This window comes from Allobosea sp. NPDC055594 (assembly GCF_053618995.1).
Genome location: NZ_JBSHIO010000004.1, coordinates 57,320 through 112,068, shown reverse-complemented (window position 1 = coordinate 112,068; position 54,749 = coordinate 57,320). Strand labels below are relative to the sequence as shown.

The 54,749-nt window shown below is 67.9% G+C and carries 54 protein-coding genes (2 of these 54 running past the window's edge); 17 read left to right on the top strand and 37 right to left on the bottom strand.

The window, feature by feature from the left end:
- Window positions 1–125: the start of a M20 aminoacylase family protein gene (locus ACWGRX_RS10080; RefSeq protein WP_452117437.1), read on the bottom strand. It extends 1,039 nt beyond the left edge of the window; only the first 125 of its 1,164 coding nucleotides appear in the window; its start codon is at window positions 123–125; the stop codon falls past the left edge of the window.
- Window positions 125–1,345, bottom strand: a complete 1,221-nt coding sequence (locus tag ACWGRX_RS10075) for a diaminopropionate ammonia-lyase (protein ID WP_452117436.1) — start codon at window positions 1,343–1,345, stop codon at window positions 125–127. The genes ACWGRX_RS10080 and ACWGRX_RS10075 overlap by 1 nt, the downstream gene beginning before the upstream one ends.
- Before the next feature lie 104 nt (window positions 1,346–1,449).
- Between ACWGRX_RS10075 and ACWGRX_RS10070 the strand changes: the two genes are divergently transcribed.
- Window positions 1,450–1,947 (top strand): Lrp/AsnC family transcriptional regulator, encoded by a 498-nt coding sequence (locus tag ACWGRX_RS10070; RefSeq protein WP_452117435.1) that lies wholly within the window; start codon window positions 1,450–1,452, stop codon window positions 1,945–1,947.
- 144 nt (window positions 1,948–2,091) lie between these two features.
- On the opposite strand, the gene gyrB is transcribed toward ACWGRX_RS10070, so the two are convergent.
- Together gyrB and recQ are read right to left on the bottom strand one after the other, a co-directional pair.
- Window positions 2,092–4,515: a DNA topoisomerase (ATP-hydrolyzing) subunit B gene (gene gyrB, locus ACWGRX_RS10065; protein ID WP_452117434.1), complete on the bottom strand. Its 2,424-nt coding sequence runs from the start codon at window positions 4,513–4,515 to the stop codon at window positions 2,092–2,094.
- 118 nt (window positions 4,516–4,633) lie between these two features.
- On the bottom strand, window positions 4,634–6,472 hold the full coding sequence (gene recQ / locus ACWGRX_RS10060) for a DNA helicase RecQ (protein ID WP_452117656.1): 1,839 nt from the start codon (window positions 6,470–6,472) through the stop codon (window positions 4,634–4,636).
- A gap of 139 nt (window positions 6,473–6,611) precedes the next feature.
- Between recQ and ACWGRX_RS10055 the strand changes: the two genes are divergently transcribed.
- The gene (locus ACWGRX_RS10055; RefSeq protein ID WP_452117433.1) at window positions 6,612–7,127 is read left to right on the top strand and encodes a hypothetical protein; all 516 of its coding nucleotides are present in this window, start codon (window positions 6,612–6,614) and stop codon (window positions 7,125–7,127) included.
- 19 nt (window positions 7,128–7,146) lie between these two features.
- Here the strand turns inward: ACWGRX_RS10055 and ACWGRX_RS10050 are convergent, their stop codons facing one another.
- The 3 genes from ACWGRX_RS10050 to ACWGRX_RS10040 all read right to left on the bottom strand — a co-directional run bounded on the left by ACWGRX_RS10050 (window position 7,147) and on the right by ACWGRX_RS10040 (window position 9,507).
- On the bottom strand, window positions 7,147–7,707 hold the full coding sequence (locus ACWGRX_RS10050; protein WP_452117432.1) for an NADPH-dependent FMN reductase: 561 nt from the start codon (window positions 7,705–7,707) through the stop codon (window positions 7,147–7,149).
- A gap of 104 nt (window positions 7,708–7,811) precedes the next feature.
- Window positions 7,812–8,624, bottom strand: a complete 813-nt coding sequence (locus ACWGRX_RS10045; RefSeq protein WP_291635783.1) for a class I SAM-dependent methyltransferase — start codon at window positions 8,622–8,624, stop codon at window positions 7,812–7,814.
- A 121-nt stretch (window positions 8,625–8,745) separates the two neighbouring features.
- A complete protein-coding gene (locus ACWGRX_RS10040; RefSeq protein WP_452117431.1) occupies window positions 8,746–9,507 on the bottom strand; it encodes a Crp/Fnr family transcriptional regulator in 762 nt (253 codons plus the stop codon).
- A 194-nt stretch (window positions 9,508–9,701) separates the two neighbouring features.
- Between ACWGRX_RS10040 and ACWGRX_RS10035 the strand changes: the two genes are divergently transcribed.
- A complete protein-coding gene (locus ACWGRX_RS10035; RefSeq protein WP_452117430.1) occupies window positions 9,702–11,510 on the top strand; it encodes an ABC transporter ATP-binding protein/permease in 1,809 nt (602 codons plus the stop codon).
- A 108-nt stretch (window positions 11,511–11,618) separates the two neighbouring features.
- Window positions 11,619–11,894 carry a hypothetical protein gene (locus tag ACWGRX_RS10030; protein WP_291635777.1) on the top strand — a complete coding sequence of 92 codons (276 nt, stop codon included), beginning with the start codon at window positions 11,619–11,621 and terminating at the stop codon, window positions 11,892–11,894.
- A gap of 330 nt (window positions 11,895–12,224) precedes the next feature.
- On the opposite strand, the gene ACWGRX_RS10025 is transcribed toward ACWGRX_RS10030, so the two are convergent.
- Genes ACWGRX_RS10025 through ACWGRX_RS10015 form a run of 3 tightly spaced genes read right to left on the bottom strand, consistent with a single transcriptional unit; the run spans window position 12,225 to window position 14,641 of the window.
- Window positions 12,225–13,877, bottom strand: coding sequence for a histidine kinase dimerization/phosphoacceptor domain -containing protein (locus tag ACWGRX_RS10025; RefSeq protein WP_452117429.1), 1,653 nt, complete (start codon window positions 13,875–13,877; stop codon window positions 12,225–12,227).
- Window position 13,878: 1 nt separating this feature from the next.
- Window positions 13,879–14,439, bottom strand: a complete 561-nt coding sequence (locus tag ACWGRX_RS10020; RefSeq protein ID WP_291635773.1) for a sigma-70 family RNA polymerase sigma factor — start codon at window positions 14,437–14,439, stop codon at window positions 13,879–13,881.
- Window positions 14,426–14,641 (bottom strand): NepR family anti-sigma factor, encoded by a 216-nt coding sequence (locus ACWGRX_RS10015; RefSeq protein WP_291635771.1) that lies wholly within the window; start codon window positions 14,639–14,641, stop codon window positions 14,426–14,428. The genes ACWGRX_RS10020 and ACWGRX_RS10015 overlap by 14 nt, the downstream gene beginning before the upstream one ends.
- A gap of 220 nt (window positions 14,642–14,861) precedes the next feature.
- Between ACWGRX_RS10015 and ACWGRX_RS10010 the strand changes: the two genes are divergently transcribed.
- From ACWGRX_RS10010 to ACWGRX_RS10000, 3 genes are read left to right on the top strand one after another with little or no spacing between them, the layout of a single operon-like run.
- Window positions 14,862–15,656 (top strand): response regulator, encoded by a 795-nt coding sequence (locus ACWGRX_RS10010; protein WP_452117428.1) that lies wholly within the window; start codon window positions 14,862–14,864, stop codon window positions 15,654–15,656.
- On the top strand, window positions 15,653–15,814 hold the full coding sequence (locus ACWGRX_RS10005; RefSeq protein ID WP_452117427.1) for a hypothetical protein: 162 nt from the start codon (window positions 15,653–15,655) through the stop codon (window positions 15,812–15,814). The genes ACWGRX_RS10010 and ACWGRX_RS10005 overlap by 4 nt, the downstream gene beginning before the upstream one ends.
- Window positions 15,811–16,638, top strand: a complete 828-nt coding sequence (locus ACWGRX_RS10000; RefSeq protein ID WP_452117426.1) for an extensin-like domain-containing protein — start codon at window positions 15,811–15,813, stop codon at window positions 16,636–16,638. Before ACWGRX_RS10005 ends, ACWGRX_RS10000 begins: the two co-directional genes overlap by 4 nt.
- Here the strand turns inward: ACWGRX_RS10000 and ACWGRX_RS09995 are convergent.
- The gene (locus ACWGRX_RS09995; protein WP_452117425.1) at window positions 16,632–16,883 is read right to left on the bottom strand and encodes a hypothetical protein; all 252 of its coding nucleotides are present in this window, start codon (window positions 16,881–16,883) and stop codon (window positions 16,632–16,634) included. The genes ACWGRX_RS10000 and ACWGRX_RS09995 overlap by 7 nt on opposite strands.
- Before the next feature lie 118 nt (window positions 16,884–17,001).
- On the opposite strand from ACWGRX_RS09995, the gene ACWGRX_RS09990 reads away from it, so the two are divergent.
- Together ACWGRX_RS09990 and ACWGRX_RS09985 are read left to right on the top strand one after the other, a co-directional pair.
- Window positions 17,002–17,475 carry a DUF992 domain-containing protein gene (locus tag ACWGRX_RS09990; protein WP_452117424.1) on the top strand — a complete coding sequence of 158 codons (474 nt, stop codon included), beginning with the start codon at window positions 17,002–17,004 and terminating at the stop codon, window positions 17,473–17,475.
- Between the two features lie 152 nt (window positions 17,476–17,627).
- Window positions 17,628–18,014, top strand: coding sequence for a response regulator (locus ACWGRX_RS09985; RefSeq protein ID WP_452117423.1), 387 nt, complete (start codon window positions 17,628–17,630; stop codon window positions 18,012–18,014).
- A gap of 30 nt (window positions 18,015–18,044) precedes the next feature.
- Here the strand turns inward: ACWGRX_RS09985 and ACWGRX_RS09980 are convergent, their stop codons facing one another.
- The 4 genes from ACWGRX_RS09980 to ACWGRX_RS09965 form a co-directional block, all read right to left on the bottom strand.
- Window positions 18,045–19,382: a sensor histidine kinase gene (locus ACWGRX_RS09980; RefSeq protein WP_452117422.1), complete on the bottom strand. Its 1,338-nt coding sequence runs from the start codon at window positions 19,380–19,382 to the stop codon at window positions 18,045–18,047.
- Window positions 19,383–19,564: 182 nt separating this feature from the next.
- Window positions 19,565–19,993 carry a hypothetical protein gene (locus tag ACWGRX_RS09975; protein WP_291635758.1) on the bottom strand — a complete coding sequence of 143 codons (429 nt, stop codon included), beginning with the start codon at window positions 19,991–19,993 and terminating at the stop codon, window positions 19,565–19,567.
- Window positions 19,994–19,997: 4 nt separating this feature from the next.
- The gene (locus ACWGRX_RS09970) at window positions 19,998–20,360 is read right to left on the bottom strand and encodes a DUF883 C-terminal domain-containing protein (protein ID WP_291635756.1); all 363 of its coding nucleotides are present in this window, start codon (window positions 20,358–20,360) and stop codon (window positions 19,998–20,000) included.
- Window positions 20,361–20,585: 225 nt separating this feature from the next.
- Window positions 20,586–21,218 (bottom strand): TetR/AcrR family transcriptional regulator, encoded by a 633-nt coding sequence (locus ACWGRX_RS09965; protein WP_452117421.1) that lies wholly within the window; start codon window positions 21,216–21,218, stop codon window positions 20,586–20,588.
- Between the two features lie 127 nt (window positions 21,219–21,345).
- Here ACWGRX_RS09965 and ACWGRX_RS09960 point away from each other — a divergent pair, with 127 nt between their 5' ends.
- On the top strand, window positions 21,346–23,397 hold the full coding sequence (locus ACWGRX_RS09960) for an oxidoreductase (protein WP_452117420.1): 2,052 nt from the start codon (window positions 21,346–21,348) through the stop codon (window positions 23,395–23,397).
- A 61-nt stretch (window positions 23,398–23,458) separates the two neighbouring features.
- Here ACWGRX_RS09960 and polA read toward each other — a convergent pair whose 3' ends face one another.
- Window positions 23,459–26,491, bottom strand: a complete 3,033-nt coding sequence (polA, locus tag ACWGRX_RS09955; RefSeq protein ID WP_452117419.1) for a DNA polymerase I — start codon at window positions 26,489–26,491, stop codon at window positions 23,459–23,461.
- An 81-nt stretch (window positions 26,492–26,572) separates the two neighbouring features.
- On the opposite strand from polA, the gene ACWGRX_RS09950 reads away from it, so the two are divergent.
- Complete coding sequence (locus ACWGRX_RS09950) at window positions 26,573–27,238, top strand: nitroreductase family protein (RefSeq protein WP_452117418.1); 666 nt, start codon at window positions 26,573–26,575, stop codon at window positions 27,236–27,238.
- Between the two features lie 88 nt (window positions 27,239–27,326).
- Here the strand turns inward: ACWGRX_RS09950 and ACWGRX_RS09945 are convergent, their stop codons facing one another.
- From ACWGRX_RS09945 to rph, 4 genes are all read right to left on the bottom strand, one after another.
- The gene (locus tag ACWGRX_RS09945) at window positions 27,327–28,553 is read right to left on the bottom strand and encodes an SMP-30/gluconolactonase/LRE family protein (RefSeq protein ID WP_452117417.1); all 1,227 of its coding nucleotides are present in this window, start codon (window positions 28,551–28,553) and stop codon (window positions 27,327–27,329) included.
- A 170-nt stretch (window positions 28,554–28,723) separates the two neighbouring features.
- Entirely contained in the window at window positions 28,724–29,926 is a 1,203-nt protein-coding gene (gene hemW / locus ACWGRX_RS09940) for a radical SAM family heme chaperone HemW (protein WP_452117416.1), read from the bottom strand.
- Entirely contained in the window at window positions 29,923–30,570 is a 648-nt protein-coding gene (gene rdgB / locus ACWGRX_RS09935; protein WP_291635743.1) for an RdgB/HAM1 family non-canonical purine NTP pyrophosphatase, read from the bottom strand. Before rdgB ends, hemW begins: the two co-directional genes overlap by 4 nt.
- Before the next feature lie 151 nt (window positions 30,571–30,721).
- Window positions 30,722–31,438: a ribonuclease PH gene (gene rph, locus ACWGRX_RS09930; protein ID WP_291635741.1), complete on the bottom strand. Its 717-nt coding sequence runs from the start codon at window positions 31,436–31,438 to the stop codon at window positions 30,722–30,724.
- 141 nt (window positions 31,439–31,579) lie between these two features.
- On the opposite strand from rph, the gene hrcA reads away from it, so the two are divergent.
- The gene (gene hrcA / locus ACWGRX_RS09925; protein WP_452117415.1) at window positions 31,580–32,662 is read left to right on the top strand and encodes a heat-inducible transcriptional repressor HrcA; all 1,083 of its coding nucleotides are present in this window, start codon (window positions 31,580–31,582) and stop codon (window positions 32,660–32,662) included.
- Window positions 32,663–32,709: 47 nt separating this feature from the next.
- Window positions 32,710–33,318, top strand: a complete 609-nt coding sequence (locus tag ACWGRX_RS09920; RefSeq protein WP_452117414.1) for an ankyrin repeat domain-containing protein — start codon at window positions 32,710–32,712, stop codon at window positions 33,316–33,318.
- A gap of 20 nt (window positions 33,319–33,338) precedes the next feature.
- Here the strand turns inward: ACWGRX_RS09920 and ACWGRX_RS09915 are convergent, their stop codons facing one another.
- From ACWGRX_RS09915 to ACWGRX_RS09880, 8 genes are all read right to left on the bottom strand, one after another.
- Window positions 33,339–33,953: a LysE family translocator gene (locus ACWGRX_RS09915; protein ID WP_291646086.1), complete on the bottom strand. Its 615-nt coding sequence runs from the start codon at window positions 33,951–33,953 to the stop codon at window positions 33,339–33,341.
- Between the two features lie 139 nt (window positions 33,954–34,092).
- Window positions 34,093–35,220 carry a DNA replication/repair protein RecF gene (recF, locus tag ACWGRX_RS09910; protein ID WP_452117413.1) on the bottom strand — a complete coding sequence of 376 codons (1,128 nt, stop codon included), beginning with the start codon at window positions 35,218–35,220 and terminating at the stop codon, window positions 34,093–34,095.
- 11 nt (window positions 35,221–35,231) lie between these two features.
- Window positions 35,232–36,350: a DNA polymerase III subunit beta gene (gene dnaN / locus ACWGRX_RS09905; RefSeq protein WP_452117412.1), complete on the bottom strand. Its 1,119-nt coding sequence runs from the start codon at window positions 36,348–36,350 to the stop codon at window positions 35,232–35,234.
- A 172-nt stretch (window positions 36,351–36,522) separates the two neighbouring features.
- Window positions 36,523–38,040 (bottom strand): chromosomal replication initiator protein DnaA, encoded by a 1,518-nt coding sequence (gene dnaA, locus ACWGRX_RS09900; RefSeq protein ID WP_452117411.1) that lies wholly within the window; start codon window positions 38,038–38,040, stop codon window positions 36,523–36,525.
- A 782-nt stretch (window positions 38,041–38,822) separates the two neighbouring features.
- The gene (gene rpsT / locus ACWGRX_RS09895; RefSeq protein WP_066476640.1) at window positions 38,823–39,089 is read right to left on the bottom strand and encodes a 30S ribosomal protein S20; all 267 of its coding nucleotides are present in this window, start codon (window positions 39,087–39,089) and stop codon (window positions 38,823–38,825) included.
- Between the two features lie 175 nt (window positions 39,090–39,264).
- Entirely contained in the window at window positions 39,265–39,660 is a 396-nt protein-coding gene (locus ACWGRX_RS09890; RefSeq protein WP_291635724.1) for a RidA family protein, read from the bottom strand.
- Complete coding sequence (locus ACWGRX_RS09885) at window positions 39,657–40,655, bottom strand: threo-3-hydroxy-L-aspartate ammonia-lyase (protein WP_452117410.1); 999 nt, start codon at window positions 40,653–40,655, stop codon at window positions 39,657–39,659. Before ACWGRX_RS09885 ends, ACWGRX_RS09890 begins: the two co-directional genes overlap by 4 nt.
- A 194-nt stretch (window positions 40,656–40,849) precedes the next feature.
- Complete coding sequence (locus ACWGRX_RS09880) at window positions 40,850–41,623, bottom strand: enoyl-CoA hydratase (protein WP_452117409.1); 774 nt, start codon at window positions 41,621–41,623, stop codon at window positions 40,850–40,852.
- Window positions 41,624–41,803: 180 nt separating this feature from the next.
- On the opposite strand from ACWGRX_RS09880, the gene ACWGRX_RS09875 reads away from it, so the two are divergent.
- Window positions 41,804–42,277 (top strand): SRPBCC family protein, encoded by a 474-nt coding sequence (locus ACWGRX_RS09875; protein WP_452117408.1) that lies wholly within the window; start codon window positions 41,804–41,806, stop codon window positions 42,275–42,277.
- 27 nt (window positions 42,278–42,304) lie between these two features.
- Here the strand turns inward: ACWGRX_RS09875 and mutM are convergent, their stop codons facing one another.
- Window positions 42,305–43,195 (bottom strand): bifunctional DNA-formamidopyrimidine glycosylase/DNA-(apurinic or apyrimidinic site) lyase, encoded by an 891-nt coding sequence (mutM, locus tag ACWGRX_RS09870; protein ID WP_291635716.1) that lies wholly within the window; start codon window positions 43,193–43,195, stop codon window positions 42,305–42,307.
- 96 nt (window positions 43,196–43,291) lie between these two features.
- On the opposite strand from mutM, the gene ubiE reads away from it, so the two are divergent.
- Both ubiE and ubiB read left to right on the top strand, forming a co-directional pair.
- Complete coding sequence (gene ubiE / locus ACWGRX_RS09865) at window positions 43,292–44,053, top strand: bifunctional demethylmenaquinone methyltransferase/2-methoxy-6-polyprenyl-1,4-benzoquinol methylase UbiE (RefSeq protein ID WP_291646081.1); 762 nt, start codon at window positions 43,292–43,294, stop codon at window positions 44,051–44,053.
- 148 nt (window positions 44,054–44,201) lie between these two features.
- Entirely contained in the window at window positions 44,202–45,758 is a 1,557-nt protein-coding gene (ubiB, locus tag ACWGRX_RS09860; protein ID WP_291635712.1) for a 2-polyprenylphenol 6-hydroxylase, read from the top strand.
- Window positions 45,759–45,799: 41 nt separating this feature from the next.
- On the opposite strand, the gene ACWGRX_RS09855 is transcribed toward ubiB, so the two are convergent.
- From ACWGRX_RS09855 to ACWGRX_RS09835, 5 genes are all read right to left on the bottom strand, one after another.
- Window positions 45,800–46,438, bottom strand: coding sequence for a redoxin domain-containing protein (locus ACWGRX_RS09855; RefSeq protein WP_452117407.1), 639 nt, complete (start codon window positions 46,436–46,438; stop codon window positions 45,800–45,802).
- Window positions 46,439–46,488: 50 nt separating this feature from the next.
- Window positions 46,489–48,651 (bottom strand): protein-disulfide reductase DsbD family protein, encoded by a 2,163-nt coding sequence (locus tag ACWGRX_RS09850; RefSeq protein WP_452117406.1) that lies wholly within the window; start codon window positions 48,649–48,651, stop codon window positions 46,489–46,491.
- Between the two features lie 93 nt (window positions 48,652–48,744).
- Window positions 48,745–49,800: a dTDP-glucose 4,6-dehydratase gene (rfbB, locus tag ACWGRX_RS09845; protein WP_452117405.1), complete on the bottom strand. Its 1,056-nt coding sequence runs from the start codon at window positions 49,798–49,800 to the stop codon at window positions 48,745–48,747.
- Window positions 49,797–50,375, bottom strand: coding sequence for a dTDP-4-dehydrorhamnose 3,5-epimerase (gene rfbC / locus ACWGRX_RS09840; RefSeq protein ID WP_452117404.1), 579 nt, complete (start codon window positions 50,373–50,375; stop codon window positions 49,797–49,799). Before rfbC ends, rfbB begins: the two co-directional genes overlap by 4 nt.
- 31 nt (window positions 50,376–50,406) lie before the next feature.
- On the bottom strand, window positions 50,407–51,528 hold the full coding sequence (locus ACWGRX_RS09835; RefSeq protein ID WP_452117403.1) for an anhydro-N-acetylmuramic acid kinase: 1,122 nt from the start codon (window positions 51,526–51,528) through the stop codon (window positions 50,407–50,409).
- Window positions 51,529–51,817: 289 nt separating this feature from the next.
- On the opposite strand from ACWGRX_RS09835, the gene ACWGRX_RS09830 reads away from it, so the two are divergent.
- A complete protein-coding gene (locus ACWGRX_RS09830; protein WP_452117402.1) occupies window positions 51,818–52,057 on the top strand; it encodes a hypothetical protein in 240 nt (79 codons plus the stop codon).
- Window positions 52,058–52,196: 139 nt separating this feature from the next.
- Here ACWGRX_RS09830 and ACWGRX_RS09825 read toward each other — a convergent pair whose 3' ends face one another.
- The 3 genes from ACWGRX_RS09825 to ACWGRX_RS09815 form a co-directional block, all read right to left on the bottom strand.
- Window positions 52,197–52,406, bottom strand: coding sequence for a hypothetical protein (locus ACWGRX_RS09825; RefSeq protein WP_291635697.1), 210 nt, complete (start codon window positions 52,404–52,406; stop codon window positions 52,197–52,199).
- Window positions 52,407–52,511: 105 nt separating this feature from the next.
- Window positions 52,512–54,092, bottom strand: coding sequence for an ABC transporter substrate-binding protein (locus ACWGRX_RS09820; RefSeq protein WP_452117401.1), 1,581 nt, complete (start codon window positions 54,090–54,092; stop codon window positions 52,512–52,514).
- Window positions 54,089–54,749, bottom strand: the 3' portion of a protein-coding gene (locus ACWGRX_RS09815) for a serine hydrolase domain-containing protein (protein ID WP_452117400.1). Its footprint extends 863 nt past the window's final position; only the last 661 of its 1,524 coding nucleotides appear in the window; its start codon lies off the right edge, out of view; its stop codon occupies window positions 54,089–54,091. The genes ACWGRX_RS09820 and ACWGRX_RS09815 overlap by 4 nt, the downstream gene beginning before the upstream one ends.

Genomic DNA, 54,749 nt, shown 5'->3' with positions numbered 1-54,749 from the left:
CGCAGCCTGGCGGCGACGAAGGCCGCGGTCCGCTTCTCCTCGAAGCCGAATTCGGGATTGGCATGCAGCTGGCGGCGCCAGCCCGTCATTTCGTCCTGGAGGATGCCGTGATCGAGCTTGGCCATCAGAAGCCGCCTTGTCGCGCTGACATCGGGTTGGATGAGCCTACCGCACCCGGCGAAAGTCCGACGAGGACTTCGTAGCGGCCGGGATCGGTCGCGCCTTCAGTGTTGACGACGAGGACGCGCGACGAGGCGTCGAGCCGCAGCGCCGCGCGCATCGCCGGATCGGCCGCAGCGCGGCGAAGCCCGGCGAGGCCGGCACCGCCGCTCTCGCCGGCGACGATCGCCGGGTCGCCGGCCGAGGGGCGGGCCAAGCGGTTCATCACGGCGACCGCGTCGGCATCCTCGACCGTCATGAACGCGTCGGCGACGCGCGACAGCACGCGCCAGGCGATGGGGGAAGGCTCGTAGCATTCGAGCATCGCCATCACCGTCGGTTCGCCGTGCGCGACCTTGACCGGTTGGCCGGCCTTCGCGGTCTCGACGATGCAGGCGGCGCGGGCCGGGTCGACGACGATGAAAATCGGCCGCCGGTCGCCGAGAGCGAGGGCGAGATGGGCTGCGAGCGCCGCGGCGATCCCGCCGACCCCGGCCTGGACGAAGACATGCGTCGGAGGATAGTCGAGCTGTTGCAGGGCCTCGCGCACGATCACCGTGTAGCCCTGCATCACGAGGCCGGGAATCCGTTCATAACCCGGCCAGGAGGTGTCCGAGACGACGGTCCAGCCCTCCTCCTTCGCCACGCGCGACGCTTCCAGAACCGAATCGTCATAGGTGCCGGCAACCCGGCGCATCTCGGCGCCGAAACGGGCGATCGCCGCGACGCGCTCGTCGCTGACCCCGCCATGCACGAAGATCACCGCTCTTGCGCCGACGAGCGCGGCGCCCTGCGCCACCGAGCGCCCGTGATTGCCGTCCGTTGCGCAGGCGAAACTCATGCTGCCCGCGACAGCCTCGACCTCGGGCGCATGCAGTTCCGCGACATCGACGGGGCGGCCGAGGCGCTTCGACGCCTCTTCGAGCACGAGCCGTATGACGGCATAGGCACCGCCCAGCGCCTTGAAGCTGCCGAGGCCGAGCCGCCGACCCTCATCCTTCACCGCGAGTTCGCCGATGCCGAGCTCGGCAGCGAGTCCGGGGAGGAGATGGAGCGGCGTGATCGCGTGATTTTGCCGGTGGGACAGGAAGCGCTCGACCTCGTCTGCAGCGGCGACGCCAAGCGTTTCCGCGTCGACAGGGGCAAGCTGCCCGCCATGGTCAGGGTGCTGGTTGAGAAGGAACATTGCCGTCCTTGCCTTTGATGACGGCGCAAAGATATTAAATCGGGCGCGCAAAGAGCGCTGCAATCGCGCGCTTTAAATGCAAGTTTGTTTCATCGGAGCGCCGATTGACCAGGCTCGTATCGTCCACCTCGCTGACCCTCGACAGCTTCGACATCGCCATCCTGCGCATCCTGCAGCGCGACAACACGACGCCGCAACGGGTGATCGGGGAGGCGGTCAACCTGTCGGCTCCAGCCGTCCAGCGCCGGATCAAGCGGCTGGAGCAGGCCGGTGTGATCCGGGCGAATGTCGCGGTCATCGAGCCGGCGGCTGTCGGCCAGGCGATCACGCTCTTCGTGGAAGTCGAGCTCGTCAGCGAGACGGCCCAGGATATCGACGCGGCCAAGCGCGAGTTCACGGCCGCAGAAGCGGTGCAGCAATGCTACTATGTCACCGGCGAGGCCGATTTTATCCTGGTGGTCGTCGTGCCCAGCATGGCCGCTTACGAAGCGCTGACGCGCAACCTGTTCTTCGAGAACAACAATGTCCGGAAGTTCCGTACCTTCGTCGCGATGGACCGCGTGAAGGTCGGTCTGACGGTTCCGCTGGCGCATCCGTCGTGACCGGGCGGCCTCATGCCTTGATCGAAGCCCGGAGGTTTTCCGCGCCGGGCATGCCCGAAGCGCTTGAAAGCGATCACGCTGCATCTGGAAGGTATTGTCCAAATGCGGCGCGATCGAGCGAGGTGGCGGACAGTTTTCCGTGGCTCAGGTGTCGACCGTGGCGTTGAGCGCGTTGGTCTGGATGAACTCGCGGCGCGGTTCGACAACGTCGCCCATCAGCTTGACGAAGAGATCGTCGGCCTCGTCGTTCTGGTCGTTCTTGACGCGCAGCAGCGAGCGTACGTCGCGGTCGAGCGTCGTCTCCCAGAGCTGGTCCGGGTTCATCTCGCCGAGGCCCTTGTAGCGCTGCAGCGAGACGCCCTTGCGGCCGATGGCGTTGACCGCCTCGAACAGGTCGCTCGGGCCGTTGACGATATGGTCGTCGCCCTTGCGGCTGAGCACGCCCGGCTTGGCATAGGCCTCCTGCAGTGCGGTGGCGGCAGCGTCGAGCCGGCGCGCCTCGGCGCTGGCGAGCAGGCCGGCATCGAGCGTCGCCACCTGCTTCACCCCGCGCACCAGCCGCGAGAAGACGAAGCCGGCTTCGGCGACCTTGCCCTCCCAGCCGCGCTCGATCTCGTCCGAGATCGCGTCGAGCCGGCGCGCGACATAGGCCGCGGCCTCCTCCAGCTCGGCTTCGCTCTGGCCGTCCTGCGGACGCAGCACGCCGGCGATCGCGGTCTGCTCGACGACGCGCCGGTCATAGCGCGAATGCAATTGCGACAGGGTGTGGCGCACGCTGCGCGCTTCCTCGATCAGGGCCCGCAGATCGGGGCCGGCGCGTTCGCTGCCGTCGCCCGTGCGGAAGACCGCGCCGTCGAGCGCGGAGTCGACGAGGTAGTCCTCGAGCGCGCGCTCGTCCTTGAGATAGGTCTGCGACTTGCCGCGCGCCGCCTTGTAGAGCGGCGGCTGGGCGATGAAGAGATGGCCGCGCTCGATCACCTCCGGCATCTGCCGGTAGAAGAAGGTCAGGAGCAGCGTACGGATATGGGCGCCGTCGACGTCGGCGTCCGTCATGATGATGATCTTGTGGTAGCGCAGCTTCTCGATATTGAACTCCTCGCGGCCGATGCCGGCACCGAGCGCCGTGATCAGTGTCCCGACCTGGTCGGAGGAGAGCATCTTGTCGAAGCGTGCCCGCTCGACGTTCAAGATCTTGCCGCGGAGCGGCAGGACGGCCTGGTATTCGCGGGCGCGGCCCTGCTTGGCCGAGCCGCCGGCCGAGTCACCCTCGACGATGAAGAGCTCGGATTTAGCGGGGTCCCTCTCTTGGCAATCAGCCAGTTTGCCTGGGAGAGACGCGATATCGAGCGCGCCCTTGCGGCGGGTGAGGTCGCGGGCCTTGCGGGCGGCTTCGCGTGCGGCTGCGGCCTCGGCGACCTTGCCGACGATGGTCTTGGCCTCGTTCGGATGCTCCTCCAGCCAGGTCGCGAGCGCCTGGTTGACGACGTTCTCGACCACCGGACGGACTTCCGAGGAGACCAGCTTGTCCTTGGTCTGCGAGGAGAATTTCGGATCGGGAACCTTGACCGAGACGATCGCGGTCAGGCCTTCGCGGCAATCATCGCCGGTGAGCGAGACCTTCTCCTTCTTCGAGATGCCGGAGCTCTCGGCATAGCCGGTGACCTGGCGCGTCAGCGCGGCGCGGAAGCCGGCGAGATGCGTGCCGCCGTCGCGCTGCGGGATGTTGTTGGTGAAGCAGAGCACGTTCTCGTGGTAGCTGTCGTTCCACCAGAGCGCGACATCGACCGTGATCCCGTCCCTCTCCGAGGTGAGCATGATCGGCTTGTCGATCACCGGCGACTTAGCCCGGTCGAGATAGCGCACGAAGGCCTCGACGCCGCCCTCATACATCAGCTCTTCGCGCACGACCTCGGCATGGCGTGCATCGGTCAGCACGATGCGCACGCCGGAGTTCAGGAAGGCGAGCTCGCGCAGCCGGTGTTCCAGCGTCTTGAAGTCGAACTCCACCATGGTGAAGGTCTCCTGCGACGGCAGGAAGGTCACTTCCGTGCCGCGCTTGTCGCCGGCCGGGCCGACGACGGCGAGCGGCGCGACCGCTTCGCCATGGCGGAACTCGATGAAATGCTCGTTCCCGCCGCGCCAGATCCTGAGCTTGAGCGAGACCGAAAGCGCGTTGACCACGGAAACGCCGACGCCGTGCAGGCCGCCCGAGACCTTGTAGGAGTTCTGGTCGAACTTACCGCCGGCATGGAGCTGGGTCATGATGACCTCGGCCGCCGAGATGCCTTCCTCGCTGTGGATATCGGTCGGGATGCCGCGGCCATTGTCGCTGACGGTTACCGAGCCATCGGCGTTCAGCGTCACCGTGACGAGGTCGGCATGCCCTGCCAGCGCCTCGTCGATGGCGTTGTCGACGACCTCGTAGACCATGTGGTGCAGGCCGGAGCCGTCATCGGTGTCGCCGATATACATGCCGGGGCGCTTGCGCACCGCATCCAGGCCTTTGAGAACCTTGATGGAATCGGCGCCATAGGCGGCGTCCTCGAGGTCGCGGGCGGCATCGCTCATGTCGGGGTCCTTCAGCGGGCGAGCCAGCGCCCGCGATGATCTTGATTCGTCAGGATAATATAGGGCTTCAGCATGGCTTTTTCACGTGCGCGTGCGTACGTACGCGAGACGCGCCGCTTTAGCCAGAGAATGTCGAGATCGCGTCGAGGAAGGCCTCGCCATACTGGCTGAGCTTGCGTTCGCCGACGCCCTCGATGCCGCGCATCTCCTCGAGCCCGAGCGGCCGCTCGCGCGCCATGGCGATCAGCGTCCGGTCGGTGAAGATGATATAGGCGGCGACGCCTTCCTCGCGGGCGAGCGTCAGGCGCAGCTGGCGCAGATGCTCAAACAGCGCGGCAGTGTCGCCGTCGAGCCCGTCGGCGCGAGCCGCCTCGCGCGCGCCGCGCCGTGCCCGCCGCTCGGCATGCGGGTCGATCCTGAGCGCGATCGGCTCGCGTCCGAACAGGATGTCCTCGCCCTTCTCCGTCAGGCAGAAGCCGCCATGTTCGGTGCTGGCCTCGGCCAGCGCGCCAGCGGCGAAGAGCTTTCGGGTCAGCGCCGTCCAGGCGCTCTTCGGCTTGTCGGAGCCGACTCCGAAGGTCTTCAGCCCGTCATGGTTCTGGCGGCGGATCGCCTCGGTCGCCGTGCCGGTCAGGATGTCGGCGAGATGGCCGGCGCCGTAGCGCTGGCCGGAGCGCGCCACCGCCGAGAGCAGTTTTCGCGAATCGAGCGTCGCATCGGCGAGTTCCGGCGCCTCCGGGCCGCAGAGGTCGCAGCGGAACGGCGCATTCCCGTGGCGGCAGGGCAGGGTGTCCTCGCCGAAATAGGAGAGCAGCGCGCTGCGCCGGCAGAGCGCCGATTCGCACAGGTCGATCATCGCGTTGAGGCGCTTGTGCTCGATCCGGCGGCGCTCGTCGTCGATCGCCTTCTCCTCGATCTGGCGGCGGCGCAGCGCCATGTCGTCGACGCCGTAGAGGGTCAGCGTGTCGGCTGGCAGGCCATCGCGCCCGGCGCGGCCGATCTCCTGATAATAGCCCTCAATCGAGCCCGGCATGTCGGCATGGACGACGAAGCGGACATCGGGCTTGTTGATGCCCATTCCGAAGGCGATCGTGGCGCAGACGACGACGCCGTCCTCCTGCAGGAAGATGTCCTGGTTGCGGTTGCGCTCGGCCTGTTCCAGCCCGGCATGATAGGCATAGGCCTTGTAGCCCTTCTCGCGCAGGCCTTCGGCCAGGCGTTCGGTGCGCCCGCGCGACGAGCAGTAGACGATGCCCGAGCCGCCGCGATGGACCTTGAGGAAATCGGCGATCTGCCGGCGCGGCTGGTCCTTCGGCGCGAAGGCGAGCTTCAGGTTCGGCCGGTCGAAGGAATGCACCACCAGATGCGGCGGCTGCGGGAAGAGCTGCTGGGCGATGTCGTCTCGCGTCTGGCGGTCGGCCGTCGCGGTCAGAGCCGTGACCGGGACATTGCCGAGCGCCTCGCGGACCTTGGAGAGCAGGCGGTATTCGGGGCGGAAATCGTGCCCCCATTGCGAGACGCAATGCGCCTCGTCGATGGCGAGCCGGGTCACGCCGAGCCGGCGCAGGCGCCCGACCAGCCCCTCTCCGGCGAGGCGCTCCGGCGAAACGAAGAGCAGGCGCAGCTCGCCGGCATTGAGCCGGTCCCAAGCCTGCGCCGCTTCCTCCTCGCTGTTCATCGAGTTGAGCGATGCGGCCGGCACGCCGGCGCGGACGAGTTGCCCGACCTGGTCGCGCATCAGCGCGATCAGCGGCGAGACGACCAGGGTCAGCCCGCCTGCGACCAGCGCCGGCAGCTGGTAGCACATCGACTTGCCCGAGCCGGTCGGCATCACCGCGAAGACGTCGCGGCCGGACAAAGCGGCTTCGATGACCTCCCATTGTCCAGGGCGGAAATCATCATAGCCGAAGACCGACTTCAGGATCGCGCGGGCTTTTGATTCGCTGGGCGACGACATCGCCCGGATGTGCCGGATTTGCGGCCGGAAGGCCAGCCATGGCGCGAAATCATCCCCGACGACGGCAAAGCCCGCTTGATCGCCGGGCGGCCGCGCGCGACGCTGGCAGCCGCTGCGAGCCATGCCGGGAGAGCCAGCCATGCGCCTTGCCTTCGCCTTCCTTCTTCTGCTCGCTGCACCTGCCGTCCAGGCCCGCCCGCTCGAGCGCGAATTGCCACCGAAAGCGAATGCCTGCTGGGAGCGCAGCTATGATGCGGCCCATCTCGCCAAGCATCCGCGCCAGAAGGTCGCGAGGATCCGCCTGCTGCATGCGCCGGAGAATTGGCAGCCGGGAGAGGGCGGCAGCGTCTATGTCATGCTCCACATCAATCTGCGCGAGCGCGTGAAGCCGGACCAGGGCTTCGACTATCAGCTCGGCGGCTTTTGCCGTGCTGCAGGGCAGGGCCTGCTCTGCCGGCCGGAATGGGATGCGGGCAGCTGGCGGATCGAGCGCGGCCCGAACGGGGCGCTCGACATCCGCAATGCCGGGATCACCGCCAATCCCGATCCCTACGATGCCGAGGAGATCGCCGACGGGGCGATCCGGATTCCGGCGAAGCCCGATGACGGCGTCTGGCGGCTTTCGCCGGCCGCCGGACCCTGCCGGCTGGAATAGCTCGCCGCCCGCCTGTCGGTCAGGGATGCATCGCGGCGACCTTGATCAGCCGTGCGATGACCTTGTCGAGGAAGCCGGCGGTACGACGGTCGCTGAGTTCGCCATCCTCGCCATAGGCCTTGTCGGCGCCGGCGACGGCGAGCATTTCCGGCACGAGCAGCGCGCCGAAGCCGAGTTCGAGCACGGTGCGCAGCTGAGTCAGGCAGCGATAGGTCCCGAGCGACCCGGCGGAGGCGCCGCCCAGCGCCACGACCTTACCGCGCAGGCCCGGCCCGCCCGAGCGGACGATGCTGATCCAGTCGAGCGCGTTCTTCAGCGCCGGTGGGTAGCCGGCATTGTATTCCGGGCTGACGATGAAGAGTCCGTCATGCGCCTCGACCAGCGCGGCGAGCGCTTTCGCCTCGGCCGGCGGGTCGTTGTCGAAGGCACGGGCGTCGATCAGCGGCAGGGGATAATCGCCGAGCGAGATCTGCGTCACCTCGGCGCCGGCCGCGGCGAGCCTCTTGGCCACCAGGGTCGCGAGCCGCGTGTTCATCGAGCCCGGCCGCCAGGAACCGGCGAAGACGAGGATTCTTGGCATGATGGGCTCCGGCAGAGGCGACAGGGCAGGCGCGCTGAGCGGCGCGTTTGCCGTCAGCTTGCCCTCGCGATGCGAAGGAAGGAAGACTCAGGGCCCGTCAAACATCAGGGCTTGGCGCGGCGATAGACCCAGACGCGCGCCGGCGGAATGTTGCGCAGCACCCAGTCGGAAACCTGGGACTTCAGCCCGGAGCCCTTGCGGGTGATCGGCGAGACCATCGCATAGGTGAACTGGATGAAGGGCGCGCCGGGCTGGAGTACATTGTCGAAGGCGTCGTTGACCAGCGCCGAGCGTTCCACCGGCGGACGGTTGAACAGCGGTAGGCTGGAGACGACTGCGCTCGCCTTCTCGCCGAGATGGCCCTGCAGCGTCGTCGACAGCGCATAGGCGTCGCCCTCGACGATGGTGGCGCGCGGGAAGCGCTTGCGCAGCAGCTCGCAGAATTCGGGAGCGAACTCGACCAGAACCAGGCGGGATTCGTCGATGCCGCGGGCGATCAGCGCCTCGGTGACCGGCCCGGTGCCGGGGCCGATCTCGACCACCGGCCCTTCGACCTGCGGGTCGACATAGGAAGCCATGCGCTTGGCGAGGAAGGGGCTCGAGGGCGCGACGGCGCCGGTCCGGCCGGGCGAATCGATCCAGGATTTCAGGAAGCGGGCATCGTCGCCGAACTTGGCGCGTGCTTCGTCGGCAGCCTTGCGGACGCGGGTCTTCAGCTTGCCGGCGGTGTTGCGGACCTCGTCCTCGACCTTGTAGCGGGCCGCCGCCACGCGCAGCCTGGCCTGGGCGACACTGTCGGCCAGTTCGGCGGCAGTCAGGCGCATCTCGTCCTCGAGCCGGGCTGCGACCGAGGATTGACCGAGCCGCGTGGCAAGAGAAGCGTTGCGCGGCCGCGAGCCGGGAGCGGGATGGACCATAGGACCTCTGAGCGCGCGTCGCGGCCCCGAGCCACCGGGATCACGACAGTGCTGTGACGTTACGCCGCTGTCATATGGGGTCAAGCGTCCGACGAATCCAGCGGTTTTTCCGACGGCCGCGTCAGATCAACGGTCGCGGCCGGCGCTCGCTCTCGAAAAGCATGGCCATGCGCTCGGTCAGGCGCGGATTGAGCAGCTTCAGTCGTCCGCCTGAAAGCGAGAACAGCCCGGCCCGGCGCAGCCGCGACCAGGTCTTGCTGGTGTGGACCAGCGACAGGCCGAGCGCGTCGGCGAGGTGCTGCTGGGTCGGCGGGAAGGCGAAGCTGTCCTCGCTGACGAGGCCCAGCGCATCCGCCCGCCGATAGAGCGAGATCAGCAGCGCCGCGATCCGCTCCTGGGCGTTGCGCTGGCCGACCGAGGTCAGGTTCTCGTCGATCAGCGATTCCTCGCGCGAGCCGAGCCAGGCGAGCTCATAGGCGAGCGCCGGCATGCGGGCGAACAGCTCATAGGTGCGGCGGCGCGGAAAGACGCAGAGCTCGACTTCGGTCAGCGCCTCGATGCCGTGCTGGGCGGCGCTGAGCAGCGAGGCCTGCAGGCCGACCAGATCGCCCGGCAGGAGGAAGTTGAGGATCTGCCGGCGCCCGTCCGGCAGCGACTTGTAGCGGAAGGCCCAGCCCGAGAAGAGCGTGTAGAGCTCGGCATCCTCCTGGCCGGGATGGATGATGTCGGTACCGGCCGGGAGCTGGCGATGGTCGAGCTTCATCGTCTGGATGAAGCGCACTTCCTCGTCCGGCTTGTCCTTGAAGGCCGGCCTGAGACGCAAGGGGCAGGCGAGGCATGGCACCCCCGTCCGGTTTCGATTGGTCGTCGCGACCATGACCATGCGGTTCGCTTCCCTGCCTTCCAGCCTGCGCCGCGATACGGCTCCGGCCGCGGCGGCCGATATGCCTGTGCATCGCAATATCGTCGGCTCGCGGCCGGAACTCTCGCTCCGGCTTCGCGTTTTCCTCTCTGCCGCGAAAGCCCTCGCTTAGCAATGTCATAGGGCCAGACGGCGGCGATCTGGAGCCCGGCCGCATGAACGACACTTCCACCGTGACGCGGCGTTCGCGCATGCGGCAGTTCTTCCGCGTCGCGTTGCGGTTCTGGACGGGCGAGAGCCGCCTGCGCGCCTGGACCCTGACCCTGCTGGTCCTGTTCTTCGTCGCGGCCCAGCTCGGCGCGGCGGTCGGCGTCAATGGCTGGAACCGGCTGTTCTTCGACGCGCTCGAAAAGCGCGATCTCGCCGGCGTCTGGTATGCGGTCTCCTGGCTGCCGCTGCTCATCGTCGGCTCGGCCCTGAGCCTGTCCTGCCTGGTGGTCGGCCGCATGCTCCTGCAGGTGCGCTGGCGCGAATGGCTCACCCGTCACATCGCCGGCTGGTGGATCGCTGATCAGCGCTATTACCGGCTGCAGTTCATCACGCGCGAGCAGTCGGCTCCCGAATACCGCATCGCCGATGATGTCAGGCTCGCCATCGAGCCCCTGGTCGAGTTCGCCATCGGGCTGATCAGCGCGGCGGTGACGGCGGCGACCTTCGCGGCGATCCTCTGGCAGGTCGCCGGTTCGGCGCGCTTCAGCCTGGGTGGCACGGAGATCGTCATCCCCAGCTACATGGCGCTCGCGGCGGTGCTCTATGCGGTGATCGCCTCGCTCGCGGCCTATTTCGCCGGCCGGCCGCTGGTCCCGCGCATCGCCGCCAAGAACGAGGCGGAGGCGCAGTTCCGGGCCGAGATGACGCGTCTGCGCGAGAATGCCGAAAGCATCGCCCTGATCAAGGGCGACGCCGACGAGCGCGACTCCGTCGGCGAGAATTATGGCCGCGTCGTCGCCGCCTGGCTCAACGTCATTCGCCAGCAGGGCGTCATCGCGATCGTGCTCAACACCAATGGCGCGCTCTTCCCGATCGTGCCGCTGCTCCTCATCGCGCCGAAATACCTCTCGGGCGAAATCACGCTGGGCGCTGTGATGCAGGTCGTGGCCGCCTTCAGCGCGGTGCAGGCAGCGCTGATCTGGTTCGTCGACAATTTCGTCCGCCTCGCCGAATGGTTCGCCTCCGTTACCCGCGTCGACGAACTGGCTGAAGCGCTCGAGGCGCTGGATGTCGGCACGATCATGGAGGGCGAAACGCAGATTGCGCTCGGCGAGAGCGTCGACGGCGCCATCCATATCGACAACCTCTCGATCGCCCATAGCAATGGCCGCATCGTCATCGCCGACACGTCGGGGGTGGTCGAGCCCGGCGAGAAGGTGCTGATCACCGGCGAGAGCGGCTCGGGGAAGAGCACGCTGATCCGGGCACTCGCCGGGCTCTGGCCTTGGGGCTCCGGCTCGATCGGCCTGCCGCGTGGCAAACGGCTCGCCTTCGTGCCGCAGAAGCCCTATCTGCCGATGGGCACCTTGCGCGATGTGCTGCTCTATCCCGAGGCCGAGAGCAGGGTCTCGGACGAGGTCGTCGTCGTCGCCTTGAAGCGCTGCGGCCTGTCCTATCTCGCCAAGCGGCTCGACGAGGAGGAACGCTGGGACCAGACGCTTTCCGGCGGCGAGCGTCAGCGCGTCGCCTTCGCGCGTCTGCTGATCCAGAAGCCCGACATCATCATCATGGACGAGGCGACCTCCGCTCTCGACGAGGACAGCCAGAATTCGTTGCTCGGCCTCCTCGACGAGGAGCTCGCCGAGGCCACCGTCATCAGCGTCGGCCACAGGCCGGGCCTCGAGGACTTCCACGACCGAAAGATCACCCTGGAGAAGCGCCAAGCCGGTGCGCAACTGACCTCGAAGCGTCTCGGCAAATCGCTCTGGCGCCTTTTCCGCGGGCGCATCGCCGCCAATGACCGCACCACTTGAAAAATTTGAAGCGCGCGCGATTCCGCTTCTCCCTGGAACAAAACCCTTCCGAGTCGGTTGACAGACCGAAGCCGCCGCGAGCGGCCCATGCGAATCGGGAGAGCTAAGATGACGACCGCCAGCCTTGCCCCTCTCAAGCGCGCTGCCACCTTCTTCGGCGCCATGGCGCTGGTCGTGACCGCGCTGACCACCGGCGCCGCGCTTCAGAACGGTGTCGGTGAGAGCTCGCAGGCGGTCGCCGAAGCCAAGATCCAGCGCGGCATCCCCTCGGACATCCAGCTCGCCGCCGTGAACCCGGCCGAGACGCGCCGCGACCTCGCCCATCGCGTGGTTCCGACCTCGCGGCAGGAAGCCCGTCTGCAGGGCGGCACCGTCCTGCGCTGAACTGGCCGCGGGAGCCGCAGCCTCGCTGCTGCGTATCTGCAGGGAGCCGAAGCATGAAGCCGCCGCAAGGCGGCTTTTTCCATGGCGTCATGCGGTTCGCTCCGGGTCCGCTATCCAGGCGGCCCGGAGAGTGCTGCCTCCGGGGGCATGTATCCGCGCATCCGCCAGGCCCTATCGTTTATGCGCACTCGGTTTCCTTCGGGCCACCGCGGCTGCTGCTGCGCCCGCCTGCTTTCTCCGATCTGCGCGTCATGGACACTGCGCGGCCACCGCGACCGCGCCAGTCGCCGGGCCTGTGCCGGCGGCGGAAGGGCGGGGCGCTGCGCGCCGTCAATGGCGGTGGCGGATGCGCCAGACGCCGAGGCTGGCGCCCCGCGCGGCACCGATTTCGGTCGCCTCGACCTGGGTCAGCAGTCCCGCGAAGAGCCGGGGCGGCGCGATTGGCGGTGTCTCCCGGTCGGCCGTGATCGCGACCTCGATCGTCTCCGCGTCGTGATCTGTCACCATGATGGCGATGCCGATCCCCGGCACCGCACGCAGGGTCCGCGAGACGACGTCGACGATCAGGAAGCCGAGCGGAATAATGCGGTCGATCGGCAGCGCGGCCTCGGTCTCGACCTTGCCGACAACCGATTGCGAGCGGGAGCGCACAAGGCTCGTGATCATGGCGACGACATCGTCCAGGAACAGGTCGATGCGCACCGGTTGCATCTCGCCATCGGCGAGCGTGAAGCGGTAGGCGGCGGAGAGCACATGGACCCGGCATTCGGCGTCGGAGAGCGCGATCCTGGCCTCGCCCTGATGGTCGCGCTTGGTCAGGCCGATATAGCTCTGCACCACCTGCAGGCTGTTCTTGACGCGGTGATGCAGTTCGCGGACCAGGAAGCGGTTGTCGTCGAGCGCCGCCTGCAGCTTGCGCTGCCGGACCTCCTGCTCGTCGACCATGGTGTTGAAGGCCTCGGCGACGCTGCGAATGTCGCCGGGCATCTCGTTCGATATCGCGGCGCGGGCACTGGCATCCGCGCGCCGCGCCCGTGCCGCCGTCTCGATGCCGCGCAGCCAGCGCACGCAATGCTGGTCGACGGCCTTGAGATACACGATGCAGAGCAGGCCGAGCGTCAGCAGCGGGGCCAGCAGGAGCGCGTAGAACTGCGTCGCCGCAGCTTTTTCCGCCCTCTGGTCGAAGCTGGCGATGACATAGAGGTCCGGCGCCGCCACCATCCTGGCGGCATAGGAGCGCGCCTCGCCGGCCCGACTTGTCCCGCGCCAGCGTTGAATCTGGTCGGGGACGATCTCGTCCTCCGGCAGCCAGCTGTCGTCGCCATCGCTGCCGCCACGCTGGATCACCACGCCGCTGCCGCGGCTGATCATGCCGACGATCAGTCCCGCATCGGCGGTGCCGAGCTCGAAGGCGCTGTTGAGCAATTCCGTGCTGGTCAGCAGCAGCGCGGCCTCTTCCGGGCCGCTTCCGGGGGGGCGGCGGGTGTGAATGGCGAGATAGGCCTGGCCGTGCAGCTCGACCCGGCCATAGCGCGCTTCGGACAGCTCGACACCGCCCCAGATCGGCACCCGTGGCTTGCGCAGCATATCGGCCGAAACCCGGGCGAGGTCGTCCGCGCTGATCTGTGGCGTGATCGACACCGAGCAGGGACCCCGTCCAGGGATCGTGAAATGCAGGGCCAGATAGCCGGCTGAGCTGCGCAGCACGCCGTCCAGCGTCCGGCAGTCGAAAGCCGGTTCGGGCGGAAGCGCGGCGACGGTCGCGCTCGTCGAGAGCAGCGCGCGCAGGGCGCCCCGAAACCAGATGCGCGCCCGCACGGCGTAGTCGTCCGCTGCGCGCGCCTGCGAAATCTGGATCGCGTCCAGCACGGTTCGGTAGGTCGAGACGGCCGCCGCCGCCGTCAAAGCGGCGATGGGCAGGGCGATCGCGACCATCAGCGCCAGAAGGCGGCCCCGGACAGTCCTGAACAGGGAGAGAGCCATTTCACCCGTTGACGATTTCCGGGCCGGCCCGCTGCACCGCAGCGGTGATCCTGTGATCCGGGCCGAGATCGTCGACGCCGCCGATCGAGAGGAGCTCCGCCAGCCTCGATCGGGCGCGATTGACCCGGCTCTTGATCGTACCGATCGCGACGCCGCAGATCTCCGCGGTCTCCTCATAGGACAGGCCGGTGGCTCCGACCATGATCAGAACCTCGCGCTGCTCCTCCGGCAGCTTGGCCAGAGCCTTGCGGAAGTCGGCGAGGTCGAGATGGCTTTCCTGGTTGCCATGGGTCGCCAGCCGGTCGGCATAGGTGCCGTCACTGTCCTGCACCTCGCGGCCGCGCTTGCGGTAGAGCGAGTAATAGGTGTTGCGCAGGATGGTGAAGAGCCAGGCCCTGAGGCTGGTGCCCGGCTGGAACTTCTCGGCATTGCCCCAGGCCTTGAGCAGGGTGTCCTGGACCAGGTCGTCGGCGAGCTGCATCGAGCCGGAGAGCGACGCCGCGAAAGCGCGCAGATTCGGAATTTCGGCGATCAGGCCGTCCTTGAAATCATCGGCGCTCATCGGACTCGCCCTCGGTCGGCAGGCGGCGTTCCGTGGCTTCGAGCTGGGCCAGCAGCACGAGAAACTTGTCGGGGATCGGCGCGTTGATCAGGTCGTCGTAATGGGCCTTGAGCGAGCGGCCGATCGATTCCTGCACCTTCGGATCGAGCACGGTCTCGAATTCGGCGTCGGCCTCGTCTCTCTCCGGCAGATCGGAGTTCATGGTATGCATCGTTTTTCTACTCCTATGGCGCGCTGCCGGCTGCGCCCACACGCTCCGCGCGTGAAATTTCGGTTCACGCACGGCAGCCCCCGATAAGACACTTATTCGGCCCAATAACGAACCGGAATTGAAAAGGTTCCAATTCTTGAGAAAAATAATTTGCTTGTCAGAACAGTAGCTTGGGTGCTCTCTTCCGGCAAATTTTCACGGGGGTCGAACTATGTCCATCGCCAAGGAAATCGCACCGCACCTGCCCTATCTGCGCCGGTTCGCACGCGCTCTGAGCGGATCGCAGGCGAGCGGTGACGCCTATGTGGTGGCGACGCTGGAGGCGCTCGTCGCCGATCCCGCCTCGTTCCCGCGCGACGTCCCGCCCAAGCCCGGGCTGTACCGCGTCTTCCTGCAGCTCTGGTCCTCGGTCGGGCTCAACGAGATGGCACCATCTGCGGATGTCGAGCGCTCTGCCGTCGAGCGCAATCTCGATGCGCTGACGCCGCGGCCGCGCCAGGCCTTCCTGCTGCGCACCGTCGAGGGCTTCTCGATCGAGGAGGTCGGCGAGATCATGATGATATCGAGCGCCGAAGCGGCCGGCCTCGTCCAGTCGGCCGGTCAGGAAATCGCCGAGCAGGTCGCCACCGATGTCCTGATCATCGAGGACGAGCCGATCATCGCCCTCGACATCGAGACGATGGTCGAGGAGCTCGGTCATCGCGTCACCGGCGTCGCCCGCACGCATCGCGAAGCGATCGCCCTCGTCGCCAAGAAGCGCCCCGGCCTGGTGCTCGCCGATATCCAGCTCGCCGATGGCAGCTCGGGCCTTGACGCGGTCAACGAGATCCTCGGCTCTATCGATGTGCCGGTGATCTTCATTACCGCCTATCCCGAACGCCTGCTCACCGGCGATCGGCCCGAGCCCGCCTTCCTGATCACCAAGCCGTTCCAGCCCGAGGCGGTGAAGGCGGCGATCAGCCAGGCACTGTTCTTCGATCGCCGCGCCGGCCGCAAGGCGGCTTGAAGCGGCCCGTCGACGGGGCCGGGAACCAGCCGGCTCCGCTTCGCGTTATCCAGGTCCGGACGACGCGAAGGAGAACCGGCATGGCCATGGCCCTGCTCGCAGCGCTGATCACCCTGGTTTCGCTGGCATCGCTGTTCTACGCGGTGCTCGGCGCGTGAAGGGTCTGCCCGTGCGGCAGGCCCGTGCCGCTCTGGCGCTGGCCGCCGCAGCGACCTTGCTTTTCCCTGGCGTCACGACTGCCGCCCCGCGTGAGGGACCGTCCGGGCGTTCGGTGCCGGCTCGCCTGCCGCCGCCGCGCCCGGCAGAGCTGAACGCGCCTCCCGCGCCTGCGGCTGCCCCATCCGTTCCGCTGCAGCCGCGCGCTGCTCCCACCGGTGTTCCACCGTCTTCGGATCCTGAAGCCGGAGCGTGCCTCGCCGAGCTGACACGCATCGCCGGGAGCCGGATTCGCGCTGCGCCGCCCGCAGCGGCGCTGGCCGCCGAAGGCTGCCAGGTCATCGAGCCGGTGATCGTCGAGGCGGTCGCGGTCCGGCGGCCGGAGGGGCCGGGGGCGCTTGTCCTCACCCCGCCACCGACGCTGAGCTGCGAGATGGCGCGCGCGCTCTCGGTCTGGTTCGACACGGCGCTGGTGCCGCTGGCGCGTGGAGCATTCGGCAAGGAGCTGACGCAGTTGCGCGTCGGTGGCGGACATGAATGCCGTCGCCGCAACCGGCAGACTCAGACGCCGATGAGCGAGCACGCCACCGGCCGTGCGCTCGATATCTTCGCCTTCCAGCTCGGCGAGGAGCGGCAGGGCGGGCCGGTGGTGTCAGTTGAGAAGCCGGATGGGCTGGTTCAGAGCCGCTTCGTCGATGCGGCCAGGCAATCCGCCTGTGGCGCCTTCATGACCGTGCTGGGGCCGGGGGCCGACGCGGCTCATGCCAATCACCTGCATGTCGACATCCAGCAGCGCCGTGCGAAATCCTCGCGCTTCTGTCAGTAGGCCCCGCCAATGACGCGATCGTGATGCCCGGCGACATCCCCCTGGACATCGCTCTGCCCGCCCAGAGCCGGTCGCGACTGCCCGGCGCTCAGTGCCTCCCGGCGGCGCCCGAGCTCGGCGAGCGCGCTTTCCAGCGCATAACCGGCGCTCAGAAGTTGTTCGAGCTCCCAGAATGGCGGAAGATCGCGCTGGAGGCGCGGCACGGGAAAGATCGGAGCCCGATCCGTATTGTCAGGGTTTGGCATTTGCGCTTCCACTGCTCAGTTCCCATAACGCGAGCACCGGATTGAGGTTCCGGTTTATTCGGGAACTGTGGAGCGATTGGGGCGTTCAGGCGACGTTTCGAAGCATGGGAGAGCGCGAATGGGACAATTGATCGGCGCCATCGCGGCGCTGGCCGCCGCCGCGGGACTGTCGTTCGCCGCGACCCCGGCAGCGGCGCAGAGCCGTGCCCCGGCGGGCCGGCTGACCTGTACGATCGGCACCGGCCTTGCGCAGGCGGTGGCGACGCAGCGTCCGCTCGACTGCCGTTTCCGCCCGCGTCGCGGGCCGTTGCAGACTTATGCCGGCGTCATCCGCGGCTTCGCGCTCGACCCCAAATCAGTCGGTCGCAGCCTGATCGCCTGGCGCGTCTACGGCCCCTATGCCAGGGCTCCGCTCGGTGCCCTCAACGGCCGCTATGCCCGGCCGGCCAATAGCGGCCCCTCCCTGGTCGGCAGCATCGACAATGATGTGCGGCTGGAGCCGCGGGCGCTGTCGATGCAGCGCGGCGCCAATGTCGCGCTCGGCGTGACCGAGTTCGAGCTCACCCTGACCAAGACTCCGCGCCGCCGCTGAACACTGCGCGGTGCTTACCTTTTGCTAACTTTGCGCGGGCAATTTGAGTCTAATTCTGCGCGTTTCTGTACGGAAAGCCGCCCAGATCGGAACAAGAGGGTTCGAGGGGGCGTTCTTTCAGCTCATAGGCAGAAACTGCGTGGAGCAGCGGCGTGAAGTTGGAAGGTACCCTGGAGATCATGTCTGATATCCGGATCCTCATCGTCGAGGACGATCCTTTCATTGCGATGGATCTGGAAAGCGCCGTCAGCGAGCAGCTGGGCGATCGCGCCGAGCTCATCGTCGTCGAATCGCTCTCGCAGGCGCGGGCCGCCACGGACAAGCCGGTCTCCTGCGCGCTGCTCGATATCGATGTGGTCGGCGGCAAGACCTTCGGCATTGCGGCCAGCCTGCGCGCCAAGGGCACGCCGCTCGCCTTCGTCTCGGGTTCGGCGCCGAGCGAGGTCCCGGCCGAGCTGCGCGATGTCCGCTTCGTGCGCAAGCCCTTCTCGACCGGAGAGATCGTCCGCTTCGTCTGCAATGCCGTGAAGGTGGTCTGAGGCGGCGGCGCGGCTGCCGCGCGCCGCGCTCTATGGCTTCGGCGTCTCTTCGGCGAGTTCGTTCCGCTTCGGGAATGTCAGCGCGATGCGCGTCCCGGGGCGCGCCGCCCCGGCATTCAGCGGCCCGGTTTCCATGGTCGCGCGCATGCTGCGCAGCAGGCTCTTGAGCACAGACTTGCCGAGGCCGGCGGTGGCTTCCTCCTCCGGCATGCCGATGCCGTCATCCTCGACCGCCAGAACGAGATCCCCGGGTTTCTCGGAGGCATCGGCGAGGCGGATGACGATCTTGCCGGCCAGTCCGTTCGGGAAGGCGTGCTTGATCGCGTTGGTGACGAGCTCGTTGATGATGACGACGAAGGAGACGGCGTCGCGCCCGGGCAGTCGGATCGGCTCCATCGCCAGTTCGATGGTGATCGGTCGGCCCTCGGCCTGCTTGCCGATTTCCGCCAGCAGATCCTCCATATAGGGGCGGGCGTCGATCTCGTCGGCTTCGATGTCGAGGCGCAGGCGGCGCTGGCCCGCGGCGATCGCCTGGATGCGCGACTGCGCCTGGGCAAGAGCCTGCTTCACCACCGGCTCGCGCGCCTGCCGGCTCTGCACGCTCAGTAGCGCCGAGACCATGGCGAGATTGTTGCCGACCCGGTGATTGACGTCGCGCAGCAGGGCCTCGATCCGCAGGCGTTCGTTCTCGAGCTGCTGGGTGCGCTCGGCGACGCGCTGCTCGAGTTCGAGATTCGAGCTGGAGAGGAAGATGTTGCGCCGTCCGCGGCTGCGGAACTGCAGCCAGGCGACGAAGCTCAGTCCGGCGAGGGCGATGAGGATGCCGATGCTGGCGAAGATCCGTCGGCGCGTCTCGCGCCTGCTGCGCTCGCGGAGCAGGCGGTTCTCCTCGGCCTGGATCGCGCCCGCCATGTCGCGCAGTTCCTGCATCAAGCGGTTGCCGTCCCCCTGACGCAGTGCCGCCACGGCCTCTTCGCGCTTGCCGGCGCGCATCAGCGCGATGGTCGCGTTCATCTCGACCAGCTTGTGCCGGGCGAGCTCGCGTACCTGTCGGATGCGCTCGACCTGGGATGGATTATCGGTGACCAGCCCCTCGAGCACGTCGAGTTCGGGCAGAATCTTGAAGCGCGATTCATTGTAGGGCGCGAGATAGGCCTCGTCGCCGGTCAGCAGGAAGCCGCGCTGCCCGGTCTCGGCATCGAGCAGGTTGCTGAGGAAGCCCTCGCTGCGCTCACGCACATCGATCGCCTTCGACACCAGCCGGGAGGCCTCGTTGGCCTGGAAGTTGATCCAGGCGGCGATCACGACGGCGATCGCCACGACGCCGATCGCGATCGCTGTCGACGAGGACGTCCGCAGCCTTGCCACGAAAGCAGGCCAATCCGGCGTCAGCCAGCGTGGACGAGGAGGCACCTGGGCGTTCATCTAGCCTTGAATAGCTGCAAGCCTGTCATAGCCCTATGTAAAAAGACAGGTCGCGTCCATGCGCCTGCCGCTGCCGATCGGAGGGGCGGCACGCGGCGTGGACGCAGGAACCTGCATCGCTAGGGCTATTTTTCGGCCTCGTCACCGCCATCACGGCCCTTGGCCAGTTGCCGGCCGAGCACGAGGCCGAGCAGGATGACGCCGCCGACGAGCCCGGCCTTCCAGCCGATCTTGCCCTTGCCGACCAGCGTTGCCGCGACGGGCGCTGCGGCCAGCGCCGCCTCCAGCCGTCGGCTCGGCGGGCGGCGGCTCTTGACATAGGCTGCGATGGCGACTGCGACCACGGCGGCAAGCAGCAGGCCGCCGGCGATCCAGAGGCTCGCCGCGACGCTGCCATAGAGCTCGCTGAGAACCGTGTGCAGTGCATTCAGCCCATAGCCGGCGGCGCAGATGACGAGCACTGCGGCGACGAGATAAAGGCCGAAGACCGCCGCGTTCCGGCGCACGGTCGTGGCGAGCTCACGGGCGAGCAGAGCCGGAATTCCCCCCAGCATGGCCTCAGCGTGCCGACAGGAAGCCGACGAAGAGGCCGACCGCGGCGGCGAGGCCGAGCGCGCGCAATGGCCGCTCCTGGATCTCACGGATGATGAGATCCTGCAGGTCGCCCGCCTGCTCCCGCGCGACATCGGCCATCTTGTCGGTGTCGACGCCGACGGATTTGAGCTTGCTGCTGACGGTCGCCGCCAGATCCTCGGCGCCGCGCGCCAGGCTTTGCTCGATCTCGTCGGCCTCGTCGCGCAGACGGCGGCCGCTCGCCTTGGCTCGACCGGCGACCTCGTCGGCCGCCTCGGCGACGTCCTCCTTGGCGCGCCGCACCGAGGCGGCGGCCTGGCGCTTGGCGGAAGTGGTGGTGGCGGCCATCAAATAGCTCCTTCGCTGCGGGGTACTGCCGTGCCTGTGGCACAACTCCGACGTTCAACGCGCCAGCGCGGCCTCGGTTCCTGTGGCGTGAACCTTGGCGTCCTCGGCGGGGGCGCCGGCGTGCCCTCGCGATCGGCCTTACGGTAGCGCACGAATGCATCGCGCGCCACGAGCCCGGCGTTGCTCCATGGCGGGCATCCCCGTCGGGTCCGTGCCCTTGTAAGGCTATGCCGGGACGTCCCGGCCGAGCTTGACGCCCAGCAGGCGTTCGACCGCGCCGAGACCGATCTCGATCTGGAGAGCCTCGTCGATCTCCTCGGCGCTCAGGCAGCCTTCCAGCCAAAGCCCGTCCATGATGGCGTTCAGGGCGATGCTCAGATGGTGAAGCTCATCCGCGGAAATGCGAACCCGGTTCTCCTCGACTACGCCTTGAATGAGGCTGCGGCATGCGGCGCGATAGGCGACATATTGCGTCCGATGGATCTCCCGGAAGCGGTCGTTGATGTGCACCTGGCTGATGAAGGTCGCCCAGAGCGAGAGGATGCGGGGCTCCGCGACCGGACCGCTGATGCTGGCGATGATGAAGCGCTGCAGCTTCTCGCTGGGCGAGCCGTCGCCGGCTGCGATCGCGAGCGGCGGGCCGGTGATGATCGCGATGGTCCGGCTATAGGCTTCCGCGATCAGGTTCTCCTTCGAGGCGAAGTGATGCCGGATGAGGCCGTTGCTGACGCCGGCTTTGGTCGCGACCGCGCGCACGCTCGTTCCCTGGATGCCGAGCTCGGCGATGCAGTCCATCGTGGCTTCGATCAGGTCGGTGCGCCTGTCGAAATCGGGGGCTCGCCTGAAGGAAGTCGTCACGTCGCCTGGTCCGAACTGTAGCAATGTCAGACTATGCATTTGCATAGTGACTATACGATCGCATAGTGACAGCCGACCGACCACCCGGCTATCGCCTCTGCCATCCCCATCACATCGGCGAAACTACATGCGCGACCCCCGTTACGACATTCTTTTCGAGCCGGTCACGATCGGCCCTGTCACGACCTGCAATCGCTTCTATCAGGTCCCGCACTGCTCCGGCATGGGGCACCGCTACGCCCGCTCGGATGCGCACATGCGCGCCATGAAGGCCGAGGGCGGCTGGGGCGTGGTCTCGACGCAGGAGACCGAGATCCACCCTTCCTCCGACCTGACGCCGTCCAATCAGGGCCGGATCTGGGACGGCGCCGATGTCGGCGTCTTCAGGGAGATGACGGACCTCATCCATGAGCGCGGCAGCCTGGCGGCGGTACAGCTCGCACATAACGGCCTGCATACTGCCAATCGGCTCTCGCGCATCGCCCCCTACGCCCCCTCCGATGCCGTCGTCGACATCGATGATCCCGTCCAGGCGCGCGGCATGGACAAGGCGGATATCCGCGAGTTCAGGCGCTGGCACCGCGATGCCGCGATCCGGGCCCGCGAGGCGGGTTTCGACATCGTCTACGTCTATGCCGGCCACGACATGACGCTGCTGATGCATTTCCTCCTGTCGCGTCACAACCATCGCACCGACGAATACGGCGGATCGCTGGAGAACCGTCTGCGGCTGTTTCGCGAGGTGCTGGCCGATACCCGTGATGCGATCGGCGATCGCTGCGCACTGGCGATCCGTTTTGCCGTCGACGAGCTGATGGGCTCGGCCGGCATCGAGCGCGACGGCGAAGGGCGGGACATCGTCGCGGCGCTCGCCGAGGAGCCGGACCTCTGGGACGTGAACCTGTCCGACTGGTCCAATGACAGCCAGTCCGCCCGCTTCTCGCAGGAGGGCTATCAGGAGGACTACACCCGCTTCGTCAAGCAGGTCACGACCAAGCCGGTCGTCGGGGTCGGCCGCTACACCTCGCCCGATACGATGGTCCGTGTGATCCGGCAGGGCCATCTCGACCTGATCGGCGCCGCCCGGCCTTCCATCGCCGACCCGTTCCTGCCCCGCAAGATCCAGGAGGGCCGGATCGACGACATCAGGGAATGCATCGGCTGCAATATCTGCGTCGCAGGCGACAACATCGTTGCGCCGATGCGCTGCACCCAGAACCCGACGATCGGCGAGGAATGGCGCAAGGGCTGGCATCCAGAGAAGGTTCCGGCACTGGCTTGTCCGGCGACGGCTCTGGTCGTCGGCGGCGGGCCGGCCGGGCTCGAGGCCGCACGCGCCTTGGCGCAGCGTGGTGCTTCGGTGATCATCGCCGATGCCGGAACCGAGTGGGGCGGTCGCGTATCGCGCGAGAGCCGGCTTCCCGGGCTTTCCAGCTGGGCCCGGGTGCGGGATTGGCGCCTTGGCCAGCTTCGGACTGCAGCCAATGTCGAGATGTATCTTTCGAGCCCGCTGACGGCGGACGACATCCTCGCTTATGGCATCGCGCATGTCGCGATCGCGGTGGGCGCCAGATGGCGCGAGGACGGTGCCGGTCGCTTCCACCGGGTGCCGCTGCCGTTCCTGAAGAACGGCAAGATCGTCGGGGTCGATTTGCTCCTGGATCAGGGAAGCGCCGCCGCCGGACCGGGGCCCGTGGTGATCTATGACGATGATCGCTACTATATGGGCAGCGCCCTGGCCGAGCAGCTGGCTGCGGCAGGGATCGACACGACCTATGTCGCGCCAACGCCGCTGGTCGCGGCCTGGACTGTGAACACGCTCGAACAGGCCCGGATTCATCGGCGCCTACTGGAGCTGGGCGTGAAGATCAGGCTGCTTTCCGCCCTCGCCGATCGCGCCGCCGAGACCGTGACGATACGCTGCGTCTATTCGGGCACCGCCGAGATCATCCCCTGCGAGGTGCTGGTGCCGGTCACCTCGCGCCTCCCCGAAAGCGATCTGTGGACGGCGTTGCAGGCCCGGCGTGAGGAATGGCCGGACAGCGGGCTGACCCGCGTCGAAAGGATCGGCGATTGCCTGGCACCCGGCACGATCGCCGCAGCCAATTACAGCGGCCACCAGTTCGCCAGGAGCCTGGGGGCGCTGGCGGAAACCGAGAGCGCCGACGCCTTCCGGTAGTCCCGTGGCGCCGCGCCTGTGACTTTACGCACTAGGCTCGAAACCCGATAGGGTTGGAAGCCTAGTGCGCCTCGTCCCAGTTCGTCGCCGCCCTGGCATCGACAACCAGCGGCACCTTGAGCTGCACCGCCGGATGCGGCGCCTCGACCATCACCTTGCGGATCACCGGCAGCGCCGCCTCGACCTGGGCCTCCGGCACCTCGAAGACCAGTTCGTCATGGACCTGAAGCAGCATGCGGGCATCGAGCTTGGCTTCGGCCAGTGCCCCGTCCATGCGCACCATCGCCCGGCGGATGATGTCGGCGGCCGAGCCCTGGATCGGCGCATTGATCGCTTGGCGCTCGACGAAGGCGCGCTCCGACGGATTCTTCGAGGCGACCGCCGGGAAATGACAGACGCGTCCGAAGATCGTGGTCACCTGTCCACTCGCCCGGACCGTGGTCTTGGCCTGGTCCATATAGTCGCGGATGCCGGGGAAGCGCTCGAAATACTTGCGGATATAGGCGCTGGCCTCCTCGCGGGAGATGCCGAGCTGGTTGGCGAGGCCGAAGGCCGAGATGCCGTAGATGATGCCGAAATTGATTGCCTTGGCGCGGCGCCGGACCTCGCTCGGCATGCCCTCGACCGGCACGCCGAACATCTCCGACGCCGTCATCGCATGGATGTCGACGCCGTCGGCGAAGGCCTGCCTGAGCTGCGGGATGTCGGCGATATGGGCGAGGATGCGCAGCTCGATCTGGCTGTAGTCGGCCGAGATCAGCTTGTTGCCCTTCTCGGCGACGAAGGCGGTCCTGATCTTGCGGCCGGCCTCGGTGCGGATCGGGATGTTCTGCAGGTTCGGCTCGGAGGAGGAGAGCCGGCCGGTGGTGGTCGCAGCCAAGGCGTAGGACGTATGGACCCGGTGGGTTTGCGGATTCACATAGGTCGGCAGAGAGTCGGTATAGGTCGATTTCAGCTTGGCGAGCTGGCGCCAGTCGAGGATGCGGGCCGGCAGTTCATGGCCCTGCTCGGCGAGGTCTTCGAGCACGCCGGCGCCGGTCGCCCATTGCCCGGTCGCGGTCTTCTGGGCGCCGGGCAGCCCCATCTTGCCGAACAGAATGTCGCCGAGCTGCTTGGGGCTGCCGATGGTGAATTTCTCGCCGGCGAGCGTGTGGATCTCGTCCTCGAGCCGCGCCAAAGATTGCGCAAACTCGCCCGATAGCCGCGACAGGATCTGCCGGTCGATGGCAATGCCGCGTTGCTCCATCTGGGCCAGGACGTGGACAAGCGGCCGTTCCAGAACCTCGTAGACGGACGTCCTGCCCTCGGCGGCGAGGCGCGGCTTCAGCGTGCGCCAGAGCCGCAGCGTGATGTCGGCGTCCTCGGCGGCATAGGCCGTCGCCTTCTCGATATCGACCTTGTCGAAGGTGATTTGCGCCTTGCCGGTGCCGGCGACCTCCGCATAGGGGATGGTCTTGTGGCCGAGATGCAGCTCGGAAAGCCGGTCCATGCCGTGATTGTTGCGGCCGGCATCGAGCGCATAGGAGATCAGCATCGTGTCCTCGATCGGCGCGACGGCGAGGCCGTGGCGGGCGAGCACGAGCAGATCGTATTTCAGGTTCTGGCCGATCTTCAGCACGCCGGGATCGGCGAGCAGCGGCCTCAGCGCCTCGATCGCCTCGGCGAGCGGGATCTGACCTTCGACCATGCCGCCGCCGAACAGATCGGCGCCGCCGCGATGCTGCAGCGGCACATAGCAGGCCTTGCCCGGCGCGACGGCCAGCGAGAAGCCGACGAGATCGGCCTGCATGGCATCGAGTGAATTGGTCTCGGTGTCGAGCGCGACCAGCCCGGCCTCATAGGCGAGGCCGATCCAGCGCGTCAGATCGGCAAGGGTGCGCACGCATTCATAGGCCGCATGGTCGACCTTGAGCTGGATCGCCTCGTCCTTGCGTGCAGCGGCGAGATCGGCGGGCTTCATCCAGCCATCGCCGCCAGGCTGCGCGCTCGCCGCCGCGGCTGCTGCCGGAGCGGATGCTGCGGCGGAGGTGCCGGCTGGCGGAGGCGCGCTCGCATCGGCCCCGGCATAGCGCGCCAGCAGCTCAGCGGCGCGCGAGCCGCCGGGCGCGAGCTCGGGGTCGGCCTCGACGGCGCCGACATCGGCCTCATAGGCCTCGGCGACGCGCTTGGTGATGGTGGTGAACTCCATCGCCTTGAGGAAGGCGATGAGCTTGGCGGGTTCGGGCTGGGCGAGCGTCAGGTCGCAAAGCGGCGTCTCGACCGCGACATCGTCGACGAGCGTGACCAGCTTGTGGGAGACGCGGACCTTCTCGACGATCTCGGGATTGGTCAGGGTCTCGCGTCGCTTGGGCTGCTTGATCTCGCCGGCCCGGGCCAGCAGGGTTTCGAGATCGCCATATTCGCCGATCAGCTGTGCGGCGGTCTTGATGCCGATCCCGGGCGCACCCGGGACATTGTCGGTGGCGTCGCCGGCGAGCGCCTGGACATCGGTGACCTTGTCCGGCGTGACGCCGAAATATTCGACCACCTCGGGCTCGCCGATCCGCCGCTCGGCGCGGAAGCCCGCGCCCTTCTTGGCGTCGCCGGAGGCCGGATCGTACATGGCGACCCCCGGCCGCACGAGCTGCATCAGGTCCTTGTCGGCCGAGACGATCAGCACATCGGCGCCGGCCTCGCGCGCCTGCTTCGCATAGGTCGCGATCAGGTCGTCGGCCTCGTAGACATCCTGCTCGACCGGGATCAGCCCGAAGGCCCGCACCGCCTCGCGCATCAGCGGGAATTGCGGGATCAGATCCGGCGGCGGGTCGGAGCGGTTGCCCTTATAGGCCGGGTAGATCTGCTTGCGGAACGAGTTCTCGCTCTTGTCGAAGACGATGGCGAGATGGGTCGGCCTGACGCCGAGCACGCCCTCGCGCACGAACTGGAAAAGCTTCGTCGCGAACAGCCTGACCGCGCCGGAGGGCAGCCCGTCCGAGCGGGCATTGTATTTCCGGTCCTGATTGATCGACTGGAAATAGGCGCGGAAGATGAAGTTCGAGCCGTCGACCAGGAAGAGGTGGTCGCCGGGCTTCAGCGAGGGGGCTGGGTTCGTCATGCGCGGGACCATAGGGCGATGGGCCGGGATGGTCTATTGTGCAAGCAGGCTCGCGCGCAAGAAGCTGTCAGGAGGAAACCGATGAACGCCTACGCCACCATGCCACTCGCTTTCGAGGGCTGTCCCGAGGACGAGATGCAGGTGCGCGCCGACGCCTTCCTGGCGACGATGCGCAAGCGCCGCACGGTGCGCGACTATTCCGACCGTCCGGTGCCGCGCGCGGTGATCGAGGCGGCGATCGCGACCGCCGGCACGGCGCCTTCCGGTGCCAACCAGCAGCCCTGGAGCTTCGTCTGCATCTCCGACCCTGAGATCAAGAAGAAGATCCGCGAGGGTGCCGAGGAGGAGGAGCGCGCCTTCTATGCCGGCCGGGCCGGAGAGGAATGGCTCGATGCGCTGAGCCATCTCGGCACCGACGAGCACAAGCCCTTCCTCGAGACCGCGCCCTGGCTGATCGCGATTTTCGCCCAGCGCTGGGGCTATGACGCGCAAGGCCGCAAGGTGAAGCATTATTACGTGCCGGAATCGGTCGGCATCGCTGCCGGCTTCCTGATCGCCTCGCTGCATCAGGCCGGGCTCGCGACGCTGACCCATACCCCGGCGCCGATGAACTTCCTCAACGAGCTCTGCGGCCGCCCCGACAATGAAAAGGCGGTGATCCTCCTCGTCGTCGGCTATCCCGCCGAGGGCTGCCTCGTCCCCGCCATCGGCAAGAAGCCGCTGGAGGAGATCGCCAGCTTCCTGTGAGGCCCTGACCAATTTCGTCATTCCGGCGCTCCGCTTCGCTGCGGCCGGAATGACGTCATGGGTCCACGTCAGCCGAGGTTGGTCGGGCTCAGGCTGGCGCCGCGCCCTGCGTGCCGAGATAGAGCGCGTAGAGCGACTGGCTCGCCGCCATGAACAGCCGGTTCCGCTTCGGCCCGCCGAAGCAGATATTGCCGCAGATCTCCGGCAGGCGGATGCGGCCGATCAGCTTGCCGCTGGGGTTGAAGCAGAGCACGCCGCTATAGCCGACGGCCCGCCCAGCATTGGACGAGGTCCAGAGATTGCCCTCGACATCGCAGCGCAGCCCGTCGGGCCCGCATTTCACGCCGTCGACCATGCAGTCCGAGAACAGCTTCTGGTTGGAGAGCTTGTTGTCGGGCCCGACATCGAAGACATGGATGTCGCCCTTGCCGCCCGGCCCGGTATCGCCCGGTCCCTTGCCGGTCGAGGCGATGTAGAGCTTCTTGTGGTCGGGCGAGAAGCAGAGCCCGTTCGGATCCGGCACCTGGCTTTCGTTGACCACGAGGTCGATGCGGCCGCCGGGGTCGATCCGGTAGCAGTTCGTCGGTAGTTCGCGCTTGAAGAAGCCGATCTCGGGCGGCTGGCCGAGGCGCGGATTGATCTTGCCATTGGCATTGCTCGGCCCGCCGGCGGCATCGGGCGCGCCCTCATAGAGCTGGCCGCCATAGGGCGGATCGGTGAACCAGTAGCTGCCATCGGGGTGGGCGACGATGTCGTTGGGCGAGTTCAGCCGCTTGCCGTCGAACTTGTCGGCGAGGATCGTCACCGAACCGTCGAGCTCGTAGCGCACGACGCGGCGGTTGAGGTGCTCGCAGGAGAGCTGCCGGCCCTGATAGTCGAAGCTGTTGCCGTTGCTGTTGCCGGAGGGCGTGCGGAAGACGCTGACCCGGCCATCATCATCGAGCCAGCGCAATTGCCGGTTGTTGGGGATGTCGCTCCAGACCAGATAACGCCCCTGCGCGTTCCAGGCCGGGCCTTCGCTCCAGAGCGCGCCGGTCCAGAGCCGCTGGATCGGGGCATTGGGCTGGGCGAGGCCGTTGAAGGCGGGGTCGACGGCGATGATGTCGGGGTCCCAGAAATAGGTCGTGGGAGCGCCGTTGCGGCTGAAGTCGCGCGGCGGGGTGGTCACCGTGCTCGGCGGCGCCGCCGGCCCGGCAGGGGCCTGCGCGAGGGCTTGCCCCGCGCTCGCCGCCAGCGCGCCGGCCCCGGCGACCTGCAGGAGCCTGCGGCGCGAAAGCGTCGGGCGCGATCCCTCGTCCATAGACTGCTGATGCATCATGGCCTCCCTGGATTGGACTGTTCCGTCCTTGCGGGATGCATCGGGAGCGCCGATTGCGGCGGCGGCGTGACGCGAGATTGCCCCTGCGTCATGGCCGCTCCCGGCCGATCGGGGCTTCCCTTCCAGCTAAATCGGTTGAATGCTCAAGATTCCGCGCATCTGGCCGCTCAGGCGGCGAGATCGGCGACCAGCGCGTCGAGCAGCAGAGCCCCCTCCGGCGTCGCGGCGAGGCGCCCTCCGGGCTTGCGGGCAAGGAAGCCTTCGGCGATCAGGCTGCCGATCCGGTTCGAGTTGAGCTTCCGGCCCGACAGCGCCTCGAACACGGCAAGGTCGATGCCGTCGACCAATCGCAGGCCCATCAACAGGTATTCGTCGCCCTGCGCCTCGGCGGTGAGCTGCTCGTTCTCGATCAACGCGTCGCCATCCGCCTCGACCCGTTGCAGCCAGGTCTCCGGATGCTTCTCGGTCGATTGCGCCATCCGGCCGTCAGCCGTCACCAGCCGGCCATGGGCGCCTGGGCCGATGCCGGCATATTCGCCATAGCGCCAATAGACCAGATTGTGCCGGCATTCGGCGCCGGGGCGGGCATGGTTCGAGATCTCGTAGACCGGCAGGCCGTGCCTTGCCGTGATCTCCTGCGTGATCTCGTAGAGCTCGGCGCCCGCATCGGGATCGGGAAGGGCGAGCTTGCCGGCCCGGTAGAGCTGGTCGAAAGCCGTGCCGGCCTCGATCGTCAGCTGGTAGAGCGAGAGATGCTCGGCCGCATGGCTGATCGCGAGCTCGAGCTCGGCGCGCCAGAGCGCCGGCGTCTGGCCCGGCGAGCGCGCATAGATCAGGTCGAAGGAATAGCGCTCGAAATATTTCCGCGCGATCGCGACCGCATCCAGCGCTTCCTGCGCCGAGTGCATCCGGCCGAGCGATTTGAGGTCGGCATCGTTCAGCGCCTGCACACCGAGCGAGACGCGGTTGACTCCCGCCGCGCGGAAATCGCGGAAGCGGCCGGCCTCGACGCTGGTCGGATTGGCTTCGAGCGAGACCTCGCAATGGGGATCGACGGCCCAGTGCTCGCCGATCGCATCGAGGATGGCGCCGACGGTGGCGCCCTCCATCAGCGAGGGCGTGCCGCCGCCGAAGAAGATCGAGGAGACGGTGCGCCCGGGCGCGAGCGCCGCGCGATGGGCGATCTCGCGCCGGAAGGCCGCGATATAGCGGGCCTGGTCCGGCGGCTGGTGCCGGACATGGCTGTTGAAGTCGCAATAGGGGCATTTGGCCAGGCAGAACGGCCAATGCACATAGACGGCGAAGCCGGCATGCGCGGTCGGATGCGCCGGCACGGCTTGCCGCCCCGCCAAGGCGGCCTTGCCCGTCAAGCGGGCTTCCTCAGGCAGGCGGCGGCCAGAACATGGAAGGCGCGGGCGCGATGCGACAGGCCGGGCGAGCCATCGGCGGGAATGCCGTGCTTCTCTTCCGCCGTCATCTCGCCGAAGGTCTTGGCATGGCCGGCGGGCTGGAAGATCGGGTCGTAGCCGAAGCCGGAGGCGCCGCGCGGGGCGTCGACCACCGTGCCGAAGACCCGGCCCTCGAACAGCTCCTGATGCCCGTCCGGCCAGGCGATCACCAGCGCCGAGACGAAATGCGCCTTGCGCTGCTCCGGCGTCGTCGCGCCGCGCTTGGCGAGTTCGGCCTGGACGCGCGCCAGCGCCGGAGCGAAATCCTTGCCGGGCCCGGCCCAGTTGGCCGAGAACAGGCCGGGCGCGCCGTCGAGCGCGTCGATGCAGATGCCGGAATCATCGGCCAGCGCCGGCAGGCCGGAGGCGTTCGCCGCCGCCACCGCCTTGATCGCGGCGTTCTCCGCGAACATATGGCCGTCTTCTTCCGGCTCCGGCAGGCTGAGCTCGCCGGCCGAGACCAGCGCGACGCCATAGGGCGCCAGCAATTCGCGCATCTCGCGCAATTTGCCCTGGTTATGGGTCGCGATCACGACCTTGCCGGAGAGGGGGCGGTTGGTGGTCAAGGTCCCTGCCTTTCCTGGCTCGGAAACACGTCGTCATCCCGGGCTTGACCCGGGATCCATCGTAAAGCTCGGAAACCTAGGATGGATCCCGGAGCTTCGCTTCGCTGCGTCCGGGATGACGTCGTGGTTCCCGGGATAAATCAACTTGGCGTCAGGCTACCGCCGCCTTTTGCAGCGTGACGAGTTGGCCGACGCCGCCCTTGGCGAGGCGGAGCAGCGCCATCAGCTCGTCCTCGGAGAAGGGCGCGCCCTCGGCCGTGCCCTGGACCTCGACGAGGCCGCCCGCGCCGGTGATCACGAAATTCGCGTCGGTCTGGGCGCCGGAATCCTCGACATAATCGAGATCGATGACGGGATTGCCGGCGACGATGCCGCAGGACACCGCCGCGACATGGTCCTTCAGCGGGTTGGTGCCCTTGAGCATGCCCCGCCCTTCCATCCATTTCAGCGCGTCGTGCAGCGCGACCCAGGCGCCGGTGATCGAGGCGGTGCGGGTGCCGCCATCCGCCTGCAGCACGTCGCAGTCGACGACGATCTGGCGCTCGCCGATCGCGGTCAGGTCGACCACGGCGCGCAAGCTGCGCCCGACCAGACGCTGGATTTCCTGGGTCCGGCCCGACGGCTTGCCCGAGGTGACCTCGCGGCGGGTGCGCTCATGCGTGGCGCGCGGCAGCATCGAATATTCGGCGGTGACCCAGCCCTTGCCGGTGCCGCGCAGCCAGGGCGGCCCCTTTTCCTCGACGGTCGCGGCGCAGAGCACTCTGGTCTCGCCGAAGCTCACCATGCAGGAGCCCTCGGCATAGCGGACAACGCCACGTTCGAGCGTGACCTTGCGCATCTCGTCGGCGGCACGCTTGGAGGGTCTCATGATCATCGTCCTGCTTTTAGGGATCGGCGGCTTGTAGGCGTTTCAAGGGAGGGCGGCAAGGCGAGGGCTGTCATATGCCGCTTGATCCGCCGCGCCGGGAAAGGGACAATGGGCCATGTGCAACAGGCTCCTTGCCGCCAGATGAGCGCCTATACCCGCCCGGAATCGCCTGGCGGTCTGGTCGAGATCGACCAGCGCTCGCGCGAGATCTTCCGCCATATCGTCGATGGCTACCTCGCCACCGGCGAGCCGGTCGGCTCGCGCAACATCGCGCGCCTCCTTCCGATGACGCTGTCGCCGGCGACCGTGCGCAATGTCATGACCGATCTCGAAACGGCCGGGCTGATCTACGCCCCCCACACCTCGGCCGGGCGTCTGCCGACCGAGCGAGGCCTGCGCTTCTTCGTCGATGCGATGATGGAGGTCGGCAATCTCACTTCGGAGGAGCGGACCCGGATCGAGGCGCAGATGCGGGCGGCGGCCAGCGGGCGCACCCTCGACGGTGCGCTGACCGAGGCGTCGGCGCTGCTGTCGGGTCTGTCGCGCGGGGCCGGGGTCGTCGTCACCACCAAGGCCAATGCAAGGCTGAGGCATATCGAATTCGTCCGGCTCGACGCCAATCGCGCTCTCGTCGTGCTGGTCGCCGATGACGGCACGGTCGAGAATCGTTTGCTCGCGCTGCCGCCCGGCCTGCCGGCCTCGGCGCTGGTCGAGGCCGGCAATTTCCTCAATGCCCGCATCGCCGGCAAGACGCTGGCCGAGATCCGCCGCGAGATCGACGACAGCCGCGCCCAGATGGAGCGAGAGCTCGACGGGCTGACGGCGCGTCTCGTCGAAAGCGGCATCGCGACCTCCTCCGGTCCCTCTGGCGACCGGCATCTGATCGTGCGCGGCCAGGCCAATCTGCTCGAGGATCTCAAGGCGCAGGAGGATCTCGAGCGCATCCGCCTGCTCTTCGCCGATCTCGAAACCCAGACCGAGCTGATCGACCTCCTGACCCGGGCCGAGGCCGGCGATGGGGTGCGCATCTTCATCGGCTCCGAGAACAAGCTGTTCTCGATGTCGGGCTCCTCGATCGTCGCCGCCCCCTTCCGCGATGGCGAGCAGCGCATCGTCGGCGTGGTCGGCATCATCGGGCCGACGCGCCTCAACTATGCCCGGATCGTGCCGATGGTCGACTATACCGCGCGGGTGGTCGGGCGGTTGCTCGAAGGTGGACGATGAGGCGGACCGGGCGGCTTTGGGCGGGTATTCTGGCGGGAGCGATGCTGATGACGAGCGCCAGCGCGGCAACCGCGGACCTGCTCTCCGCTGCGTCTTCCGGGAATCTTGCCGAGGTCAGCCGGCTGATCGCGGCCGGCACCGATCTCGAACAGCGTGACGGGCAGGGACAGACCCCGTTGCTGCGGGCCGTCGCCGGCAATCATGTCGCGGTCGCCAAGGCCCTGCTCGCGGCCGGCGCCAGCCTCAATGCCCAGGCCGCCAACCAGGATACGCCCTGGCTGCTCGCAGGGGCCAGCGGGCGGAGCGAGATCGTCGCGGCCATGCTGCCGCTGAAGCCCGATCTCTCGCTGCGCAACCGCTATGGCGGCGACGCGCTGATCCCGGCCTGCGAACGCGCCCATGTCGAGACGGTGAAGCTGCTCCTGACCAGCGGCATCGACGTGAACCACGTCAACAATCTCGGCTGGACCTGCCTGCTGGAGATCGTGATCCTCGGCGATGGCGGGCCGCGGCACCAGCAGGTGGCCAAGCTCGTGCTCGATGCCGGCGCCAATCCCAATCTCGCCGACAAGGACGGCGTCAGCCCGCTCGCCCATGCTCGCAAGCGCGGCCAGAGCGAGGTCGCGAAGCTGATTACGGCGGCCGGCGGGCGCTGACGCGGGCCGCAGCGCCCCGCTCAGCCGCGCGTCGCGATCACGGTCGCTGCGCCGGCCATGACGCCGCCGGTGAACCGGTTGATCCGACGCATCGTCTGTGGGCTGGAAACCAGCCGCCGGGCCCGGTCGGCCGCATAGGCGTAGCCGAGCAGCGTGGTGTTGATGATCACCATGGTCAGCACCGCGATCTCGACGAAGAGCAGCGGCGTGATCGCGCTGAGATCAACGACCAGCGGCAGGATCGAGACGAAGAACACCATCACCTTGGGATTGCCGAGCGTCAGCGCGATGCCGCCGAAGAACAGGCGCCAGCCCTCGCCCGGAATCGCCTCGGGCGCCTTGTTGCTCTCGACCGGCGTGGTCCAGAGCTTCCAGGCGAGATAGACCAGATAGGCGCAGCCGGCATATTTGATGGCGACGAAGACGCCGTGGAAGCTCTGCATCAGCAGCGACAGGCCGAGCGCCGAGAAGGTCAGCCAGACGAGGTCGCCGGCGGCGATGCCGAGCACGAAGGGCACGGCGCGGCGAAAGCCGGTCGAGAGCGAGCGCGCCACCAGCGCCGCGATGCCGGGGCCCGGCGAGGCGACCGCCAGGAAATAGACCCCGGCGAAGACCATGAATCCGGCGATGTCCATGCGTTCGGTTCCCTGCGTCGCGCAGCTCTGCTGGCTGGCGTATTTAGCAGCGCGCCGCGCTTCTGTCCCATCGGCATGCGTGATGTCTGCGATCAGCGGGGGTGAGGTCTGCCGGCTTCACCGTTCGGATAGGTGTCCCTCAGGCCAGGGCGGCGACGTTGCCCGGCGTGACCAGGAGACGCTGGGACTGCGGTGGCAGGTCGCCGAACAGAGCAGGGTCGGCGCCGGTCATCCAGACCTGGCAGCCGAGCTCGCTAAGTCCGGCATAGAGCGCGGCGCGCCGGCGCGGATCGAGATGGGCGGCGATCTCGTCGAGCAGCACCAGAGGCGGCAGATCGCTCATGCTCGCGACCAGCCGGGCATGCGCCAGGACGAGGCCGATCAGCAGCGCTTTCTGCTCGCCGGTCGAGCCCTGGCCGGCCGGGATGTCCTTCAGCGCATGGCGGACGAGGAGGTCGGAGGCCTGCGGCCCGGCGAGCGTGCGCCCCGCGGCCTTGTCGCGCGGCCGCATCTGCGCCAGCAGCTCGCGATAGCGGTCCTCGGCGTCGAGTGCCGGCAGGCTCGCGACTAGGGTGTCGATCTCGCCTTCCAGCCGGATCTGTGCATGCGGGAAGGGTGAGCTCTCGTCGCGGTTCTGCGCGATGATCGCGGAGAGCCGCGCCACGGTCTCGGCCCGGGCGGCGGCGACCGCGACGCCGAGCTCGGCGATCTCGCGCTCGACCGAGTCGAGCCAGCGCCGTTCGGAGGGGCTCTCCTCGAGGATGCGGTTGCGCGCGCGCAGCGCCTTTTCGAGCGCGTTGGAGCGCGTGCCATGGGCAGGGTCGACGGCGAGCACCAGCCGGTCGAGGAAGCGCCGGCGCTCCCCGGCCGAGCCGCGGAACAGGCCGTCGAGATCCGGCGTCAGCCAGACCAGGCGCAGATATTCGCTGAAGGCCGTGGCCGAGCCGACCGCGGCGCCGTCGATTCGCGCAAGCCGGGCGCGCCGGCCCTCGCCATCGGGCGGCGCCAGACCGATGCCGAGCCTTGCGCCGTCATCGGCGAGCGCGATCGAGACCGCAAAGCCGCCATCGCCCGGCACCCGCACCATATCGGCGAGATCGGCCCGCCGCAGGCCGCGTCCGGGCGCGAACAAGGAGAGCGCTTCGAGCAGATTGGTCTTGCCGGCGCCGTTCTCGCCGCACAGCGCAACGAGCCGGCCCTCGATCGCAAGATCGAGGGCCGGGTAGGAACGGAAATTCTGCAGGGTGAGGCCGGCGACCGCGGTCAAGGCTGGTCGCGTCAGACCCGCATCGGCATCAGCACATAGAGTGCTGAGGCGCCCTCGCGGTCCTGGATCACCGTCGGCGAGCCGGGATCGGCGAGCTTGAGCAGGGCGGTGTCGCCGTCGAGCTGGGCTGCGATGTCCATCAGATAGCGGGCGTTGAAGCCGATATCGAGCGGGCTCGCATCATAGTCGACCTCGATCTCCTCGGTCGCCGAGCCGGAATCGGGATTGGTCACCGAGAGCGTCATCCGGCCCTCGGCCATGGAGAGCTTCACGGCGCGCCCGCGCTCCGAGGAGATGGTCGAGACCCGGTCCACCGAAGCGGCGAAATCGCCCTTGTCGACGGTGAGCAGCTTGTCGTTGCCGCTCGGGATGACGCGCTGATAATCGGGGAAAGTGCCGTCGATCAGCTTCGAGGTCAGCACCACCGCGGCGGTGGCGACCCGGATTTTGGTGCCGGAGAGCTCGACCTGGACCTCGCTCTCGCCGTCCTCGAGCAGCTTCTGGATCTCGGCCACGGCCTTGCGCGGTACGATCACGCCCGGCATGCCGAGCGCGCCCTGCGGGGCGGCGGTGTCGACGCGGGCGAGGCGGTGCCCGTCGGTCGCGACTGCGCGCAGCACCGGGCGGCCTTCGACATCAATGGCGTGCAGATAGATGCCGTTGAGATAGTAGCGCGTCTCCTCGGTCGAGATCGCGAACTGGGTCTTGTCGATCAGGCGCTTGAGCTCGCCGGCCGGCAGCACGAAGCGATGCGCCATCTCGCCGGCGGTGATGTCCGGGAAATCGCTCTCGGGCAGGGTCTGCAGGGTGAAGCGCGAGCGACCCGAGCGCAGCACCATCTGGCCGCTGTCGCCGGTCGCCTCCAGGGAGACCTGGGCGCCGTCCGGCAGCTTGCGGACGATGTCGTAGAGGGTGTGGGCCGGCACGGTGGTCGCGCCCGGCTCGACGATATCGGCGGGAACCGTCTCGACCACCTCGATGTCGAGATCGGTCGCCTTCAGCTTCAGCCCGTCCTCGCTGCCGCGCAGCAGCAGGTTGGAGAGGATCGGAATGGTGTTGCGGCGCTCCACCACCCGATGGACATGCCCGAGCGACTTCAGGAGCGTGGAGCGTTCGACCGTAACCTTCATGGCGTCTTCTGGCATGTGCTGGCGCCCGCCGGACGGCGGGCGACGGAATGGCCCGCGACATTGCCGGAGCGCCAGCGCCGGCGCAAGGGCACGCGCGCCGGCAACCACAGCTTAGCGCCATGCAGTGCCGCTTCCGGCGCTGCATGGGCCGGATAGCGGCCGGCGTGCGGCCTCACTCCTGCAGCATGCGCTTCAGCAGGTCGACCTCGTCATGCAGCAGCCGGTCCTCGCCGATCGCCTTCTCGATCTTGCGCACCGCATGCAGCACCGTGGTGTGGTCGCGCCCGCCGAAGCGCCGGCCGATCTCGGGCAGCGAGCGCGGCGTCAGCGCCTTCGCCAGATACATCGCGATCTGGCGCGGCTTGACCACGGCGGCGGTGCGGCGTTCCGAGAGGATGTCGGCCCGGCTGACATTGTAGCGGGTCGCCACCAGCTTCTGGATCTCCTCGATCTTGACCCGGCGCGGCTCGCGGGTGCGGACCAGGTCGCGGATCGCGGCTTCCGCCGTCTCCATGGTCACCGTCGCTCCGGTCAGCGTCGCATGCGCCAGGATCCGGTTGGCGGCGCCGTCGAGGTCGCGGCCATTGGTGGCGACCGCATGGGCGACATAGGCCACCACATCGGGATTGACCTGGAAGCTCGGATGCGCCGCCTTGAGCGCCTCGAGCCGGCTGCCCAGGATCTTGACGCGCAGGCCTTCGTCGAGCTCGCCGATCTCGACGGCGAGGCCGCCGGCAAGGCGCGAGCGGATCCGCTCTTCCATGCTCTCCAGATCGGCCGGCAGCCGGTCGGCGGCGACGACGATCTGCTTGCCGGCATCGATCAGCGCATTGATCGTGTGGCCGAATTCCTGCTGGATCGACCGGCCCTGGATGAACTGGACGTCGTCGACGATCAAGAGGTCGATGCCGCGCAGCTTCTCCTTGAAGGCGAGCGCGGTCTGCGACTTCAGCGCGGCGACGAAGCCGTACATGAAGCGGTCGGCGGTGAAATAGGCGACGCGCTTACCCTGCTGGCGCGCCTCCTGGGCAATCGCCTGGATCAGATGCGTCTTGCCGAGGCCGACCCCGGCATGAATGTAGAGCGGATTGTAGGGCGTTGCGCCGGCAGGAGCGGCCGCGATCCGTTCGGCCGCGGCAAAGGCGAGCGCGTTCGACTTGCCGACGACGAAGTTCTGGAAGCTCATCCGGCGGTCGAGCAGCGTGCCGCAGGCGTCCACCAGGTCACGCTCGCAGGGCGGCAGTGCCGTGGCTGCGGGCGCAGCTTCGGTATTGACCGGGCTCGGCGCGCGCACGGCGCTGGCGCGGCTCCGCTGGGCCGGGCTTTCCGGACGGGGCTCGGCGCCCTCGCGCGCCACCTGGCGGACGCTCAGCGAGACGCCATGGGGCGCGTTGAGTTCGGCGATGCAATGTGCCCGCAGGCGTTCGGCATAATGCGCCTCGAGCCAGCTCTTCAGGAAGCGCGTGGGAACGGTGAGATGGGCGACGCCCTCGACCACGGCGCAGATCTCGACGCGGGCGAACCAGCTCGAGAACACGTCCTCGCCGAGCTCCGCGCGCAGGCGGCGGCGGACGCGATCCCAGCTTTCCTTCTCGGCGGCGGCGGAGCCGCCCTTGGTCAAACCCAGTTTCGCAACAGACGGACCCGACGCAACATCCACAAAATCGCCAGTCTCGATCTGCTCCAGCATGTCTCTATCGCCCTGTTCAGTCGGTTGCGCGCGGCGTCACCCGGCCGGCAAGGCCGGTCGGCCGCGCTGATTTTGGTGAAAGCAAAGAATCCACGTCCCCCGGACAAGCCGAAGGTTCGGATCGTGCCAATGTTCGTCGTCGGCTCAGGAGTGGCGGGCTCGTCGCAGGACGAAACCGCTCTTCATCTCAACAAGTATAACGTCACAAGATAAAGAGCCGCATCCCTCCAACCTCTCTGGTTGTAAGCCAAAACGAGTTTCGATCTTTGGAAATCCCGGTCCGACATCTCTGTCCGCCCGGCGATGAGAGGACCTTATAGGGAGCCCTCGGACGGGGGCAATATCCCCCTCTGCCGGCTATCGGGATTCCACCGGGAAGCCCCGGTCGCTGCCCCACCGGCAGACCCCCTGCAATAGGTTGGGGAAGTTAAGCTTTTCTTTACAGCTGGGGCTTCGCGAGCGCCGCGAATCTTTTTTTCGCGCCCCCCCGAAAGCCGCCATGGGAAGCCTCGGGAATCCCGAGCGGCGATTGCTTTGCCTGCTAAGGTGATGAAAAATATGGCCTAATTTTGTGCGGTCAAAAATGCGTTACAGGCTGTTTCCGCGCCCGGAAAACGCCGGTGGAGTCAAGCCCGGAAAGCGATGGAAAGATTGCGGAATCGCCGCCCCGGGGGTGTTTTCATTCGCCTGTCGCAGCCTTGCGACGGTCCTGCCGAACAAAGAAAAACCCGGCCGTGAGGCCGGGTCGAAACAGGTCGAGAACCGCACTGCGGAACGGGCGGTCAGGAGGCCAGCGCGCCGATGCGATGGGCCAGACGCGAAACCTTGCGCGAAGCGGTGTTCTTGTGGACCACGCCCTTCTGGGCGGCCCGCATGATCTCCGGCTGGGCGGCCTTGAAAGCCTCGGCGGCGGCGCCCTTGTCACCGGAGGCGATCGCCTCCTCGACCTTGCGCAGGAAGGTGCGCATACGGCTGCGGCGAGACTTGTTCACCTCGGTGCGGCGCGCGATCTTGCGAGCGGCTTTCTTGGCCGAAGTCGTATTGGCCATCGTTCGTCCTCGTCCTCGTCGCGGCCGGCACCAGGCTTCTTGCCAAGTGACGCTGAGCGCGAACCCTTGCATGAAAAACGTGAGCGACGGCCCTGCAGGCGCAGGCCGTCGCGATCCGTGAGCCTATAAGCGCTGCCGGCTGCCACGTCAACGCGGAAATGCCGGCTGACGCCGGTCAGCTTTCGCCGCGCCGGATCGCGATCGCCTCGACCTCGATCAGATAGCCATAATGCAGCTCCGGAACCGGCACCACCGCCCGCGCCGGTCGGTGTTCCCCGAAGACCTCGGCATAGATCGCGTTGAATTCCGGCCAGCGTCCGCCGCCGACCAGATAGGCGGTGACCTTGAGCACATCGGCCGGGCCGGAGCCGGCCGCCGCGAGCACCGCCAGCAGATTGGCCAGCGCCTGGCGCGCCTGCACCGCGAAGGGCTCGCCCGCGGTGTGGCTGCCATCCGGACGCGGGGCGAGCTGGCCGGAGACGAAGACCAGGTCCTTGTAGGCGACGGCTTGCGAATAATGCCCGGCCGGCGCCGGCACCTCCGGCGAGAGAATCGTCTCGATCGCGCTCACGCGCCCTCGCCGATGAAGCGCGCGAAGCTGGCGAGATCGACATTGCCGCCGCTGAGGATGATGCCGACGCGCTTGCCTTCGACCGGCACGGCGCCGGTGAAGGCGGCCGCCGCCGCGAGGCAGCCGGTCGGCTCGACCACGAGCTTCATGCGCTCGGCGAAGAAGCGCATCGCCGCGATCAGGGCCGTATCGGGCACGGTGACGATGTCCTCGACGAGGTCGCGGATGATCGGGAAGGTGTAGTTGCCGAGGAAGGCGGTCTGGGCGCCGTCGGCAATGGTCTTGGGCACGTCGATCCTGACGATCTCGCCCTTGCGCAGCGAGAGCTGGCCGTCATTACCCGCTTCGGGTTCGACGCCATAGACGCGGCAGCCGGGATTGAGCGCCTTGGCGGCCAGGAGCGTGCCGGCGAGCAGTCCGCCGCCGCCGAGGCAGGCCAGGATGATGTCGAACTGACCGGCGTCCTCGATCAGCTCCTTGGTCGCTGTGCCCTGGCCGGCGATCACGGCGGGATCGTCATAGGGTGGGATCAGGGTCAGGCCCCGTTCCCTGGCGATGCCGTCGGCCAGCGCCAGACGGTCCTGGGTATAGCGGTCATAGGAGACGACCTCGGCGCCATAGCCCCTGGTCGCTGCGACCTTCGCCGCGGGCGCGTCCTGCGGCATGATGATCGTCGTCGGCGTGCCGAGCAGCTTGCCGGCATAGGCGATGGCCTGGGCATGGTTGCCGGAGGAAAAGGTCAGGACGCCGGCCTTGCGCTGTTCGGGCGTGAGTGCGGCGATGGCGTTGTAGCCGCCGCGGAACTTGAAGGCGCCCATGCGCTGCAGGTTCTCGGCCTTGAAGACGAGATTGGCGCCGGTGCGCTCATTGGCCGTGCGCGAGGTCAGGGCCGGGGTGCGATGCGCGGCGCCGCGGATGCGTTCCGCCGCCGCCTCGACATCGGCATAGGTCGGCAGCGTGATGCCGTCGGTGAGGGGGCTGGCTGCGGCGGTCATGGCGAATCCTGCGTGCGCTTGAGAGATCAGCCATGGTGTCAGCAGCGCGGCCGGCCTTTCAAGTGAAAGAAACTGGCCTCGGTCATGCGCGGCGCGGATCGTCCGGCGCGTCTTTCCCGGCCTGAGCGCAGCGGAGAGCCGGGAAAGACGCGCCGGAGATGCCCGGGCCAAGCCCGGGCATGTGGTTGCGGCCGTCAGAGGTTCTTGAATTCGGGCTTCCGCTTCTCGGCGAAGGCGGCCATGCCTTCCTTCTGGTCCTGGGTCGCAAACAGCGCCGAGAAGACGCGACGCTCGAAGCGCAACCCCTCGTTCAGCGTCACTTCGAAGGCGCGGTTGACCGCTTCCTTGGCGGTCAGCACCGAGGGCAGCGACTTCGTCGCGATCTGCTCGGCCGCCTTCAGGGCTTCCGTCATCAGATCGGCGAGCGGCACGATGCGGGCGACGAGCCCGGCGCGCTCGGCCTCGTTCACATCCATCATCCGGCCGGTGAGGCACAGATCCATCGCCTTGGCCTTGCCGATCGCATGGGTCAGGCGCTGGGTGCCGCCGGCGCCGGGGATGACGGCGAGGTTGATCTCGGGCTGGCCGAAGCGGGCATTGTCGGCGGCGATGATGAAGTCGGCCATCATGGCGAGTTCGCAGCCGCCGCCGAGGGCGAAGCCCGCCACCGCGGCGATGATCGGCTTGCGGCGCTGGCCGATCCGGTCCCAATCGGCGAATTTGTCGTCGAGATAGGTGCCGGGATAGGTCCGCTCCTGCATCTCCTTGATGTCTGCCCCGGCGGCGAAGGCCTTCTCCGAGCCGGTGATGACGGTGCAGCCGATGCCGGGATCGCGCTCGAAGCCGTCGAGGGCGGCGTTGACCTCGCCGATCAGCTGGCTGTTCAGCGCGTTCAGCGCCTGCGGCCGGTTCAGCGTGATGACGCCCACCTTGCCCTTAACCTCGACGAGAATGGTCTCATAAGCCATGGCGGTCTCCCGGATGCTGCGGTCGCGGCCAGCATTAGCGGGCCGGAGGGGCGCAAGTCCATGCGTGCCGTCGCAAGCCGGGATGGGGCGGGGCGTGCGCCGGCTCGAGCGAAAGCCGATCTCCTGCCGCATTCTCGCATTGTCGCCATGCTAGCCTCATTGCCCATCGGGAACGCGCCCATGCCTGCCTGCACCAGAACCGATACGGCTTCGCGGCTGATCCGGGCCTCGCCCGGCGCGATCTACCACGCCTTCATCGACGCGTCCTCGCTGGGCAGATGGCTGGCGCCGCAAGGCATGCACGCGCGGATCGAACACTTCGAGCCCGTCATCGGCGGGAGTTATCGCATCGTCCTGAGCTATGACGATCCGGCCGGAGCGCCCGGCAAGGCGACGGCGGACAGCGATGTCGCCGAGGGCCGGTTCGTCGACCTTGTCCCATGCGAGCGCATCGTCTGGGAGGTTTCCTTTCCGTCGGACGATCCCGCCTTCGCCGGTACGATGACCATGGCCTGGCGGCTCGACGAGGTCAGGGGCGGCACCGAAGTGACGATTCATTGCGAGAACGTCCCGGTGGGCATCGGCAAGGAGGATCACGATGCCGGCCTGCGCTCGACGCTGGAGAACCTCGCGCATTTCGTCGAGGCGGCCTGAGCCGCGGCCGCGAGCCGTTGACTGCCCTCAGCCCCGCTTCTGGCAGCTCTCGCAATAGAAGGTCGAGCGGCCGGATTGCACCAGTCGCTGCACCAATTTTCCGCAGCCGGGTGTGACGCAGGGCTCGCCCTCGCGGTCATAGACCTTGAAGCGGTGCTGGAAATAGCCGAGCGAGCCGTCGGCATGCGCGAAGTCGCGCAGGGTCGAGCCGCCGGCGGCGACAGCCTCCTCCAGGACCTCGCGGATGATCTGCGCCAGCGCATGCGCCTTCTCGCGCGGCTTGCCGGTCGGGGTCGCCAGCGAGCCGGCCTCCGCTTCCGGATGCAGACCGGCGCGGAACAGCGCCTCGCAGACATAGATGTTGCCGAGCCCGGCGATGAGGCGCTGGTCGAGCAGGGCGGCCTTCAGCGGCGCCGCCTTGCCGGAAAAGAGCCTGGCGATCAGCTCGCCGGAGAGCTCGTTGCCGAGCGGCTCGATGCCCATGCCGGAAAAATGCTTCGACGTTGCGAGCTCGCTACGCGGCAGAAGATCCATGAAGCCGAAGCGGCGCACGTCATTATAGGTCACCCGGGCGCCGGAGCCGAGATGGAAGACGACATGGTCGTGCTTCAGATGCCGGCCGATCTCGTTGTAATAGGCGCCGGGCTCGGTCGCGGGCGTGCCTGGCGCCTCGACGATGAAACGCCCGCTCATGCCGAGATGCATGATCAGCGCCTGCCCGTCGTCGAGATCGGCGATCAGGTATTTCGCGCGCCGCGACAGCGCCTCGACCCGCCGCCCGGTCAGGCGCTCGGCGAAGCGCTCGGGCAGGGGAAAGCGCAGATCCGGTCGCTTCTGCTCGACCCGGGCGAAGCGCTCGCCGAGCATGGCCGGCTCGAGCCCGCGTCTGACGGTTTCGACCTCGGGAAGTTCAGGCATGGCGTTGCGCCTTTCAGCATGCGTCGAGACGGGCCGCGACAAGCCCCGCCGCATTCGCTATTCATCGCCGCAGCGAACCACAAGAGCAGCCCGGCCGTGACAGCAGCTTCCGATTCAACCCATTTCGGCTTCGAGACCGTGCCGCTTGCCGAGAAGCAGGCCAAGGTCGACGACGTCTTCCACAAGGTCGCGGGCCGTTACGACCTGATGAACGACCTGATGTCGGCCGGCCTCCACCGGCTCTGGAAGGAGGCGCTGCTGACCGCGCTGAAGCCGCCGCGCGACCGGGCCTTCGCTCATCTCGACGTGGCCGGTGGCACTGGCGATGTCGCCTTCAAGGTGCTGGAGGCCGGCGGGCCGCGGACCGAGGTCACGGTGCTCGACATCAATGCCGAGATGCTCGCCGTCGGCCGCGAGCGCGCCCAGAAGCGCTTCCCCGGCGACGACCGCATCCATTTCGTCCAGGGCAATGCCGAGGAACTCGCTCTGCCGGACAATGCCTTCGACGCCTATACGATCGCCTTCGGCATCCGCAACGTGCCGCGCATCGACAAGGCGCTGAGCGAGGCCTATCGCGTGCTGAAGCGCGGCGGGCGCTTCCTCTGCCTCGAATTCTCGCATGTCGACGTGCCGCTGCTCGACAAGGTCTACGAGGCCTATTCCTTCAACGTCATCCCGCCCATGGGCAGGATGGTGACGGGCGAGGCCGAGCCCTACCAGTATCTCGTCGAGTCGATCCGCAAATTCCCACGGCCGCAGGTCTTCGCCGACATGATCGCGGCTGCCGGCTTCCGCCGCGCTTCGTTCACGCCGATGACCGGCGGAGTAGTGGCGCTGCATTCCGGCTGGAAGCTGTGACGTTGTTCTCTGCCATGATGATGGGCTTGTCGCCGTCATGGTCGGGTTTGTCCCGACCATCCACGTCTTCCCTTCCTTCACGCCGCAAGGCGTGGATGCTCGGCACAAGGCCGAGCATGACGGGGAAGGCTGATACGTACGCCGCCGCATGATCTCGGCCATCGCCCATCTTGCCCGCTCGGCGCGGGTCGGTTTCGTGCTGGCCCGCGAGGGCGCGCTCGCTCTGGTCGATCCGTCCGTGCTGCCGCCGGCAGCGCGCGGGCTGATCGGTCTCGGCCGGCTGATCGAGCGCAAGGGCGCCGGCTCCTCGGCGACGCGGCTCGCCGCGGCGCTGACCCGGCTTGGCCCGTCCTATGTGAAGTTCGGCCAGTTCCTGGCGACGCGCCCCGACGTCGTCGGCATGAAGATCGCCGAGGACCTCTCGGCCCTGCAGGACCGGATGGCGCCTTTCCCGATGGCGCAGGCACGCGCCGCGATCGAGGCGGCCCATAACAAGCCGGTCGAGGCGATCTTCGCCGAATTCGGCGAGCCGGTCGCGGCAGCTTCGATCGCCCAGGTCCATCGCGCAAGGCTGCGCGACGGCTCCGAGGTCGCGGTCAAGATCCTCAGGCCCGGCATCCGCGACCGCTTCCATCGCGACCTCGCCGCCATGCGCTTCGGCGCGGAACTGGCCGAGCGGCGCTCGCCCGAGGCGCGGCGCCTGCGCTTCGTTGCCATCGTCGAGACCCTGGCCCGCTCCGTCACCATGGAAATGGATCTGCGGCTCGAGGCGGCGGCGCTCTCCGAATATGCCGAGAACACCAGGGAGGACACGGATTTCCGCGTGCCGGCGCCGGACTGGCAGCTCACGGCGCGCGAAATGCTGGTCGACGAATGGATCGACGGCATCCGGCTCTCCGATGTCGAGGCTCTGCGCGCCGCCGGCCACGACCTTCCGGCGCTCGGCCGCAACGTCATCCAGTCGTTCCTCAGGCACGCGATCCGCGACGGCTTCTTCCATGCCGACATGCATCCGGGGAACCTGTTCGTCGATGCGCAGGGCCGGCTCGTCGCCGTCGATGGCGGCATCATGGGCCGGCTCGGCCACAAGGAGCGGCGCTTCCTCGCCGAGATCCTGCTCGGCTTCATCACCCGCGACTACCGGCGCGTCGCCGAGGTGCATTTCGAGGCCGGCTATGTCCCTGGCCATCACGCGGTAGCCGATTTTGCCCAGGCGATCCGCGCCGTCGGCGAGCCGATCCACGACAAGCGCGCCGACGAGATCTCGATGGCGAAGGTGCTGACCCTGCTCTTCGAGATCACCGGCCTGTTCGACATGGCGACGCGCACCGAACTCGTCATGCTGCAGAAGACCATGGTGGTGGTCGAGGGCGTCGCCCGAACGCTCGATCCCCATCTCGACATGTGGACCACGGCCGAGCCGGTGGTGCGCGAATGGATCACCCGTAATCTCGGCCCGCTTGGCAGGATCGAGGATGTCGGGCGCGGCATGCATACGCTGGCCTCGAGCCTCGCCAATCTGCCGGAGACGGTCGGCCGGGCGGAGCGGGTGCTCGGCCAGCTCGAGGACGCCTCGCGCAGCGGCTTCTCGCTCGACGAGGCCAGCGTCCAGGCGATCGGCCGGGCCGAGGCTGCGCGCAATCGCTGGGGCAATTGGGCGCTCTGGCTGATCGCGGCGCTGCTCGCCTATGCGGTGTTGGTGTAGGGTCTTCTGCGCCTTGACGGAGCAATAACAGCGCCGGTGCCTCAGCTCACCGGCGCATATTTGACGGCGCAGCCATAGGCTTTGGTGGCGGGCTCCGAGACGCGCTTTCCGGCCTTCATCTCGGCTACCGCCTGGCGGACATAGCTCCTGGCGCCGGCGAGGCTGGAGGCGCTGGCCGAGGGCTTGTCGTCGATCGCCCCGGCATAGGCGAGAGTGCCCTTCGGATCGATGATGTACATGTGCGGCGTGGTCTGGGCGCCATAGGCGCGGGCCATGACGCTCTTGGGGTCGAGCAGGATGGTGGCGGGGGCCGCGTCGCGGCTCTTGGTCAGCTCCTTGGCCTTGGCGGCGTCGACATGGCCCTGCTCGCCGGCGGGCGAGGAGATCACCGACAGCCAGACGATGCCTTCCTTGGCCATATCCTTCTGCAGGGTCTGCATGGTCGCGCTGTTGTAGTGCTTCCGGACATAGGGGCAGTCATGGTTGGTCCATTCGAGGATCACCGTCTTGCCGGCATAGTCGGAGAGCTTTCGGGCCTTGCCGTCGACATCGACGATAGAGAAGGCGGGGGCTGTTGCGCCCGGCTTCGCTGCGCCCTGGGCGAGCGTCGCGCCCGAGGCCAGCGAGACTGCGGTGACGGCGAGGCCGGCGATGAAAGTCTGTCTGGTCAAGGCTTTCATGTCTGTCTCCATCATCTTCCCGATTGAAGGGCAGTCGTCCCGGATGGCCCTCACGGGTTCCTGGCTGTCTGAACCTCCCGGCCGGCGGCGCGCTCGGCGGCGCGGATCAGGATGTCGGTGGTGAGCAATTGCGGCAGGACCTCGGCCTGCCCCCCCTTGCTGCCGGGATAGACCAGATAGAGCGGCACGCCGGCGCGGCCGTGCTCGGCGAGCGCGGCGGCGATCGCCGCATTGCGATTGGTCCAGTCGGCCTTGAGATAGACGACGCCGAGCGCGGCGAAGGCGTCCTTGACGTCCTGTCGCGAGAGCGCGACGCGCTCATTGGCGAGGCAGGTGATGCACCAGGCCGCAGTGAAGTTGACGAAGACCGGCTTGCCTTGCGCCTGCAGTTCGGCGACGCGCTCCGGCGACCAGGCATCACTTGCGCCGGCGCTGGCCGGCGCCTGCTTCGGCGGCACGGCGCTTTCGATCACGAAGGCCGCAGTGGCGGTGACGAATAGGGCTGCGAGGCCGGCCGCAACGACGCGCAGGGCGGCCCCGCGGCGGCGCGTCACGCCGAGCAGCCAGACCGCGAACCCTGCGACCAGGATGGCGATCAGCGCGGCGAGCGCGCCGTTGGCCCCGGTCTGCATGGTCGCGACCCAGACCAGCCAGATCGAGGTCGCGAACATCGGGAAGGCGAAGCCCTGCTTCAGCACGACCATCCACGGCCCGGGCTTGGGCAGCAGCCGCTGCAGGCCGGGCGCGAAAGAGAGCGCCACCACCGGCAGGGCAAAACCGAGTGCGAGTGCAAGGAAGATCGAGAGCGCCGCGGTGGGCGGCTGCGTCAGGGCATAACCCATCGCCGCGCCCATGAAGGGCGCGGTGCAGGGTGTCGCCACCACGACCGCGAGGGCTCCGGTCATGAAGGCGCCGACCGGGCCGCCGCGGCTGGCGAGCCCGTCGCCCATCCCCTGGACCTTGCCGCCGATCTCGAAGGCGCCGAGAAGGTTGAAGCCGATCAGGCTCATCAGCACCGCGAGCAGGATGACCAGCGGCGGCGATTGCAGCTGGAAGCCCCAGCCGGCGCCGAGCGCGATCGCCAGCCCGGCCAGCACCATGAAGGTCCCGACCACGCCGGCGAGGAACAGCAGCCCGTGCACGCGCACCTCGGAGCGGCTCGCCTGGGCGGCCTGGGCGAAGCCGAGCGCCTTGATGAACAGCACCGGCAGCACGCAGGGCATCAGGTTGAGGATCAGCCCGCCGGCAAAGGCGAAGGCGAGCGCGACCCAGATCGTCAGATCCTCGGCCGGCGGCGCCGGCAGGGTCGGCAACGTGACCACAGGCGGTGGGGCAGGCGGGGCGCTGGCCTGTGCCAGCAGATCGGGCGCGACATCGGCGCTGAGCGCCAGGGCGCGCTTTGTTCCGCCCTGGCTGTAGGTGATGACGCCCTCGACGCTCGGCTCGGCGATCCGGAAGGCGCTGGAGCGCGACAGTGTCAGCGAGCCGCCTTCGGCCTGCTGAGCAGCGGCGTGCTCGATCAGCGTGTCGGAGAGCGGGAAATAGCGGAGCTCGCTGATCCCGGCCGGCAGTTCGGGGATGGCGAGCGTCATCTTGTCCGGCCCGTTCGCGGTCAGTTTCGCGCGGAACGGCGCCTCCTGCGGCAACCCCGCCAGCGTTCGCTCGATGCGCGCCTGCGCGGCGCTGTCGATGACCGGCTCGGCCGCGATCGGCAGATCGAGGCTCAGCACACCCTCTTCGGGAATGCAGATCTTCTCGCAGACCAGCCAGGTCGCCTTGGCGGTGATGGCGAAGCGCTCGCCCGGTTTCGCCTCGGCCGGCACGCTGATCTCGACCGGCAGCAGGACTGTCCCGTCGAAGCCGAAATTGACCAGCGGCTCGAAGGCGATCGCCTTAGGTGCAGGCCACTGGATCGGCCCGGCCGTCGCGCCTTCCGGCAATTGCCAGTCGATCTTGGTCGGCTCGCCGGAATCGCCGGGATTGCGCCAATAGGTGTGCCAGCCAGAGGTAATCTTCTGCGTCAGCGCGAGGTGGAACCGCTCGCCGGGCGCGACCGCATCGCGGCTCGACAGCAAGGTGGCGACGACGCGCGGCGAGGTCACGGCCGTCGACTCCGCCGCCCATGCGGTGGCCGGGGCTAGCAGGGCGAGGGCGAGCGCGGTGCGCTTGAGGAGTGAGAACCCGGTCCGGGCAGGCATATCGAGCGTAGACATGGCGGTTTTGATGCCCCCTTTCCCACGTGATTGCCAATGACAAGCCGGTGAGAGCGGCAGGAAGCCGCAGGCTCCCGGACTTGCGTCCGCCTTTCAGCCCGCCCCCAGCCGCTCCCCACGGTAGACGCCACTGCGGATTCGGTCCCACCAGTCGCGGTTCGCAAGATACCATGAGACGGTTTTCCTGAGCCCGCTCTCGAAGCTCTCCTGCGGGCGCCAGCCGAGCTCGCGATCGATCTTGGTGGCGTCTATCGCATAGCGGTGATCATGCCCCGGCCGGTCGGCGACGAAGGCGATCAGCCCCCTGCGCGGTCCTATGCCGGCATCGGGCGCAAGCTCGTCCATCAGCCCGCAGATCGCCTCGACCACCTGGAGATTGCTGCGTTCGGCCGAGCCGCCGACATTGTAGCCTTCGCCGATCTTGCCCTTCTCCGCGATCAGCGCGAGCGCTCTCGCATGGTCCTCGACATGCAGCCAGTCGCGGACATTGGCACCGCTGCCATAGACCGGCAGCGCCTTGCCCTCGAGCGCGTTGAGGATCATCAGCGGGATCAGCTTCTCGGGGAAGTGATAGGGCCCATAATTGTTCGAGCAGTTGGAGAGCACGACCGGCAGCCCATAGGTATGGTGCCAGGCGCGCGCCAGATGGTCGGAAGCCGCCTTCGAGGCCGAATAGGGCGAGTTCGGCTGATAGGGCGAGCTTTCCGTGAACAACCCCTCCGCGCCGAGCGAGCCGAAGACCTCGTCGGTCGAGATCTGGTGGAAGCGGAAGCCGGCCTGCGCCGCCGCCGGCAGCGAGCGATAATGCCGCAGCGCCTCCTGAAGCAGCACGAAGGAGCCGACGATATTAGTCTCGATGAAGGCGGCCGGTCCGTCGATCGAACGGTCGACATGGCTCTCGGCGGCAAGATGCATGACGATGTCGGGCGCGAATTCGGCGAAGGCGCGCCGCATCGCCGCCTGGTCGCCGATATCGGCCTGCAGGAAGGAGAGCCGCGGATCGTCCGCGACGGGCTTCAGATTGTCGCGATTGCCGGCATAGGTCAGCTTGTCGACGACCAGCACCTGATGCTGGGTCTGCCCGATCAGATGGCGCACGACCGCCGAGCCGATGAAGCCGGCCCCGCCGGTGACCAGATAGCGCTTCACCGGGCGGCCTCGTAGCTGAACGGGCTGTCGAAGCCGGCAAGGCCCGGCAGCACGGCATCCTTGCCCGAGAGCTGCGCTTCGTCGGGCGCGATCGGCCAGTCGATGGCGAGCGCCGGATCGTTCCAGGCGAGGCCGTCCTCGCATTCCGGCGCATAGGGGCCGTCGACCTTGTAGGCGACCTCGGTCGCGGGCTCGAGCGTGCAGAAGCCATGGGCGAAGCCATGCGGCACGAAGAGCTGCTCGCCGCCTTCGGCGGTCAGCGTCGCCGCGCACCATTTGCCAAAGCTCGGCGAACCCCGGCGCAGATCGACCGCGACGTCGAAGATCGCCCCCTTCAGCACCCGCACCAGCTTGGCCTGCGGCACCGGCGGCGCCTGGAAATGCAGGCCGCGTACCACGCCGCGTGCCGCCGAGAGCGACTGGTTGTCCTGCACGAAGACGGTGTCTATCCCCGCCGTCGCGAAGGCCGCAGTGCTGTAGGTTTCCATGAAATAGCCGCGCGCATCGCCGAATTTCTTCGGACGGACCAGCACGACCGCCGGGATGGCGAGGGGCTCGAAGGCGAATTTGCTCATGCTGCCGTTCAGCCCCGGCGCGTCGCCGCTGTCAACGCCCGCTTGCGATCCGCCCGCCGCTCATCGGCTCCGGCACGCCCGTGGTGAGCGGGAAGCTGATCGGCAGGCCGGCCTTGGCCCGCATCGCCAGAAAGGCAAAAAGCTCGGCCTCGATCGCATCGCCGCGCCAGCCCACCGCCTCTGCGGGGATCGCCTGCGCGCCGCTGCGGGCATTCAGGGCGGCCATGATCGCCGGATTGCGCCGTCCGCCGCCACAGACGATCAGCCGCTCCGGCCGGATCGGCAGCAGGTCGAGCCCGCGCCCGACGGCTCCGGCGGTGAAGGCGGTCAGCGTCGCCGCGCCATCCGCGAAGGAGAGGCCCTCGGCCATCGCCGCGGTGAAATCATGGCGGTCGAGCGATTTCGGATAGGGCGCGAACAGATAGGGGTGCGCGAGCAGCCGCGCGAGCCTCGGCTCGTCGACCTCGCCGGCCAGCGCGAAGGCGCCGTCGCGGTCCATCTCGCCCTTGCCGTGCCTGGCGATCCAGTCGTTCAGCGGCGCATTGCCGGGCCCGGTGTCGAAGGCGACGATCCGTCCATCGCCGTCGATGGCGCTGAGATTGCCGACGCCGCCGAGATTGAGCACGGCCGTCTCGCTGCCCGCACCGAGGCCGCGCAACAGGGCCGCGTGATAGCTCGCCGCCAGGGGCGCGCCCTGGCCGCCGGCCCGGACATCGGCGCTGCGCAGGTCGTAGACCACGTCGATGCCGAGACGCTGCGCCATCAGCGCGCCGTCGCCGAGCTGGCGCGTATCGCCCTTGCGCTGCGATGTCGGGGCGCGGTGCAGCACGGTCTGGCCGTGGAAGCCGATCGTGCAAACCTCCGAGGCCGCAATCCCCTCGGCCGCCAGGAATTCGGCGACGGCATCGGCCTGCGCCAGGGTCAGGGCGCGCGTCGCCTCGGCGAAGATCGCAGGTTCGGGCCCTTCGAAACGCCAGGCAAGTGCCGCCTCTACGGCCTGGGCCAGCAATTCGCGCACGCTGGCGGCATAGGGCGCGAGCCGCCACGGGCCGAATTCCGTGATCGTCTCGCCATCGCTGCGGATCGCGGCGATGTCGATATTGCCGTCGAGAACCGTGCCGGTCATCAACCCGATCGCCCAGGGCGGTTGCATCCGGCAATCTCCTGCGAATCTGTTCGGCGCGATGGTTCGCATAAGCGGCGGGTCGGCGCCAGCAGCAGGTTGTTCTGCCGCGATTCCTTCGCAATCCTGACCCAATCGGCGCATTAGTTGGTCAGGACGCCCGCCGGAGGCCATCCATGCTCACACGCCGTCTTGCCCTCGCCGCTTGCTTCGGCCTCGCTGTCGTGCCCGGCGCCTTCGCGCAGCCGCTGGGGGCTCCCGCGCCGATCGTGCCCGGCGGGCCGCCTCCGCCCTGCCCGGGCCCGGCGGGGCCGCTCCGATGCCGCCGGGCGGCATCGCGCCGCGACCGCCCCGGCCGCCGCGCCTCGAAATCGAGGAGGAGGAGGGGATCAGCGAGCGCCAGGCGGTACGGATCGCCCGGCGCCGAGGCATGGTCGAGGTCGAGCGCGTGCGCCGCGGGCGCGATGTCTGGATCGTCACCGGTACGGACGGCTATGGCGACGACATGCGCATCGTCATCGGCGACGATGGCGAGGTCCTCGACATCCGCCGCGACTAGAGCTCCGCCGAAAAGGGGAAGCGGCACTCCGGGTCAGACCGATGCGATAGGACGCTCGGGGCTTTCGGAGCTGAGCCGGTCGGGGCAGGGCGGCCTGAACGGAGCATCTGTGCCCCGGAGGCCATCGGCCCGAGCGTCTTCAGCCGACCATCAAAGCGGCGTCGAAAGCATCCTGCAGCATCTGCTGGCACTGCCTCGCCTGCTCGCGCGCCCCTTCGTGCAGGATGTGCGGCGCGATGTCCCTGAGGTCGCGCAGGGCGAAATCGATCGCCGACAACAGGTCGAGCGCATCGCCATCGCTTTCGGCGACGACCGGCTTCAACGGACGAAACTGCAGGACCTGACCCATAACGCTCTCACGAACTGTAGCGAATCGCTCGCCACAGTCTCGTCCGGCATGGGTCATGAACTGGTTAACGCGGCGCTCGGCGCCAGTTAACGCGCGTTCCGTGCCTCAGTTCTTCTGCACGTTCCAGAACAGCATCACCGGTGCTGCCAGCACGCCGGAGACATTGCCGCGCCTGGCATAAGGTTGGTCGAACTGGCCGAGCACCCGATAGGGCTGCATCTCGGCGAGCCTTTTGTGCAGCGCCTCGACCGCTGCCTTGCGAGCGGTATCGTCGGGCGCGTCGACCACGGCGCCGCGCAGCGTCTCGGCCTCCGCATCGCAAGGCCAGCCGGCCCAGGCCTTCTCGCAACCCATGTTGGTGCCGATATTGGTCATCGGCGACTGCATGGTCGCGCCCGAGGCGTAGGTCACGAACAGGTTCCAGCCGCCCTGATCCGGCGGGCTCTTGTTCTGCTGGCGGGTGGTGACGGTGCCCCAGTCCGAGAACTGCACCTCGACATTGACCCCCGCTTTCTTCAGCTGGGACGCCGCGACCTCGGCCATCCGGCCGATGGCGGCGATGTCGTTGCTGGTGGTCAGCACCAGCTTCTCGCCCTTGTAGCCGGCCTCGGCCAGAAGCTGCTTCGCCTTGTCGAGGTCGGGCTTGGCGTAGCCTTCCGTGCCGGCCTGCGTGCCGTTGGGGCCACCGCAGATGAAATAGGCGTTGCAGCGCTTCCACCATTCCTCGTCGCCGAAGCCGCCGGCCAGGAACTCGGCCTGGTCGGTGGCGTAGGCGAGGGCGAGGCGCGCCTTCGGATTGTCGAAGGGCGGGTGCAGGCTGTTCGGGCGCAGCATCACCTGGTTGGCGAGGTTGGAATAGCGCTCGACCTTGACGTCCTTCGCGCCGGAGACGACCGGGATCAGATCCTGGCTCGGCTGCTCCCAGATGTCGATCTCGCCGGTCTGCAGGGCAGCCGCAGCCGTCGCCGCGTCCGGCATGATCACCCATTCGACCCGGTCGACCTTGACGACCCGCCCGCCGGCGAGCCCGTCGGCCGGCTCGGAACGCGGCACATAATCGGGGTTCTTATCGTAGACGACCTTGGCGCCGCTGCGCCATTCGGCGCGGTTGAACTTGAACGGGCCGGAGCCGATCGTCTCGGTCACCGGCTTCATCGGGTCGGTCGCGGCATCGGCCTCGCGCATGATCACCGGGATCTGGCCGACCGCCGAGCCGAGCGCGAAGGGCACCAGCGCCATCGGCTTCTTCAGCTTGAGCACGAAGGTCTTGTCGTCCTTCGCCTCCATGCCTTCGGTGTATTCGCCGAGCTTGCCGCCGATCGTGTCGCGCTTCATCCAGCGGCTCAGCGAGGCGATGACGTCGCGCGTCGTCACCGGCTGGCCGTCATGGAATTTCAGGCCGGGCCGCAGCGTGAAGGTCCAGGACAAGCCGTCCGGCGCGGTCGAGAAGCTCTCGACCATCTGCGGTTTCGGCTGGAGGCTGGCGTCCCAGGCGAACAGGGTCTCGTAGATCATCAGCCCATGCATGCGGGTGATCACGATCGAGGCGGCGACGGGGTCGAGCGTCTTGAGATCGGCATGCGGCGCGACGCGCAGCACGTTCTTCGGCGCCGGCTGGGCCAGGGCCGGCGCAGCCAGTAGCAGCGCGGCCGTGCCGATCATGGCGGCGAAGCGGGAAGCGATCATGGCGTGGCTCCGTCAATGAGGCGGTCGAAATGCAAGATGCGCGAACGGTGGCCGGCGAGGCGCAAGCTTCCGTCCGGCTGCAGCCAGAAGCAAGACCGGTGCCGCCAGGGGCCGTGCGCGAGGTCGGCGAGCGCCCGCCCGCCGGGCAACGGCGTCAGCACTGTCTCGATGCCGGAATTCGCCCAGGGCAGGCGGGCGCTGCCATCGCCGCGGATCAGGATCTCGGTACCGAGATTCTTGTCGCGCCAACGCCCAGGGAGACGCGGATCGAGCGGGATGGCGTCGGGCACGCGGCTGAGCCGGCGCGGCACGCCGCCGATCAGACCTTCGACCGTATCGCCGTCGCTGCGCTTCAGCCTGATGTCGAGATAGGCCGGCAGGCTGCGCATTCCGCCGGAGCCGTCGGAAACGAGCTTCTCATAACCACCCATGAAGCTGATCGCACCCGCGCCGAACTCAGCCCAGAACGGCCCCTCCTCCGCCGCGAACAGCCCGTTCGGCATCTGCTCAGCCGGTTCCGGCAGGGACTGCCCGAGCAGGGCGGCCAGCACGCGCAGCGTCGGCCACAGCGCCTCCTCCTCGCGATTGCCGAGCAGGACGACGCCGACCCCTTGTTCGGGGGCCATCAGGACATGGTTGCGATAGCCCGGCAGCGAG

What these genes read in the sequence shown, in the direction of transcription:
- ACWGRX_RS10075 (WP_452117436.1), bottom strand. Translation starts at nt 1,345, where the DNA reads ATGTTCCTTCTCAACCAGCACCCTGACCATGGCGGGCAGCTTGCCCCT.
- gyrB (WP_452117434.1), bottom strand. Translation starts at nt 4,515, where the DNA reads ATGAGCGATGCCGCCCGCGACCTCGAGGACGCCGCCTATGGCGCCGAT.
- recQ (WP_452117656.1), bottom strand. Translation starts at nt 6,472, where the DNA reads ATGTCGTCGCCCAGCGAATCAAAAGCCCGCGCGATCCTGAAGTCGGTC.
- ACWGRX_RS10055 (WP_452117433.1), top strand. Translation starts at nt 6,612, where the DNA reads ATGCGCCTTGCCTTCGCCTTCCTTCTTCTGCTCGCTGCACCTGCCGTC.
- ACWGRX_RS10050 (WP_452117432.1), bottom strand. Translation starts at nt 7,707, where the DNA reads ATGCCAAGAATCCTCGTCTTCGCCGGTTCCTGGCGGCCGGGCTCGATG.
- ACWGRX_RS10045 (WP_291635783.1), bottom strand. Translation starts at nt 8,624, where the DNA reads ATGGTCCATCCCGCTCCCGGCTCGCGGCCGCGCAACGCTTCTCTTGCC.
- ACWGRX_RS10040 (WP_452117431.1), bottom strand. Translation starts at nt 9,507, where the DNA reads ATGGTCATGGTCGCGACGACCAATCGAAACCGGACGGGGGTGCCATGC.
- ACWGRX_RS10035 (WP_452117430.1), top strand. Translation starts at nt 9,702, where the DNA reads ATGAACGACACTTCCACCGTGACGCGGCGTTCGCGCATGCGGCAGTTC.
- ACWGRX_RS10030 (WP_291635777.1), top strand. Translation starts at nt 11,619, where the DNA reads ATGACGACCGCCAGCCTTGCCCCTCTCAAGCGCGCTGCCACCTTCTTC.
- ACWGRX_RS10025 (WP_452117429.1), bottom strand. Translation starts at nt 13,877, where the DNA reads ATGGCTCTCTCCCTGTTCAGGACTGTCCGGGGCCGCCTTCTGGCGCTG.
- ACWGRX_RS10020 (WP_291635773.1), bottom strand. Translation starts at nt 14,439, where the DNA reads ATGAGCGCCGATGATTTCAAGGACGGCCTGATCGCCGAAATTCCGAAT.
- ACWGRX_RS10015 (WP_291635771.1), bottom strand. Translation starts at nt 14,641, where the DNA reads ATGAACTCCGATCTGCCGGAGAGAGACGAGGCCGACGCCGAATTCGAG.
- ACWGRX_RS10010 (WP_452117428.1), top strand. Translation starts at nt 14,862, where the DNA reads ATGTCCATCGCCAAGGAAATCGCACCGCACCTGCCCTATCTGCGCCGG.
- ACWGRX_RS09995 (WP_452117425.1), bottom strand. Translation starts at nt 16,883, where the DNA reads ATGCCAAACCCTGACAATACGGATCGGGCTCCGATCTTTCCCGTGCCG.
- ACWGRX_RS09990 (WP_452117424.1), top strand. Translation starts at nt 17,002, where the DNA reads ATGGGACAATTGATCGGCGCCATCGCGGCGCTGGCCGCCGCCGCGGGA.
- ACWGRX_RS09975 (WP_291635758.1), bottom strand. Translation starts at nt 19,993, where the DNA reads ATGCTGGGGGGAATTCCGGCTCTGCTCGCCCGTGAGCTCGCCACGACC.
- ACWGRX_RS09970 (WP_291635756.1), bottom strand. Translation starts at nt 20,360, where the DNA reads ATGGCCGCCACCACCACTTCCGCCAAGCGCCAGGCCGCCGCCTCGGTG.
- ACWGRX_RS09960 (WP_452117420.1), top strand. Translation starts at nt 21,346, where the DNA reads ATGCGCGACCCCCGTTACGACATTCTTTTCGAGCCGGTCACGATCGGC.
- polA (WP_452117419.1), bottom strand. Translation starts at nt 26,491, where the DNA reads ATGACGAACCCAGCCCCCTCGCTGAAGCCCGGCGACCACCTCTTCCTG.
- ACWGRX_RS09950 (WP_452117418.1), top strand. Translation starts at nt 26,573, where the DNA reads ATGAACGCCTACGCCACCATGCCACTCGCTTTCGAGGGCTGTCCCGAG.
- ACWGRX_RS09945 (WP_452117417.1), bottom strand. Translation starts at nt 28,553, where the DNA reads ATGCATCAGCAGTCTATGGACGAGGGATCGCGCCCGACGCTTTCGCGC.
- rph (WP_291635741.1), bottom strand. Translation starts at nt 31,438, where the DNA reads ATGAGACCCTCCAAGCGTGCCGCCGACGAGATGCGCAAGGTCACGCTC.
- hrcA (WP_452117415.1), top strand. Translation starts at nt 31,580, where the DNA reads ATGAGCGCCTATACCCGCCCGGAATCGCCTGGCGGTCTGGTCGAGATC.
- ACWGRX_RS09920 (WP_452117414.1), top strand. Translation starts at nt 32,710, where the DNA reads ATGACGAGCGCCAGCGCGGCAACCGCGGACCTGCTCTCCGCTGCGTCT.
- ACWGRX_RS09915 (WP_291646086.1), bottom strand. Translation starts at nt 33,953, where the DNA reads ATGGACATCGCCGGATTCATGGTCTTCGCCGGGGTCTATTTCCTGGCG.
- dnaN (WP_452117412.1), bottom strand. Translation starts at nt 36,350, where the DNA reads ATGAAGGTTACGGTCGAACGCTCCACGCTCCTGAAGTCGCTCGGGCAT.
- dnaA (WP_452117411.1), bottom strand. Translation starts at nt 38,040, where the DNA reads ATGCTGGAGCAGATCGAGACTGGCGATTTTGTGGATGTTGCGTCGGGT.
- rpsT (WP_066476640.1), bottom strand. Translation starts at nt 39,089, where the DNA reads ATGGCCAATACGACTTCGGCCAAGAAAGCCGCTCGCAAGATCGCGCGC.
- ACWGRX_RS09885 (WP_452117410.1), bottom strand. Translation starts at nt 40,655, where the DNA reads ATGACCGCCGCAGCCAGCCCCCTCACCGACGGCATCACGCTGCCGACC.
- ACWGRX_RS09880 (WP_452117409.1), bottom strand. Translation starts at nt 41,623, where the DNA reads ATGGCTTATGAGACCATTCTCGTCGAGGTTAAGGGCAAGGTGGGCGTC.
- ACWGRX_RS09875 (WP_452117408.1), top strand. Translation starts at nt 41,804, where the DNA reads ATGCCTGCCTGCACCAGAACCGATACGGCTTCGCGGCTGATCCGGGCC.
- mutM (WP_291635716.1), bottom strand. Translation starts at nt 43,195, where the DNA reads ATGCCTGAACTTCCCGAGGTCGAAACCGTCAGACGCGGGCTCGAGCCG.
- ubiB (WP_291635712.1), top strand. Translation starts at nt 44,202, where the DNA reads ATGATCTCGGCCATCGCCCATCTTGCCCGCTCGGCGCGGGTCGGTTTC.
- ACWGRX_RS09855 (WP_452117407.1), bottom strand. Translation starts at nt 46,438, where the DNA reads ATGAAAGCCTTGACCAGACAGACTTTCATCGCCGGCCTCGCCGTCACC.
- ACWGRX_RS09850 (WP_452117406.1), bottom strand. Translation starts at nt 48,651, where the DNA reads ATGTCTACGCTCGATATGCCTGCCCGGACCGGGTTCTCACTCCTCAAG.
- rfbC (WP_452117404.1), bottom strand. Translation starts at nt 50,375, where the DNA reads ATGAGCAAATTCGCCTTCGAGCCCCTCGCCATCCCGGCGGTCGTGCTG.
- ACWGRX_RS09835 (WP_452117403.1), bottom strand. Translation starts at nt 51,528, where the DNA reads ATGCAACCGCCCTGGGCGATCGGGTTGATGACCGGCACGGTTCTCGAC.
- ACWGRX_RS09830 (WP_452117402.1), top strand. Translation starts at nt 51,818, where the DNA reads ATGCCGCCGGGCGGCATCGCGCCGCGACCGCCCCGGCCGCCGCGCCTC.
- ACWGRX_RS09825 (WP_291635697.1), bottom strand. Translation starts at nt 52,406, where the DNA reads ATGGGTCAGGTCCTGCAGTTTCGTCCGTTGAAGCCGGTCGTCGCCGAA.
- ACWGRX_RS09820 (WP_452117401.1), bottom strand. Translation starts at nt 54,092, where the DNA reads ATGATCGCTTCCCGCTTCGCCGCCATGATCGGCACGGCCGCGCTGCTA.